The 57,671-nt window shown below is 60.1% G+C and carries 49 protein-coding genes and 1 other RNA gene (2 of these 50 cut by a window edge); 21 read left to right on the top strand and 29 right to left on the bottom strand.

What is annotated here, in order from left to right:
• Together WDN02_RS17650 and WDN02_RS17645 are read left to right on the top strand one after the other, a co-directional pair.
• On the top strand, positions 1 to 331 hold the end of the coding sequence (locus WDN02_RS17650; RefSeq protein WP_337294726.1) for a YcjX family protein. 1,169 nt of this gene lie to the left of the window's left edge; only the last 331 of its 1,500 coding nucleotides appear in the window; its start codon lies off the left edge, out of view; its stop codon occupies positions 329 to 331.
• A 39-nt stretch (positions 332 to 370) separates the two neighbouring features.
• The gene (locus WDN02_RS17645; protein ID WP_337294725.1) at positions 371 to 1,456 is read left to right on the top strand and encodes a TIGR01620 family protein; all 1,086 of its coding nucleotides are present in this window, start codon (positions 371 to 373) and stop codon (positions 1,454 to 1,456) included.
• Here WDN02_RS17645 and WDN02_RS17640 read toward each other — a convergent pair.
• Positions 1,453 to 2,205, bottom strand: a complete 753-nt coding sequence (locus WDN02_RS17640; protein WP_337294724.1) for a Crp/Fnr family transcriptional regulator — start codon at positions 2,203 to 2,205, stop codon at positions 1,453 to 1,455. The two genes, WDN02_RS17645 and WDN02_RS17640, sit on opposite strands and share 4 nt — an antisense overlap.
• A gap of 182 nt (positions 2,206 to 2,387) precedes the next feature.
• On the opposite strand from WDN02_RS17640, the gene WDN02_RS17635 reads away from it, so the two are divergent.
• Entirely contained in the window at positions 2,388 to 3,320 is a 933-nt protein-coding gene (locus tag WDN02_RS17635; RefSeq protein ID WP_337294723.1) for a transporter, read from the top strand.
• 73 nt (positions 3,321 to 3,393) lie between these two features.
• Here WDN02_RS17635 and WDN02_RS17630 read toward each other — a convergent pair whose 3' ends face one another.
• The 3 genes from WDN02_RS17630 to WDN02_RS17620 all read right to left on the bottom strand — a co-directional run bounded on the left by WDN02_RS17630 (position 3,394) and on the right by WDN02_RS17620 (position 5,423).
• Positions 3,394 to 4,431, bottom strand: coding sequence for an NAD(P)/FAD-dependent oxidoreductase (locus WDN02_RS17630; RefSeq protein ID WP_337294722.1), 1,038 nt, complete (start codon positions 4,429 to 4,431; stop codon positions 3,394 to 3,396).
• Positions 4,432 to 4,558: 127 nt separating this feature from the next.
• Entirely contained in the window at positions 4,559 to 4,879 is a 321-nt protein-coding gene (locus WDN02_RS17625; RefSeq protein ID WP_337294721.1) for a 2Fe-2S iron-sulfur cluster-binding protein, read from the bottom strand.
• 151 nt (positions 4,880 to 5,030) lie between these two features.
• Positions 5,031 to 5,423 carry an Hpt domain-containing protein gene (locus WDN02_RS17620; RefSeq protein WP_337294720.1) on the bottom strand — a complete coding sequence of 131 codons (393 nt, stop codon included), beginning with the start codon at positions 5,421 to 5,423 and terminating at the stop codon, positions 5,031 to 5,033.
• A 305-nt stretch (positions 5,424 to 5,728) separates the two neighbouring features.
• On the opposite strand from WDN02_RS17620, the gene WDN02_RS17615 reads away from it, so the two are divergent.
• A complete protein-coding gene (locus WDN02_RS17615; RefSeq protein WP_337294719.1) occupies positions 5,729 to 10,750 on the top strand; it encodes a hypothetical protein in 5,022 nt (1,673 codons plus the stop codon).
• 23 nt (positions 10,751 to 10,773) lie between these two features.
• On the opposite strand, the gene rnpB is transcribed toward WDN02_RS17615, so the two are convergent.
• An RNA gene (rnpB, locus tag WDN02_RS17610) (RNase P RNA component class A) lies at positions 10,774 to 11,154 on the bottom strand.
• Between the two features lie 140 nt (positions 11,155 to 11,294).
• On the opposite strand from rnpB, the gene WDN02_RS17605 reads away from it, so the two are divergent.
• A complete protein-coding gene (locus WDN02_RS17605) occupies positions 11,295 to 11,621 on the top strand; it encodes a hypothetical protein (RefSeq protein ID WP_337294718.1) in 327 nt (108 codons plus the stop codon).
• A 20-nt stretch (positions 11,622 to 11,641) separates the two neighbouring features.
• Positions 11,642 to 12,385 (top strand): N-acetylmuramoyl-L-alanine amidase, encoded by a 744-nt coding sequence (locus WDN02_RS17600; RefSeq protein ID WP_337294717.1) that lies wholly within the window; start codon positions 11,642 to 11,644, stop codon positions 12,383 to 12,385.
• A 40-nt stretch (positions 12,386 to 12,425) separates the two neighbouring features.
• On the opposite strand, the gene WDN02_RS17595 is transcribed toward WDN02_RS17600, so the two are convergent.
• The 4 genes from WDN02_RS17595 to WDN02_RS17580 all read right to left on the bottom strand — a co-directional run bounded on the left by WDN02_RS17595 (position 12,426) and on the right by WDN02_RS17580 (position 19,655).
• Positions 12,426 to 13,910, bottom strand: coding sequence for an aldehyde dehydrogenase family protein (locus WDN02_RS17595; protein WP_337294716.1), 1,485 nt, complete (start codon positions 13,908 to 13,910; stop codon positions 12,426 to 12,428).
• Positions 13,911 to 14,002: 92 nt separating this feature from the next.
• Complete coding sequence (metH, locus tag WDN02_RS17590; RefSeq protein WP_337294715.1) at positions 14,003 to 17,719, bottom strand: methionine synthase; 3,717 nt, start codon at positions 17,717 to 17,719, stop codon at positions 14,003 to 14,005.
• Positions 17,719 to 18,579, bottom strand: a complete 861-nt coding sequence (gene metF / locus WDN02_RS17585; RefSeq protein WP_337294982.1) for a methylenetetrahydrofolate reductase [NAD(P)H] — start codon at positions 18,577 to 18,579, stop codon at positions 17,719 to 17,721. The genes metH and metF overlap by 1 nt, the downstream gene beginning before the upstream one ends.
• 59 nt (positions 18,580 to 18,638) lie before the next feature.
• Positions 18,639 to 19,655 (bottom strand): metalloregulator ArsR/SmtB family transcription factor, encoded by a 1,017-nt coding sequence (locus WDN02_RS17580; RefSeq protein WP_337294714.1) that lies wholly within the window; start codon positions 19,653 to 19,655, stop codon positions 18,639 to 18,641.
• Positions 19,656 to 20,239: 584 nt separating this feature from the next.
• Here WDN02_RS17580 and WDN02_RS17575 point away from each other — a divergent pair.
• Positions 20,240 to 20,524, top strand: coding sequence for a hypothetical protein (locus tag WDN02_RS17575; protein WP_337294713.1), 285 nt, complete (start codon positions 20,240 to 20,242; stop codon positions 20,522 to 20,524).
• A gap of 62 nt (positions 20,525 to 20,586) precedes the next feature.
• On the opposite strand, the gene ettA is transcribed toward WDN02_RS17575, so the two are convergent.
• Positions 20,587 to 22,239: an energy-dependent translational throttle protein EttA gene (gene ettA, locus WDN02_RS17570; protein WP_337294712.1), complete on the bottom strand. Its 1,653-nt coding sequence runs from the start codon at positions 22,237 to 22,239 to the stop codon at positions 20,587 to 20,589.
• 149 nt (positions 22,240 to 22,388) lie between these two features.
• Between ettA and WDN02_RS17565 the strand changes: the two genes are divergently transcribed.
• The gene (locus WDN02_RS17565) at positions 22,389 to 24,491 is read left to right on the top strand and encodes a P-loop NTPase fold protein (protein WP_337294711.1); all 2,103 of its coding nucleotides are present in this window, start codon (positions 22,389 to 22,391) and stop codon (positions 24,489 to 24,491) included.
• On the opposite strand, the gene WDN02_RS17560 is transcribed toward WDN02_RS17565, so the two are convergent.
• Positions 24,488 to 26,128, bottom strand: coding sequence for an OFA family MFS transporter (locus WDN02_RS17560; RefSeq protein ID WP_337294710.1), 1,641 nt, complete (start codon positions 26,126 to 26,128; stop codon positions 24,488 to 24,490). The genes WDN02_RS17565 and WDN02_RS17560 overlap by 4 nt on opposite strands.
• A gap of 209 nt (positions 26,129 to 26,337) precedes the next feature.
• Positions 26,338 to 27,549 carry a cupin domain-containing protein gene (locus tag WDN02_RS17555; RefSeq protein WP_337294709.1) on the bottom strand — a complete coding sequence of 404 codons (1,212 nt, stop codon included), beginning with the start codon at positions 27,547 to 27,549 and terminating at the stop codon, positions 26,338 to 26,340.
• Between the two features lie 150 nt (positions 27,550 to 27,699).
• Between WDN02_RS17555 and WDN02_RS17550 the strand changes: the two genes are divergently transcribed.
• Positions 27,700 to 28,554, top strand: coding sequence for a LysR substrate-binding domain-containing protein (locus WDN02_RS17550; RefSeq protein ID WP_337294708.1), 855 nt, complete (start codon positions 27,700 to 27,702; stop codon positions 28,552 to 28,554).
• Here WDN02_RS17550 and mobB read toward each other — a convergent pair whose 3' ends face one another.
• The gene (mobB, locus tag WDN02_RS17545) at positions 28,555 to 29,061 is read right to left on the bottom strand and encodes a molybdopterin-guanine dinucleotide biosynthesis protein B (RefSeq protein WP_337294707.1); all 507 of its coding nucleotides are present in this window, start codon (positions 29,059 to 29,061) and stop codon (positions 28,555 to 28,557) included.
• Positions 29,061 to 29,834 carry a class I SAM-dependent methyltransferase gene (locus WDN02_RS17540; protein ID WP_337294706.1) on the bottom strand — a complete coding sequence of 258 codons (774 nt, stop codon included), beginning with the start codon at positions 29,832 to 29,834 and terminating at the stop codon, positions 29,061 to 29,063. Before WDN02_RS17540 ends, mobB begins: the two co-directional genes overlap by 1 nt.
• 44 nt (positions 29,835 to 29,878) lie before the next feature.
• Here WDN02_RS17540 and WDN02_RS17535 point away from each other — a divergent pair, with 44 nt between their 5' ends.
• Complete coding sequence (locus WDN02_RS17535) at positions 29,879 to 30,109, top strand: sulfurtransferase TusA family protein (RefSeq protein ID WP_337294981.1); 231 nt, start codon at positions 29,879 to 29,881, stop codon at positions 30,107 to 30,109.
• On the opposite strand, the gene mobA is transcribed toward WDN02_RS17535, so the two are convergent.
• Together mobA and WDN02_RS17525 are read right to left on the bottom strand one after the other, a co-directional pair.
• A complete protein-coding gene (gene mobA, locus WDN02_RS17530; RefSeq protein WP_337294705.1) occupies positions 30,106 to 30,732 on the bottom strand; it encodes a molybdenum cofactor guanylyltransferase MobA in 627 nt (208 codons plus the stop codon). The two genes, WDN02_RS17535 and mobA, sit on opposite strands and share 4 nt — an antisense overlap.
• 31 nt (positions 30,733 to 30,763) lie before the next feature.
• Positions 30,764 to 30,892 (bottom strand): hypothetical protein, encoded by a 129-nt coding sequence (locus tag WDN02_RS17525; RefSeq protein WP_337294704.1) that lies wholly within the window; start codon positions 30,890 to 30,892, stop codon positions 30,764 to 30,766.
• A 76-nt stretch (positions 30,893 to 30,968) separates the two neighbouring features.
• Between WDN02_RS17525 and WDN02_RS17520 the strand changes: the two genes are divergently transcribed.
• Positions 30,969 to 31,406, top strand: a complete 438-nt coding sequence (locus tag WDN02_RS17520; RefSeq protein ID WP_337294703.1) for a hypothetical protein — start codon at positions 30,969 to 30,971, stop codon at positions 31,404 to 31,406.
• Between the two features lie 163 nt (positions 31,407 to 31,569).
• On the opposite strand, the gene WDN02_RS17515 is transcribed toward WDN02_RS17520, so the two are convergent.
• Positions 31,570 to 31,821 (bottom strand): hypothetical protein, encoded by a 252-nt coding sequence (locus WDN02_RS17515; RefSeq protein WP_337294702.1) that lies wholly within the window; start codon positions 31,819 to 31,821, stop codon positions 31,570 to 31,572.
• Positions 31,822 to 32,081: 260 nt separating this feature from the next.
• Between WDN02_RS17515 and WDN02_RS17510 the strand changes: the two genes are divergently transcribed.
• The 3 genes from WDN02_RS17510 to WDN02_RS17500 all read left to right on the top strand — a co-directional run bounded on the left by WDN02_RS17510 (position 32,082) and on the right by WDN02_RS17500 (position 35,459).
• Positions 32,082 to 32,405: a hypothetical protein gene (locus WDN02_RS17510; protein ID WP_337294701.1), complete on the top strand. Its 324-nt coding sequence runs from the start codon at positions 32,082 to 32,084 to the stop codon at positions 32,403 to 32,405.
• Between the two features lie 788 nt (positions 32,406 to 33,193).
• Positions 33,194 to 34,294 (top strand): IS5 family transposase, encoded by a 1,101-nt coding sequence (locus WDN02_RS17505; protein WP_337291696.1) that lies wholly within the window; start codon positions 33,194 to 33,196, stop codon positions 34,292 to 34,294.
• Positions 34,295 to 34,451: 157 nt separating this feature from the next.
• Positions 34,452 to 35,459 (top strand): NAD(P)H-quinone oxidoreductase, encoded by a 1,008-nt coding sequence (locus WDN02_RS17500; protein WP_337294980.1) that lies wholly within the window; start codon positions 34,452 to 34,454, stop codon positions 35,457 to 35,459.
• 27 nt (positions 35,460 to 35,486) lie between these two features.
• Here the strand turns inward: WDN02_RS17500 and WDN02_RS17495 are convergent, their stop codons facing one another.
• The 3 genes from WDN02_RS17495 to WDN02_RS17485 all read right to left on the bottom strand — a co-directional run bounded on the left by WDN02_RS17495 (position 35,487) and on the right by WDN02_RS17485 (position 39,338).
• The gene (locus WDN02_RS17495; protein ID WP_337294700.1) at positions 35,487 to 36,971 is read right to left on the bottom strand and encodes a multicopper oxidase family protein; all 1,485 of its coding nucleotides are present in this window, start codon (positions 36,969 to 36,971) and stop codon (positions 35,487 to 35,489) included.
• A 45-nt stretch (positions 36,972 to 37,016) separates the two neighbouring features.
• The gene (locus tag WDN02_RS17490) at positions 37,017 to 38,018 is read right to left on the bottom strand and encodes an alpha/beta hydrolase (RefSeq protein WP_337294699.1); all 1,002 of its coding nucleotides are present in this window, start codon (positions 38,016 to 38,018) and stop codon (positions 37,017 to 37,019) included.
• A 159-nt stretch (positions 38,019 to 38,177) separates the two neighbouring features.
• A complete protein-coding gene (locus tag WDN02_RS17485) occupies positions 38,178 to 39,338 on the bottom strand; it encodes an NAD-dependent formate dehydrogenase (RefSeq protein WP_337294698.1) in 1,161 nt (386 codons plus the stop codon).
• 339 nt (positions 39,339 to 39,677) lie between these two features.
• On the opposite strand from WDN02_RS17485, the gene WDN02_RS17480 reads away from it, so the two are divergent.
• From WDN02_RS17480 to WDN02_RS17455, 6 genes are all read left to right on the top strand, one after another.
• Complete coding sequence (locus tag WDN02_RS17480) at positions 39,678 to 41,519, top strand: 2Fe-2S iron-sulfur cluster-binding protein (RefSeq protein WP_337294697.1); 1,842 nt, start codon at positions 39,678 to 39,680, stop codon at positions 41,517 to 41,519.
• 285 nt (positions 41,520 to 41,804) lie between these two features.
• Positions 41,805 to 42,422 (top strand): 30S ribosomal protein S4, encoded by a 618-nt coding sequence (rpsD, locus tag WDN02_RS17475; protein WP_337294696.1) that lies wholly within the window; start codon positions 41,805 to 41,807, stop codon positions 42,420 to 42,422.
• 290 nt (positions 42,423 to 42,712) lie between these two features.
• The gene (locus tag WDN02_RS17470; protein ID WP_337294695.1) at positions 42,713 to 43,858 is read left to right on the top strand and encodes a glycosyltransferase family 2 protein; all 1,146 of its coding nucleotides are present in this window, start codon (positions 42,713 to 42,715) and stop codon (positions 43,856 to 43,858) included.
• A complete protein-coding gene (locus tag WDN02_RS17465) occupies positions 43,855 to 44,538 on the top strand; it encodes a methyltransferase domain-containing protein (RefSeq protein ID WP_337294694.1) in 684 nt (227 codons plus the stop codon). The genes WDN02_RS17470 and WDN02_RS17465 overlap by 4 nt, the downstream gene beginning before the upstream one ends.
• 25 nt (positions 44,539 to 44,563) lie before the next feature.
• Complete coding sequence (locus tag WDN02_RS17460) at positions 44,564 to 44,920, top strand: GtrA family protein (protein WP_337294979.1); 357 nt, start codon at positions 44,564 to 44,566, stop codon at positions 44,918 to 44,920.
• On the top strand, positions 44,898 to 46,442 hold the full coding sequence (locus WDN02_RS17455; RefSeq protein ID WP_337294693.1) for a hypothetical protein: 1,545 nt from the start codon (positions 44,898 to 44,900) through the stop codon (positions 46,440 to 46,442). The genes WDN02_RS17460 and WDN02_RS17455 overlap by 23 nt, the downstream gene beginning before the upstream one ends.
• Before the next feature lie 199 nt (positions 46,443 to 46,641).
• On the opposite strand, the gene WDN02_RS17450 is transcribed toward WDN02_RS17455, so the two are convergent.
• The 6 genes from WDN02_RS17450 to WDN02_RS17425 form a co-directional block, all read right to left on the bottom strand.
• Positions 46,642 to 46,881, bottom strand: coding sequence for a hypothetical protein (locus tag WDN02_RS17450; protein ID WP_337294692.1), 240 nt, complete (start codon positions 46,879 to 46,881; stop codon positions 46,642 to 46,644).
• A gap of 136 nt (positions 46,882 to 47,017) precedes the next feature.
• The gene (locus WDN02_RS17445) at positions 47,018 to 47,566 is read right to left on the bottom strand and encodes an alpha/beta fold hydrolase (RefSeq protein ID WP_337294691.1); all 549 of its coding nucleotides are present in this window, start codon (positions 47,564 to 47,566) and stop codon (positions 47,018 to 47,020) included.
• Between the two features lie 2 nt (positions 47,567 to 47,568).
• The gene (locus tag WDN02_RS17440) at positions 47,569 to 48,195 is read right to left on the bottom strand and encodes a hypothetical protein (protein WP_337294690.1); all 627 of its coding nucleotides are present in this window, start codon (positions 48,193 to 48,195) and stop codon (positions 47,569 to 47,571) included.
• Between the two features lie 58 nt (positions 48,196 to 48,253).
• Positions 48,254 to 49,561, bottom strand: a complete 1,308-nt coding sequence (gene purB / locus WDN02_RS17435) for an adenylosuccinate lyase (RefSeq protein ID WP_337294689.1) — start codon at positions 49,559 to 49,561, stop codon at positions 48,254 to 48,256.
• A 14-nt stretch (positions 49,562 to 49,575) separates the two neighbouring features.
• A complete protein-coding gene (rpe, locus tag WDN02_RS17430; RefSeq protein WP_337294688.1) occupies positions 49,576 to 50,256 on the bottom strand; it encodes a ribulose-phosphate 3-epimerase in 681 nt (226 codons plus the stop codon).
• Between the two features lie 143 nt (positions 50,257 to 50,399).
• Positions 50,400 to 53,282, bottom strand: a complete 2,883-nt coding sequence (locus tag WDN02_RS17425; RefSeq protein ID WP_337294687.1) for an EAL domain-containing protein — start codon at positions 53,280 to 53,282, stop codon at positions 50,400 to 50,402.
• A gap of 168 nt (positions 53,283 to 53,450) precedes the next feature.
• Here WDN02_RS17425 and WDN02_RS17420 point away from each other — a divergent pair, with 168 nt between their 5' ends.
• On the top strand, positions 53,451 to 53,819 hold the full coding sequence (locus WDN02_RS17420; protein WP_337294686.1) for a methylamine utilization protein: 369 nt from the start codon (positions 53,451 to 53,453) through the stop codon (positions 53,817 to 53,819).
• 68 nt (positions 53,820 to 53,887) lie between these two features.
• Here WDN02_RS17420 and WDN02_RS17415 read toward each other — a convergent pair whose 3' ends face one another.
• The 3 genes from WDN02_RS17415 to WDN02_RS17405 form a co-directional block, all read right to left on the bottom strand.
• On the bottom strand, positions 53,888 to 54,985 hold the full coding sequence (locus tag WDN02_RS17415) for a hypothetical protein (protein WP_337294685.1): 1,098 nt from the start codon (positions 54,983 to 54,985) through the stop codon (positions 53,888 to 53,890).
• Between the two features lie 310 nt (positions 54,986 to 55,295).
• Positions 55,296 to 56,384 carry a cytochrome c peroxidase gene (locus tag WDN02_RS17410; protein ID WP_337294684.1) on the bottom strand — a complete coding sequence of 363 codons (1,089 nt, stop codon included), beginning with the start codon at positions 56,382 to 56,384 and terminating at the stop codon, positions 55,296 to 55,298.
• 89 nt (positions 56,385 to 56,473) lie between these two features.
• A protein-coding gene (locus WDN02_RS17405) for an O-succinylhomoserine sulfhydrylase (RefSeq protein ID WP_337294683.1) crosses the window boundary here: on the bottom strand, positions 56,474 to 57,671 show its 3' portion. Its footprint extends 38 nt past the window's final position; the window shows 1,198 of its 1,236 coding nt (coding positions 39–1,236); the start codon falls outside the window, past its right edge; the stop codon is at positions 56,474 to 56,476.

Raw genomic sequence — 57,671 nt, 5'->3', positions numbered from 1 at the left:
GGCGGTGCGCGCCACGCATGAAGTCAATGTCGGTCGCGGCGGTGCGGCTTTGCCGGCTGTCGTCGGTATTCCGATTGCCGGCGAGCGCATCGGCGGCGAGGTCTTCGATGGCCGCACGGAAGCGGCGATTTTCCCCGGCGAATTGCCGCGCGATCCGGATGCTGTTTTCTCCGGCGATATGGGAATCGTCGATCCGCATGCGGCGGATTACCGTTTCGTGCGCTTCCGGCCACCGATTGCGGCTCGGGACGCGGCCGGCGAGGCGTTGCCGCTGCCCCATATTAGGCTCGACCGCGCCTTGCAATTCCTGCTCGGCGACAGATTTGATTAAGGCATCGCATCCGGTTTCGGACAATCCGATGCGATCGAAATGATTGCGAGAACGGCTTTGGCGACCGAAGCGAAATTGAAACCTCAGGCTTTTCGGCTCGACAAAGGGCAGGGGATCGCCGAGCCCCCGCACGAGGCGTTTACGCTCGAACCGGTCGAGGATTTTGTCGGGGCCGAAGCCGCGACCGCGGCAGCGCTCGACCCGGCCGAGCGCGCTGTCGAATCGGCGCAACGTCGTGGCATCACCCGCAGCGCGCTCATTTCCTGGGGCGGCCTGTTCTTTTCGGCGGCGAGCGGTTTCGTCCTCGTCGCCTTGGGCAACTGGGTCTTTGAGCTTGTCGCGGATCTCTTTTCGCGATCGAAGGCCTTGGGCTATGCGGCCGTCGGTCTCGGCGGCTTGGCGCTTCTTGCGCTTGCCGTCATGGCCGGGCGCGAAATCTGGAGCATCGGCCGCCAAAGCAAGATCGCCCATATGCATATGAGTTTTGCCGCGGCCCGCGCTGCCGACGATCGCGATCCGGCGCGTCGCCTCGTGACCGAACTCGTCAGCCTGCAATCAAAGCGCGGATCGAGCGCCGCCGTGCGTGCCAATCTTCTCGATCTCACCAAGGAGATCGTTGATGGCCGAGACCTGATCGACATCGCCGAGCGCGATCTCATTCGGCCGCTCGATCGGGAGGTCTCGCGTGAGATTGCGACCGCCGCGAAGCGTGTTTCGATGGTGACTGCGATTTCGCCGCGCGCACTTGTCGATGTGATCTTTGTCGCCGCGCAGGCGTTGCGTCTTGTTCGTCGAATTTCGGAAATCTACGGCGGACGGCCCGGTTTCTTTGGGTTTCTCAAACTCATCCGCTCGGTCGGCGCGCATCTCGCTATCACAGGCGGCGTCGCCATCGGCGATTCGCTCATTCAGCAGGTGGTCGGCCACGGCATTGCCGCCAAATTGTCGGCGCGTCTGGGCGAGGGCGTTCTCAACGGCATGTTGACCGCGCGCATCGGCCTGTCGGCGATGGCCGTCTGCCGGCCGATGCCATTCGCGATCGAATCGCCGCCGGGCATCGGCGATGTCGCGCCGTTTCTCTTTCAGTCCGACAAGAAGGCCGCCGAAGATGCGCGAAAAGGCTAATAGCTTTCGGCGATCTGTTTGAGTCGCCGCAGGTCAAGGAAATCGATGCCGCGTTTGGCGACGCTGATGATCGCATCGCGGGCGAAGCGCGCCAGCGTGCGGTTCACTGTCTCCACGGTCATCCCGAGAAAATCGGCAATGTCGGCTTGCGGAACGCGCACAGGCACAAGCGTTGTCTCAACATTGCGCCACGCATAGCTTTCAAGCAGAGCGAGAAGGAATTGCGCCACTTTTGGCTCGGCGCGTTTTTGGCCGAGGAGCGCAATTTGCTGGCGCGCGCGCGTCAGCTCTTCATGGATCGCGATCGCCAAAGCGGCCGAAAAAGCGGGGTCGCGCTGGAAAAAGGCAATGAAATCCTGGCGGCGAAAATGGCAAAGACAAACGGGATCGAGGGCATCAGCGCTGTACTCGTTACGCTCGCTCAAGGGGGAGAGCAGCAGATCGCCGGGCTTGGCGAAGCCGATCACTTGCCGCCGTCCGTTGAGATGGCGCTGATAGAGTCGCAACAGGCCGTTGCGCACGATGTAGATGTTCTCCGTTTCGTCGCCTTGACGGAAAAGCGCCTTGTTTGGTTCCACGGTCACGAGCCGCGCGGTGTCCGCGAGGATGGCCTTTTGAGCATCGGTGAGGCGGCTGCAAAAGCCTCTGTTGCGGAGTTCGCAATAGTCACAGACGCGCACCTTTTCTGCGAACGATGCCTTTGCCGAATCCTTTTGTATCCGCACGCTTGTCTGACGACTCGATGTCATTTTGCTTCCTTCCCGTGGGAAGCATCGCGCCGGCGTCGGCGAGCAGAATTGATCTAGATCACACAACGCGGAGACAATTTGTCGCGATCCGATGTGAAGCTGACTTGATCTCCATCACCTATGACGCGCGCGACGAGTGCGATCTTCCCCGATAACGGCACATAAGCCGGAGGGGGATTTGCATGAAACGATCAACGATAAGGCTCGCGAGGGCGTCCGCGGCATCGGCTGCGGCACTATTTTATATTTGCGGCGTGCGGGCCTTCGCCGATCCGGTCAGTCCTGCTGGCTGGACGATGAACCTGCCGGTCGCGGTGCCTCTGCCGGGCGGTCTCTATTTCGCCGACACCGGCTATTACATGGAGCGCCAGACCGCGGGTGCTGGCAAGGTGCAGGGCGAGGTCAACCTGCCCGCTCTCATCTGGTCGACGCCGTTCGATTTCCTCGGCGGCCATGTCGAGGCGATCGCCACGGTGCCGGAGTTGAGTATCGGCGATCACACCGCCGGCATCAGCTCGACTTCCTTCTACAATTCGGCGCTGCTGATCGGCGACGTCTGGAACCTCGGCAGCGGCTGGAGCGTGTCGGAGTACGTCGGCACCTTCTTCCCGGTTAACACCTATAATGGCGAGACGCTCGGGATCGGCGGCAATTTCTGGACCTTCACCGACATTGCCGGCATCGCGTACAACGGCGCGGACGGCTGGAGCCTCGGCGCCAATCTCACGTTCGGCCTCAGCAGCAACGATCCGGCCTATGGATTCCAGACCCAGCCCGATACGCTCGATGTCGATTTCTCGGCGATCAAGCATATCGATAAATGGGAGTTGGGCTTCATCGGCAATGCCTCGGGCGATGTGAGCCATGCCTATCGTAACGGTTGGGGCGCGCATCCCTATAGCCAGGTCGCACTTGGCGGTCTCGTCGGTTACACCTTCGGGACAGTGACGACGGAAGTCATGGCGACGCGCAGTGTCGAGGCGCGCGATCAAGCGCCCTATCTTGGCAATGCTTCGCCCGGCCTCGGCCAATATGACACGCGGGTCTGGGGCCGCATCATCATTCCGCTTTGGAATCCACCGGCCGCGCCGGCGCCGGTCGTCGCTAAGTATTGAGGTCGGGAAAATCCCGTGTGACGTTGTGTATGGGCCGGCTTTACGTCGGCCCATTTTTTATTGAACGCCGATTTTATTGAACGCCGAGCTTCTTCTGCAGGCTCGTCGAAGACGTCGTGTATTGGAACGTCAGTTTCTTATCGGGATAGACGTAGCGATGCACCTTCTGCGCCGCTAGTGAGCCTTCGTGGAAGCCGCAGAGTATGAGTTTCAGCTTGCCGGGATAAAAGTTGATATCGCCGATGGCGAAGATACCCGGAACGCTGGTCTCGAATTTCTCGGTATCGACCGGAATCAGATTCTCTTCGAGGTTGAGTCCCCATTCGGCGATCGGGCCGAGCTTCATCGTCAAACCGAAGAAGGGAATGAGCCGATCGACGGCGATCTCGACCGGCTCTTCCTTGCCGGCTTTGAAATGCGCGCCGCTGAGTTCGCCGTCGGCACCGGCGAGGCCGATGATCTGGCCGATGCGAAGGTCCATCTTGCCTGCGGCAACGAGTTCGCGCATCGCATTGACTGAATGCGGCGCGGCGCGGAATTCGTCGCGGCGATGGACGAGCGTGATCTTCTTGGCGATCGGATGCAGGTTCAGCGTCCAGTCGAGCGCCGAATCGCCGCCGCCGACGATGAGCACGTTCTTGTCGCGAAATTCTTCCATCTTTCGCACGGCGTAGAAGACGGATTTGTCCTCATAGGCCTCGATGCCTTCGATCGGCGGCTTCTTCGGCTGGAATGAACCACCGCCGGCGGCGACGATCACCGCCTTTGCCGTGAAAGTCGTGCCGGCGTCGGTCTTGAGGCGGAACAGCGGTGCCTCCGGCGTGCCGAGGCTTTCAAGTTCAGTGACCAATTGATCGAAATGGAAGGTCGGCCGGAAAGGTTCGATCTGCGCCATCAAGTTGTCGATGAGACCAGTGCCGGTCACCATCGGGTGGGCGGGGATGTCGTAGATCGGCTTCTCGGGATAAAGCTCGGAGCACTGGCCGCCGGCGCGCGGCAGGATGTCGATCAACTGGCAGCGGATATCGAGCAGGCCGAGTTCGAACACCGTGAAGAGGGCAGAGGGACCGGCGCCCACGAAGACGACATCTGTATCAATATTATCAACCATCAAGGGCTCCTTGAAAATTCATATGCGCGCCTGGGCTGCAATGCCTGGCGGCTTGGCAGATTTTGCCGGCTTGCTAACGCGTCCTTGGCGATCCGCGGAAGAAGCGCCGGGAAATTCCTTCGGGGAATTAGCCCTGGCGTGCCGGCGTCCTGACGACCAGGCCGTCAATCTCGGGTGTGATTTTGATCTGACACGAGAGCCGCGAATTGGGCTGCACATCATAGGCAAAATCAAGCATATCCTCTTCCTGCGGGCTGGGCTCGCCCGTCAAGGAGACAAAAGCTTCATCGACATAGACATGGCAGGTGGCGCAGGCACAGGCCCCGCCGCATTCGGCGGTCAGCTCGGGGATCGAATTGCGGATCGCCGCCTCCATCACCGTCGAGCCTTCTTCGGCCTCAACCGGTCTTTTTTCGCCAGATGAATCGATGAAGGTAATATGGACCATTGATGCTTTCTCAGGGGGGTTCGGACAGGATTGCGCGCTTTCTTAATGAAGAGCTTGCGCGATGAACAGCCTTGTCTTCGCCGGGGCGGCGATTTGCCAGCAAAATCGCGATTTTGAGTTAGCTTCTATGTTGCGTCGCAGCAGAGCGCGCTCAGCCGTTATGAGAAAGGCTCGTTAAATAAAAGCTGATGGCAGCGTCGGCGGCGTCCGCATCGGCGGATAGGTCTTTAAGTGCGGCGGGCATCGCGTGGCCAGCCCGCAAGCCGGTTTCTACGGTTTCCGCCGCCTGGGCGAATTCGAAGGCGCCGATAGTCCGGGCCGAGCCTTTCAGTTTATGGGCGAGGTCGGCGCGGACTTGCGGCAAGGCGTCGTCGTCGCGAAGCAGGGTCAGAATTTCCTGCGATTGACGGACGAAAAGCGCCAAAATCTCGCGTTGAAGAGCGTGATCGCCGCCCGTTTGCGCCGCCAGGTGGCTCAGATCGAGTATTTGCGCCGATTTATGCAAGACAGTCCCTTGTGCAGCTTTGGGCGCTCTCGCGTCCATCCCCAGCTAATTATCCCGCCGACCCCAAGTGTGGCTTGCCAACGCACGGGTTTTGCTCGACAAATTTCGGATAGCGCACGCAATGATGACTGGAACGCTGACTTGGCGGTAAATCTTTCCGCCTATGGTGAATAACGCGTTAACGACGTTTCCAAACCCTTTGGCAGTGGCGGTTTCCATCGCCCAGGTCCGGATGTAAACTGCCCTTGGTTAATGGAATATTTGTGTTTTCGCCGTTGGCGGACGGGGAATCCCTGCCGTAGCGTTCTTGTTCGGTGCGTATTTCGTTTGCGTAAGAGGTCAAAATGGCGACGTCCAATAAGGCGCAAGATCCGGCGGCTGCAGCGCTGTCGGCAATTGAAGAGGCCCTAAACCTCTCCGACAGCGCGCCGGCTGTCGAAGAAGATAAAGCGCCGGAAATTTCGACGCCGATTTTTCCCAAGGCCTCGGACCCCGACAAGACACTCAAAATCAGGAAACGCTATCCTGAAGGGCCGGCTCTGGGCGCGCCCTTGTCGGCATCGCCTGTTGATCTGGATCGCGCGACGCCGCGACTGCCGGAAGTGGAAGACCACCCGCTCTTCGCGCCGCGCCGGCCGGATAACAATGTCGAGGCGGGACAGGGCGATTTCAACGCCAACCGTCCAAATCTTCAGCCCGCCGCCACGCCTGCCAATGACGATCGCCATTCCGTTGGCGCGATCCTGAAAGCGCTGAATCGGCGGCCGAGCGCAGCGCCGCTCATTGTCGCGGGCGTTCTTTCGGTCGTCTGGCTGGCTTTGGCCGGTTTCTTCTTCGTGGCGCATCGCGCCGATTATTTCGCGCACGTCTCGATATCGCGGCCGGAGACTTTGATCTTTGCGCTTCTGACCGTCGGCCCGGTCATATTCTTCATGGTCACGGGGCTTTTGGCGCGCCGTGCGCAGGAAATGCGCCTCACGGCCCGCTCGATGGCAGAGATCGCCGTGCGACTTTCGGCGCCGGAGACGATTGCCAGCGATCAGATGGTGACTCTTTCGCAGGCCATACGCCGCGAGATCGTCTCGATGGGCGACGGCATTGAGCGGGCGCTGGCGCGCGCTGGCGAGCTCGAGACGCTTGTCCGTTCCGAAGTGTCCAATCTCGAGCGCTCCTATTCGGAAAACGAGCGCCGCATTCGCTCGCTCGTCGATGAATTGCAGACCGAACGTGAATCGATGATGGCCAACAGCGAGCGGATGCGTTCCGCCGTGGGTGGCGCGCAGGATTCCTTCGCTCAGGAACTCGATACCGCCGCGGTTCGTCTCTCCGAAAACCTCAACAATGCCGGGAATCGTATCACGACCACCCTCGGTTCGACTGCGGAAGAGATTCGCTTTTCCATCGCGCGCGTCGGTGAAGACTTGCTCGGCACACTTGCCACGCACGGCGAACAGATCATCGGCCGGCTTGAGCAGACCCGTGCGTCGGTTGACGAGACCCTGACGCGTGCCAACGGCGCGCTTGCGGAGACCTTCAACCAGCGTCTGGGCGACGTCGATGCGCATCTGCATGAGACGAGTGAGGCATTCGCGAATCATATCGTTCAGCGTCTCGACGATGCGAGCGGCCGTGTCGCAACGCTGCTCGGCGGAACAACGTCTTCCTTTGAGGAGATCTCGCAGAACTTCGCGCAACGGCTTGAGGATGTCGATGCGCATCTGCGCACGACTGGCGAAGCCGTTGTCTCCAGCATCGTCCGCGAGCTCGATGAAGCGGCGGAGCGTGCGGCGACGGCGCTTGGCGGAACGACGTCGGCTTTCGACGATATCTCGCAGGGTTTGAGCGAGAAGCTCGCCGACGCGAACGCGCAACTGCGCGGCAGCAGCGAGAGCGTCGTTACCGAGATCACGCAAAAGCTTGAAGAAGCCAGCGCCCGGATCGCGACGGTCTTTGAAGATTCGTCATCGTCCTTTGCGGCGCACTCAGACAAGATGCATGAGCGCATTGCAACGACAGCGCAGGAATCGTTCGATAATTTCGCCTACCATGCGGGGACGCTCAACGATCGCTTCGCTGAGACCGCGGGCGATGCGATCAGCGCCATCGGCATGCATAGCGAACGTATCAATGAAACGCTCGCGGAGCGGCTTGCGCGCTTTGAAGATACGATTGCCGGGCACGGCAACGAAGTCGCCGACCGGCTCGGCGAGAACGCCGATGCACTTGCGGGCCGGCTCAGCACGCATTTTGAAACGCTGCAAGGCGTGCTCGATAGCCAGGGCGGCGACCTCGATCGCAAGCTCGCCGAGCATACTGACCGGACGGCAGAAGTCTTTACCCTGCATGCGCAGACGCTCGATGACCGGACCACGGCCAGAGTGCAGCAAGTTGCCGATTCGCTCGATGGCTTGTTCGGCCGTATCGACAACGCGCTCGATGGCCGCGCTAGATCGTTGCACGAAACACTGGCGGCGCGGACACTCGAAATCGCGCGCGTCCTGAGTGACGGCAATCGCGACATCACCCAGGCGCTCGACACACGGGCGGAAGCGATCAACGCCGCAATGGCGCACCATGTCACCGCTTTCAGTGAAAGCTTCGCGGAAAAGGCAGACGCGGCGAGCCAATTGCTGAGCGACGGCACCGCGGGCATCGGCGACATGCTCGCGGCGCAGGCCGAAGCAATCAACGCCGAAATGGCGCACCACGTCACGGCTTTCAACGAAAACTTCGCAGAAAAAGCCGCCGTGGCGAACCAGTTGCTGAGCGAGAGCACCGCGGGCATCGGCGACACGCTCGCGGCGCGGGCCGAAGCGATCAATGCCGAAATGGCGCACCACGTCACGGCTTTCAACGAAAACTTCGCAGAAAAAGCCGCCGTGGCGAACCAATTGCTGAGCGACAGCACTGCAGGCATCGGTGACACGCTCGCAGCGCGGGCCGAGGAAATCAGTTCTTTGCTCGGTGGCCAGGCCAGCGACATCAGTTCGGCTTTCGATGCGCGGGCTGGGGAGATCAATTCGATTCTCGGCAGCCGCGCGACAGAGATCGCATTGCTGCTCTCGGCCAAGGCCGACGAGGTCGATCAAGTGCTTGGCGCACGTACGACGGAAATCGCGCAGACGCTGGCGGTCAAGGCCGATGAGGTCAATCATTTGCTTAGCGGCCGTGCCAACGAAATCGCGCAGACCTTGTCCGATCAAGCCCAGGATGTGAACGAGGTTCTTGGCCTGCGCGCCAGCGAGATCGCCGATACGCTCGATGGCCGCATCGCCCGCTTCGAGGAGCAGATCGTCGGTCGTCTCGATAACGTCACGGCCGATCTCGATCAGCGCGGTCGGGAGTTGTCCGAAAATCTGGGGCAGCGGGCGCGTGAGATCGATCAGACGCTGGCGCATCATACCGGCAACATCAGCGCTGCGCTCGATCATGAATCGGGTCAGCTTGAGGGGCTGTTGAGCGGCCGCGCCGACGCGCTGCGGACTTTGCTCAACCAGGCGGGACAGGATCTGGATTCGACGCTTGCGGGACGCATCGGAGAGATCGGCGGCGTTCTCGCCGGTCGCGTCAACGAGATCGGCGCAACTCTCGCAGGCCGTCTCGTGGAGCTACAAGCCGCGCTCGACGAACGCAGCGGCAATCTGCACGCAACGCTGAGCGAGCGCTCGCAGGCCATTGATGCCGTGCTCGATACCAAGGGCACGGACCTCGTTAACAAGTTGGGCCGCAAACAGGCGGAACTCACTGCAGCGCTCGACCAGTCGACTCAAAGCCTCAACGATGCCTTGGCTGCCGGCGCCGCGGCTTCGGTCAATTCGCTGGTCGCGACCCATCATCAGGTTCGCGGCGGCCTGGGCGAGGCGCTCGGCGCGCTCGACGAGAAGAACTCGGCCGTGCAGCGCACTGTCGAAAGCGCGCAAGCGGCCTTCTCGGCGATTGAATCGGGTTTGAGCGCCCGTATCGCCGACTTTGAGCATGTCACCTACGACATCAATCGCCGGATAGATGCGCTTGGCGACAACGCGAACTCCACCGTCGCCAGCGCGCAGGCACTCTTCGAGACGATCGCGCATCAGCAGCAGGCGCTTACGATCGCCGCTGCCGATCTCACGCATTCGCAAGCCGAACTGGATCAAAGCCTCAAGGAACGCCGCGGCGCTCTCGAAAACCTCTTGGCCAACGTGCAGGCGCGGCGCGAGGAAATCGACGAAGTCACGACTTCGTTCACGAATCTCATTGAGGAAGCCTTCCGTCGCGCGGAAACCCGCGCGCATGAGATCGGCACGTTCCTCGCGAACACATCGCAGACGACGGCCAGCCAGGCCGAGCGTCAGTTCGGCGACATTCGCAACTCCATCAGCAATGAACGCGACCGCACGGTCGACCTCATGCGAACCGCCTATGAACAGGCCAGCGCCGAGATCGAGGATATTTTCGGCCAATCGACGGCGCGCTTCCAGGCGGCCGCCACCGACATGCGCGGCATGGCGCGCGAGATTCAGCGCGAGCTCGAATCGACCCGCGAGGAATTGCGTCGAAATACCGTCAGCCTGCCGCAGGAAACGGCAGAGCAGACAGCCGCCATGCGCCGTGTCGTCGCCGATCAGATCAAGGCGTTGAACGAGCTGACCGACATCGTCGCGCGCTCAGGTCACGGCTACGATTTGTCGGATCCGTTGGCATCCTCGCCGGCACGGGACGTCGCGCCATCGCGCCGTATCGAGCCCGCGCGTTCTGACGTGCCGCGTTTCTCGGAGCCACGTTCCGAAGCACCACGTTTCTCCGAGCCAGCGCGCTCCGAAACGCCGCGCTTCTCCGAATCTCAGCGCGAAAACCGTTCGGAGCCGCCGCGTCCGTCACGGTCGGCGCAGCCCGCCGCACGGCCGACCCCGCCTGTGGGTGATCGTGGTCCGGGCTGGCTCTCCGATCTGCTCGCCCGCGCCTCGCGCGACGAGCAACCGCGCCGGCCTGCAGCACCGGAGGACGCCCCGCGGATGCTGCCGCCGATCGGGCGTAGCCCGGCGGCCTCGGAACCGCTTGAAACGATCTCGCACGACATCGCCCGGATGGTCGATCATGCCGCGATTGCTGACGCTTGGGATCGTTATCGCGGCGGTGAAAGTGGTGCCTTCGCGCGCGGGCTTTACATCGGCCGCGGCGCTCAAACGTTCGAGGAAATCCGCCGCCGCTACCGCGCGGATGCCGATTTCCGGGTCACAGTTGATCGCTACATCCAGGAGTTCGAGCGTCTCCTGGCGGATGTTGGCCGTGACGACCGCGACGACACCCTGACGCGCACCTATCTCACATCGGAGACCGGCAAGGTCTATACGATGCTCGCGCATGCAGCAGGCCGGCTAAATTAGCCGGCTCTGCCTCTCCCGTTAAAGTCGCCAGTCGGCCTATAAGCCGGGTTTTGTATGGCGCGCCGAAGCGCACGTGACGGCCATTCCTCTAGGACGGCCGTTGCCGGCCGTCTCAAGCAACCTACCCGGGCGCGGGTCTGGAGACGGCCCTGCGGTCCTCTTTCGAGGCCGCCCGCGCCCCTATTCGGTTTTGCTCCCGGTGGGGCTTGCCATGCCGCGGCTGTTACCAGACGCGCGGTGCGCTCTTACCGCACCGTTTCACCCTTACCTGCCGGCGAACCGGCGGGCGGTCTCGTTTCTGTGGCGCTATCCCTGGGGTCACCCCCGCCGGACGTTATCCGGCACCGTGTCTCTATGGAGCCCGGACTTTCCTCCGCAAAAGCGGCGGCCATCCAGCCGACTGGCTGCGTCGGGATAGGCGCGTGGCGGCCTGCCGTCAACCGAAGCAGAACATGCGTGTGCCGTACGGCCATCGCGATCTGAACAAAATTTTAAAGGATTTCTGCATCATTGAAGACGGCACTCCATTCCCGGTGGGGACAAAATGAAACTGCGCGGCGGCCTTTCGATTGTAATGCTGTGTCTTCTCCTTGCCGGGTGCGGCTACACCCCGGAGCAGCGTGCAACATCGGGCGCGGCGATCGGCGGCGCGACCGGATTGGCACTCGGCGCGGCGGCCGGCGGCTCGCCCGGCGCGGCGCTCGCAGGCGGCGTCCTGGGTGCGGCGACCGGCGCCATTATTGGCGCCAACACGCGGCCGCCGCCACCTCCGCCGCCGGGCTATTATCCGCCGCCACCACCGCCGCGTTGCGCGCATTGGGACTATGATGTCTATGGCCGCCCGATCTGCGTGGCCTATTACGGATATTAAACGCCAGCGTGGCGTACATCATGAGCGATTTCATCTCAGACTCTTTGCTGGCCGAGCCGCTTCCTTCGCTCAATTACGGGTTAAGGCATGGGCGCGAGCCCAATACGATCGTTTTGCATTATACGGGGATGGCGACCGGCGTAGCGGCCCTTGAACGGCTAGGCGACCCGAATTCGGAAGTCTCGGCGCATTATGTCGTCGAGGAAGACGGGCGCATATTTCAGCTCGTGCATGAAGCCTACCGCGCCTGGCACGCCGGCAAAAGTTTCTGGGCGGATGAAACCGATATGAACGCGGTTTCGATCGGCATTGAGATCGTCAATGGCGGTCATGATTTCGGCCTGCCTGCCTATCCTGATGCGCAGATCGATGCCGTGATCGCGCTCTGCCGCGATGTTGCCGAACGACATGAAATCCTACCGCAGAACATTCTCGCGCATTCCGATATCGCGCCGGAGCGCAAGGCCGACCCAGGCGAGCTTTTCCCCTGGGCGAAACTCGCGGCGGCCGGTGTCGGCCTTTATGTGCCACCGCGTCCAATCGGCCCCGATGCGGGCCTGAGTCTTGGCGACGAGGGCGCCGAGGTCTGGGATCTTCAGCGTAAGCTGGTCGCCTACGGTTACGGGCTCGAGGTCACAGGTGTTTATGACGATAAAACCGAGAAAGTGGTGACGGCCTTCCAGCGCCATTTCCGGCCGCAGCGCGTCGATGGCGAGGCCGATCTCTCAACGCGAAATACGCTGCAGGATTTGCTGGCGCTTTAGCGCATCTTCGAAAGCCGCGCCTGGTAGGAACGGGTGCCGGCTAGAGCGTGATGTGGATGTTCTTGGTTTCGGTGAAGTGGAAGAGTTCGTCGATATATTCTTCTCTGCCGAGACCAGACATTTTATAGCCGCCGAAGGGCGCGCTGATATAGTGCGGTCCCGCACCATTGACCCAGATATAGCCTGACTCAATGCGTGCGGCTGCGCGATGCGCCGTCGCGAGATCTTTTGTCCAGATTGATCCCGTCAGTCCATATTCGACGCTGTTGATCGCTTCGAACAAAGTCGTTTCGTCGGACCAGCGCAGCACTGAAAGCACGGGACCGAACACTTCCTCCCGGGCAATGCGCATATCGGGCGTGACATCGACAAAGACCGTGGGCTCGACATAGAAGCCGCCGACGAGGTTCAGCGCCGAGGGCACCGTGCCGCCGCAGACCAGCCGCGCGCCTTCGGCTTTGGCAATCTCGATATAGCGCAGCACTTTTTCCTGCTGCTGGCGGGAGATAAGCGCGCCCATCGTGGTCGTGGGATCGGTCGGCAGGCCGGGCTTGTGACGGCTGATGCCGGCAAGAACATCGGCCAGAACTTGGTCATAGATCGTTTCGTGCAGAAACAGCCGCGAAGTCGAGCCGCAAGATTGGCCGCACCAGAGGAAGTTCATACCTTTGATCGCGCCGTCGGCTGCCTTGGCGAGATCGGCGTCGGGATAGACGACCAGTGCGTTCTTGCCGCCGAGTTCGAGACCGACATGCTTCAGCCGTTCTGCCGCGCCTTTTGCGACGGCGACGCCACTTGGCACGCTGCCGACCAGACTTACCGAGGGGACGCGCGGATGTTCGACGAGAGCGACTCCGCTCTCCAGACCGCCGGTGACAAGGTTGAGCACACCCGGCGGAAAAATATCGCCCGCGATCTCGAACAGGCGCAGCGCCGATAGCGGCGCCTGCGGCGGCGGCTTGACGATGACGCTGTTGCCGGCGGCGATCGGTGCGCCGATCTTGATGGCCAGAAACATCAGCGGATGATTATAGGCGAGGATGCGGGCGCAGACGCCGAGCGGCTCGTGCACCGTCATGTTGATGATGCCCGGCCCCATGGGCGTGATGACGCCTTTTACTTCCGTCGTCAGACCGGCGAAGAAATCGACATATTGGGCACCGTCGTAAACGTCTTTCAGCATCGGCGTGACAGGGTTGCCGCAATTGGCGGCATCGAGCATCGCGAGTTCTGCGGCGTGATCGCGCATAGCCTGTGCAAAGCGGCGCAGATAATCGGTGCGCTCGAAAGGCCGGGTGTCACGCCATTGTAGAAAGCCGCGATAAGCGGCTTCGACCGCCTGATCGACATCGGCCCGATTTGCCTCGGCGACGGGCCCCAGATTTTCACCAGTTCCGGGGTTGATCGTGTCGGCATAGCCGCCTTGCGGCTGATGCCACGCGCCACCGTAAAAGAGGTTCCGTCGCTTCGGCAGCGACGCCTCCAGAGTGGGGAAGCGTATTTGCGGCGAGTCGGACCGGGTCATGGCACATCCTCAGATTGTCTGACAATAATGTGCAATGCCTGCCCACCGCGGTCAACGGGCAGGTTGATGGGGGATGGCTAGGCCATTGGGTGCTATTCCGCCGCGACGGGCGTGCGGTCGTAGTTGAGAACCGGCGCCAGCCAGCGCTCCGCTTCGTCGACGGACATGCCCTTGCGTTTCGCATAATCCTCGACCTGATCGCGCTCGATCTTGCCGACGCCGAAATAATGCGCTTCGGGATGGGCGAGATAGAGCCCGCTGACCGACGAGCCCGGCCACATTGCGAAACTCTCGGTCAGCTTCACGCCGATGCGGCGTTCCGCCAGCAGAAGTTCGAACAGCGTTCCCTTTTCGGTATGGTCGGGCTGAGCGGGATAGCCGGGCGCCGGCCGGATGCCGCGGTATTTCTCCGTGATCCGGTCGTCGTTCGACAACGTTTCGTCCGGCGCATAGGCCCAGAACTCGCGCCGCACGCGCTCGTGCATCCGCTCGGCCAGAGCCTCGGCGATGCGGTCGCCCAACGCCTTGACGAGGATCGAACGATAATCGTCGTTCGCCTTGGCAAAACGCTCGGCAAGCTTTTCCTCACGCGCCCCGGCGGTGACGACGAAGCCGCCGATATAATCAGCTTTGCCGCTGCCTTCCGGCGCGATGAAATCCGCGAGCGCGACATTGTGGCGTCCCTCGCGCTTCGAGAGCTGCTGGCGCAATGTATGCAAATTCGCCAATGTCTCGCTGCGCGACTCGCCCGTATAGAGTCGGATGTCATCGCCGACCGCATTCGCGGGCCAGAAACCGATAATGGCTTTCGGATCGAACCAGCGTTCGGCGACAATCTGCTTTAGCATTTCTCGCGCATCGTCATAGAGCTGGCGCGCCGCTTCGCCTTGCTCCTTGTCGTCGAAAATTTCCGGGTAGCGACCGCGCAACTCCCAGGTACGGAAGAACGGCGTCCAGTCGATATAAGGGATCAACTCCTCAATATCGTAAGAGCGAAAAACGCGTGTGCCGGTGAACATCGGCTTTGGCGGCGTATAGGCCGCGAAATCGAGCTTCAATCCATTGGCGCGCGCCTGCACGAGCGAAATGCGCGCCTTGTCGCGTTCGCCGCGCGCATGTGCTTCGGCAACCTTCTGATATTCGCCGCGCACCTTGTCGATATAGGCGACGCGGTTATCGCGCGAGAGCAGTGATTGCACGGTGCCGACCGCGCGGCTCGCATCGGTGACATAAACGGCTTGGCCACGGTGATAATTGGGGTGAATCTTTACCGCGGTATGGACACGGCTCGTCGTCGCCCCGCCGATCAACAGCGGCAGGTCGAAGCCTTCGCGTTCCATTTCCGACGCGACGAAGCACATTTCGTCGAGCGAGGGCGTGATGAGGCCCGAGAGACCGATGGCATCGACATTCTCGGCTTTCGCCGTATCGAGAATCTTCTGCGCCGGCACCATGACGCCGAGATCGATGATCTCGTAATTGTTGCAGGCCAGAACGACGCCGACAATGTTCTTGCCGATGTCGTGGACGTCGCCCTTGACGGTCGCCATCAGAATCTTGCCGGCGGTCGAGCGCGCACCGGATTTCTCCGCCTCCATATAGGGCAGGAGATAGGCGACAGCTTTCTTCATCACACGGGCGGATTTGACGACCTGCGGGAGGAACATCTTACCTGAGCCAAAGAGGTCGCCGACGACATTCATGCCGGCCATCAGCGGCCCTTCGATGACATCGAGCGTCCGTGTCGACATTTGCCGCGCCTCTTCGACATCAATGTCGATATATTCGGTGATGCCCGCGACGAGCGCGTGTTCCAGCCGCTTTTCGACAGGCATCTCGCGCCAGGCGAGGTCTTTCTCCTTCGCCTCCATGCCCTTGCCCTTGTAGCTTTCGGCAAGGGCGAGCAGACGCTCAGTGGAATCCGGACGCCGATTCAGCACGACATCTTCGCAGGCTTCGCGCAGTTCAGGCTCGATATCCGCATAAACCGCGAGCTGGCCGGCATTGACGATGCCCATGTCCATGCCCGCGCTGATCGCGTGATAAAGGAAGACCGAGTGCATCGCCTCACGCACCCGTTCGTTGCCGCGGAATGAAAAGGACAGGTTCGAGACGCCGCCGGAAATATGGACGAGCGGGAAGCGCTCGCGGATTTTCCGCGTCGCCTCAATGAAATCGACGCCGTAATTGTTGTGCTCTTCGATGCCCGTCGCGACGGCGAAAATATTCGGATCGAAAATGATATCCTGCGGCGGAAAGCCGACCGTCTCCGTGAGGATTTTGTAGGCGCGCGCGGAAATTTCGACCTTGCGCTCAAGCGTATCCGCCTGGCCTTTCTCATCGAAGGCCATGACCACGACGGCGGCGCCGTAGCGGTGGACAAGCTTGGCGTGTTCGATGAAGGATTCTTCGCCTTCCTTCAGCGAGATCGAGTTCACGATCGACTTGCCCTGAACGCATTTGAGGCCGGCTTCGATCACCGAAAATTTCGAGGAATCGATCATCACCGGCACCCGAGCGATGTCCGGTTCCGCGGCGATGAGATTGAGGTAATCGACCATCGCCTGCTGCGAATCGAGCAGGCCCTCATCCATGTTGATGTCGATAATCTGCGCTCCATTACTCACCTGATCGCGCGCGACATCGAGGGCCGCAGCGTAATTGCCTTCCTTGATCAATTTGCGGAAGCGCGCAGAGCCGGTGACATTGGTGCGTTCGCCGACATTGACGAAGCGAATGTCGGGCGTGAGCGTGAAAGGTTCGAGGCCGGAAAGCCGCAGGCGGGGCTCGATCTCCGGAATCTCCCGTGGCTTCAAGCCCGCGACGCGCTTCGCCATCGCGTGAATATGCGACGGCGTCGTGCCGCAGCAGCCGCCGACGATATTAACGAGGCCCGAGTCGGCGAATTCGCCGATCAGCTCCGCCATATATTCGGGGCTCTCGTCATAGAGTCCGAATTCGTTCGGCAGGCCAGCATTGGGATAGGCGCAGATCAGCGTATCGGCAATGCGCGAAAGCTCGGCCAGATGGGCGCGCATCTCGCGGGCGCCGAGCGCGCAATTAAGCCCGATCGACAAGGGCGCCGTGTGCTGCAACGAATACCAGAACGCCGTCGGCGTCTGGCCGGAGAGCGTGCGGCCGGACAAATCGGTGATCGTGCCGGAAATCATCACCGGCAATTTGCAGCCGATTTTCTCGAACACATCGTCGATGCCGGCGTAGGCAGCCTTGGCGTTGAGCGTGTCGAAGATCGTTTCGATCAGCAGAACATCGGAGCCGCCTTCGATGAGGGCTTCGGCTGCCTCGGCATAGGCGGCGCGCAATTCGTCGAAACTGACGGCGCGAAAGCCAGGATTGTTGACGTCGGGCGAGATCGAGGCGGTCCGGTTCGTCGGGCCGATGGAGCCGGCGACGAAGCGGCGGCGGCCATCCTTCGCCTGGGCGCGGTCGGCGGCATTGCGGCAGAGACGGGCGGCCTCGCGGTTCAATTCCGGCACGAGGTCTTCCATGCCGTAATCGGCCTGCGCGATGCGGGTCGAAGAAAACGTATTGGTCGCAATGATGTCGGCGCCAGCTTGCGCATAGGCGAAATGGATCGCCTCGATCGCGTGTGGCTGTGTCAGCACCAGCAGATCGTTGTTGCCGCGCAGGTCGCGCGGCCAATCGGCGAAACGTTCGCCACGGAAGTCCGCCTCGCTGAATTTATGCGTCTGGATCATCGTGCCCATGGCGCCGTCGAGCACAAGAATGCGCTCTGCGGCGGCGGCACGAAGTTCATTATGGCAATCGGACGCGGGAACTTTGGACATCAAGCAGCTTTCGTCTCGGCCTGCGGCCGAAGGCCGAGCAGGTGGCAGATCGCATAGACGAGATCCGCGCGATTCATCGTGTAGAAATGGAAATGCTCGACGCCAGCGTCAACGAGGTCGAAGACCTGTTCGGCGGCGACGGTCGCGGCGATCAGGCGACGGGTCGTCGGATCGTCGTCGAGACCTTCAAACCGTTCGGCTAGCCAGGTTGGCACCGTGGCGCCAGCCCTTTGTGCGAAGCGCGCGGTCTGACGGAAATTCTGCACCGGTACGATGCCGGGGATAATCGGGATCGTGATGCCGCGATCGTAACACTTGTCGAGAAAACGGAAATAGACCTCGTTCTCGAAGAAGAATTGGGTGATGGCACGCGTTGCGCCGGCATCGATTTTGGCTTTCAGGACGTCGATGTCCTGTTCGAACGAGGCGCTTTCCGGATGGCCTTCGGGATAGGCCGAGACCGTGATCTCGAAATCAGCGAGGCTCTTGAGGCCAGCGACCAATGCTGTCGAATTGGCGTAGCCTTCGGGATGTGGCCTGAAGCTTTGACCGACACCGCCCTGCGGATCGCCGCGCAACGCCACGATGTGGCGCACGCCGATGTCCCAATACGAGCGGGCGACTTCGTCGATCTCCGAAGAGGTGGCGCCGACGCAGGTCAGATGCGCCGCAGGCTTGATCGTGGTCTCCTCGACGATGCGCGCAACCGTCGCGTGGGTGCGCTCGCGCGTGGCGCCGCCGGCACCATAGGTCACCGAGACGAATTCCGGCGCGAGAGGGGCCAGCCGCTCGATCGAGGTCCACAAAGTCCGCTCCATTTCCTCCGTCTGCGGCGGAAAGAACTCGAACGAGACGTTCATTCCCGAGCAGATGCGGTGGCTGGCGCGGGGCGCGGGTTCGGAAAAATCGGCCAAGGCCATCAGGCAAACTCACGGTTGGTTTGGGGGATTGGATCGGCGATGACGCGGCGGTCACGTCCGAACCAAAGGGAGACGGTCAGCTTGCCGCCGTCTCTCTTGCTTGGCACGAGGTCGCGCCGGCCGATCATGTCGAGGCCGGCCTCTTCCAGGAGACCGGCGATCTCCTCGCCGGAAAAGCCGAGACGGCGATGCGCATGTTCGCTGCGCAAACTCTCTTCTTCATGTGGCGCGAAATCGATGATCAGCAAGCGGCCGGAGGGCCGAAGGGCCCGGGCTGCCTCGCGCACCGCGCGGGCCGGATCGTCGAGATAATGCAGTACCTGATGGATGATGACGAGATCGTAGCGATCGTGCTCGACAGGAAGGGCATAAATGTCGCCCTGGCGAAGCTGGACGTTGCGCAGGCCGGCCTTTTCGAGCCGGTCCCGAGCAAGCGCCAGCATTTGCGGCGACTGATCGATGCCGACGGCGCGCGCGGCGCGCGGTGCGAGAAGCTCGAGCATCCGCCCCGTTCCGGTACCAAGATCAAGCAGGGCCTGAACCGGCCCCCGTCCGATCAGGTCGCCGATGGCGGCTTCGACCCGTTCCTCGCGGATATGCAGGGCCCGGATTTTGTCCCAATCGGCCGCATGGGCCGCGAAATAGCGGGCCGCTTGTTCGGTACGGGCCTGGCGCACTTCGGCCAGGCGGCCGCGATCGGCGGCACGGGTTGCGTCGTCCGGGGCAAGCGTCCCGAGAATCGTCGAAAGCAGTGACCCCACGGCTCCATTGCTGGCGGCGAGGAAAAAGACCCAGGCGCCCTCGCGATGCCGCTCAACCAGGCCGGCCTCCGCCAAGAGCTTGAGATGCCTGGAGATTCTTGGTTGCGACTGGCCTAGAATCGTCACCAGCTCGGTCACCGTCAGTTCGGCTTCGGCCAGCAAAGCCAAAAGACGCAGGCGCGTCGGCTCGGCCGCGGCGGCGAGCGCCGCAAGGACGGAATCGAAGGCAATCGTCTGATTGGGGAACAGGCTCATTGGAGAAATCATATAAAGATATCTTTATATTGTAAAGCGCCAACTCGTCATTCGGTCGGGCACTTGCGTGCATGGAGGCTGGTCTTTTTTCTGCCCGAATGTATTCGGCTGCCGTTCAGTTTCACGCGCCTATACGCATAGGTGTCATGCAGCGATGCGTGTTCCAAATTACAGACGCGATACACAAGTTGAACTACCCGTTGCTGAAGTTGGCTGCGGCACATGGCACGGACAACACAGTCAGAGGATAAACAGCGCGGCGCGGACCTTTCGATTAGCTTTCGTTAACTGCGCGAAGCAAATTGTCGGCAACCTCGTCAATGTCGCGTGTGTGATTCGAAACGATGTTTTAACGCGTTGTGAACGCATAGTTACTGCGAAGCAGCCAATGCACTGATGAAGCCACAATCTGATCAAGTTTGCGCCTTGGAGCGCAGGCACTTGTGAGGAAAGCGGCGAGCGGTAAGCGCCTCGGAAAAAACCGGACGCCGCGAGGGAAGAAGCCCGAAGGGACTGAGAAGAAAAGGCGATGAGGCCGAACAGGCGGATGTTCAGCGTCAAAGCAAATCAAGGACGAAGAGGTTATGCGAATCATTTATGATAACGACATCGAAGGGGTGAAGGTCGTGCCGATTGGCCGCATTCACGCTGCTTCGGGCTGGCACGGGCGCCGGTCGGCTGTGACTCAGGATTTCTACAAGGCCAAGGCGCTTGAGAATCTGGTTGATGTTGCGGAAGACTGCGACGCGGACGCGATTATCGAAGTCGATTACGGCGTCGATCATGCCGACGACGGAGACCTCCCCGGTGCGGCTACTTTGCAGCGGGTTAGCGTCAGCGGTCTTGCCGTTAAATTGATGCGGGCCTGAGTTCCGGCATACGGACTTCGCGCCCACGGACGAGGAACGCGAAAATCGCGTTCCGGTTCCGATTATCTTGAAAATTTCTTATATTTCATCCGGTGCGGGATCAGTTCCTCGACACCCAGCCGCCGCTTCTTGTCTTCCTCATAGTCGGCGAAATTGCCCTCGAACCATTCGACATGGGCATCGCCTTCGAAGGCGAGCATGTGGGTGGCGATGCGGTCCAAAAAGAAGCGATCGTGCGAGATGATGACGGCGCAGCCGGCGTAATCGGTCAGCGCGTCTTCCAACGCACGTAGCGTCTCGACGTCGAGGTCGTTGGTTGGTTCGTCGAGCAGCAGGAGATTGGCGCCGGTCTTCAGCATCTTTGCCAGATGTACGCGGTTGCGTTCACCGCCGGAGAGCTGGCCGACCTTCTTTTGCTGGTCAGGGCCCTTGAAGTTGAAGGCGCCGGTGTACGCGCGCGAATTGATCTCGCGCTTGCCGAGATAGATCACATCCTGCCCGTCGGAAATCTCCTCCCAGACATTCTTGCTGCCGTCGAGTTTGTCGCGTGACTGGTCGACGTAGCCGAGCTTGACGCTCTCACCGACGCTGATGGTGCCGCTGTCGGGCTTCTCCTGCCCGGTGATCATGCGGAACAGCGTGGTCTTGCCGGCGCCGTTCGGGCCGATGACGCCGACGATTCCGCCCGGCGGTAGCTTGAACGTCAGATCGTCGATGAGGAGCTTGTCGCCGAAGGCCTTGGAGAGCCCGGTGAACTCGACGACATTGTTGCCGAGCCGCTCGGCGACCGGGATGACGATCTGCGTCGCGCTCGGGATGCGGTCCGCCTGCTTCTCAACGAGGTCCTGATAGCGCTGAATACGCGCCTTCGACTTCGCCTGCCTTGCCTTCGGCGAAGAGCCCATCCACTCGGCCTCTTGCTCGATCTGCTTCTGGCGCGAGGCATCCTCGCTCTTCTCCAGCGACAGGCGCTTGGCCTTCTGCTTGAGGTAGGAGGTGTAATTGCCCTCGTGCGGAATGCCGCGGCCGCGATCGAGCTCAAGGATCCAGCCCGTCACATTGTCAAGGAAGTAGCGGTCATGGGTGACGATCAGGATCGCGCCGGGATAGTCGCGCAGATGCCCTTCGAGCCAGTTCACCGTCTCGGCATCGAGGTGGTTGGTCGGCTCGTCGAGCAGCAGCAGATCGGGCTTTTCGAGCAGCAGCTTGCACAGCGCGACGCGGCGTTTTTCGCCGCCTGAGAGCTTGTCGACCGACCAATCGTCTGGCGGACAGCCCAGCGCATCCATCGCCTGTTCGACCTGCGAGTCGAGATCCCAAAGGTTTTGCGCTTCGATCTCGTCCTGCAGCCGGGTCATCTCGTCCGCCGTCCCGTCCGAATAGTTCATGGCGAGTTCGTTGTAGCGGTCGAGGATCGCCTGTTTGGCGGCGACGCCGAGCATCACGTTTTCCCGAACATTCAGCTCGGGGACGAGCGGCGGCTCCTGTGGCAGGTAGCCGACCTTGGCCCCTTCGGCGACGAAGCCTTCGCCGGTGAATTCCTTGTCGATGCCGGCCATGATGCGGAGCAGCGTCGACTTACCGGAGCCGTTGATGCCGAGCACGCCGATCTTGGCGTCCGGGTAGAAGGAGAGGTGAACGTTGTCGAGCACCTTCTTGCCGGTCGGGTAGGTCTTGGTCAGGCCCTGCATATGATAGATGAACTGCCGCGCCATTTAGGGCTTTTCTCGCATTTTTAGCTGTTTCGGGATTGCGGGCTTTCTACCCGTGCCGGGGCGCCGGGTCCAGCGGCATCGGCATTGTGTAAACAATCTCGATTTTTGATGACAGAGCGGTCTTGTCGCCGTCACAATCAAATGGTGACTTGGCCGCCCTTGAGGCCCAATGGCCTGCCGACAAACCCTATATGGATGTGCTCGAAAGGAACGGCAACGTGACCGATGTCGATACGCGCGATCTCAATAAAAATGCCGCTCGCGCCGAACCGATCGCACCAAGCCTTCCGCCGATGCCGAGCCGTCCGGGAACAATTGTGACGCCCGGCGCACCTGCCGCCTCCAGTGCCGCGCAAAAGCCGCGTCCAAGCATCTTCGCGGCCGATATCCCGCTGGGAAGCGATGCTTTGGGGCAGACGGGCGCGCTGCGCCCCCTTGCGGAGCTCGCCGCACATCGCGATGCGGAGACGCCGCTCGCGATCGGCCTTCTTGGTGGTCCGGGGTCCGGCAAGAGCTTCGCGCTCGCGACACTGCTTGCCGACATCGAGGCTTTGAGTGCCGCGTCGAACGACACGATGGTCCGGCGGGTCAATATTGTGAAAATCGATGCCGCTACGCTCGATGGCGAGCCGAGCGTCGCGCTGGCGGCAGCGGTCTATGACAAGCTCGGCACCTCCTATCCGGAATTCGTGCGCGAGGCGGCACATGCTGCGCGCGATCCGCATGTGGTCGCTCGCGAGGCGGCCCAACGGCTTGACGATGCACGCCGGCGGCTCGATTCAGAGCGCCAATCGCTGCACGAGATCGAAAATCGTCGCGGGCGGCTGACCGAGACCGTGCTTTTCGAATCTGCCGGCTCGCAGGTCGATACCTATGCACGCACCAATCGCGGCAGGATCGAGAGCCGGCTGGCGAGTTTCGGCATTACTGGCGATCCAATCGCCAATTACAAATCCATGGTGCGCGATCTTGCCGATGCCGGCGGTCCGATGGGACGTGTGGGGGCGGCCTTGCGTGCCTTCTGGGCCTTCGCGGGGCAAGGCAAGCTGCTCGTCACGGCGATCGTTCTTTTGCTTATCGGCGTCGGCCTCGACGACGCTGTCGCGCAGCACGACGCCTGGCTCAATTCTTTGGCGACGGGCAGCAAGGGTTTCGTCCCGTTGGGGCATTGGCTCGGCGCGCATATGGGCTGGCTGAGCTTCGCTGCGAAACTCGCCTATATCGGCGCGGCAGTTGCTCTGGCCGTCAACATCGCCCGCGGCGTGATGTTTCTCAATCCTTTGTTCCGCGGTGTCAGCCTGCTCGGAAACGATGTTGCGACCCGGCGACAGGCGCTCGATCAGCTTTTTGCGCATCAGACGCGGCGCGTGGATGGGCTGGAAGCCGATGTCGATCTCGCTGCGCGCGCCGCGGCGGAAGCCGATCGGCGGGCTGGCAATGCCGCGCGGGGGGCGCTGCAGAGCGAGCCGTCGCCGTTTGCGGACCGGGGCGCGAAACCGCAGGCCGAAAGTTTTTTCGGCTCGCTTGCGGCCTATCTCGTGGGTGCGCAAAAGGCTGGCGCCGGCACACCGACGGGCGCGCTTTCGGTGCCGGACCGTATTCTCGTGGCGCTCGACAATGTTGATTCCGTGCCGCCGCCGCAGGCCCGCGCGTTGCTCGAGGCGGCGCATCGCGCTTTTGCACACAATGGATTCGTGACGATCATCGCTGCGGACCCGGCGCGCCTGACGGACGACGCCGCTCTGTTCGATAAATGGATTCAAATTCCCTTCTGTCTCGATGCTGTTACTGCCAAACGCGATTATTCGAGCTTCGTCGGGCATCTGATTGCGCGGAGCGGGTCGGCGGAGCCGGCCGCGAAGGCGCTGCTCTCACCCATGCATGATTGGTCGGTGTCGGCGGAAGAATCCACGCTCCTTGCAGGGCTCGCACCGCTTGCGGGTGACACGCCCCGCGCGGTCAAGCGGTTCGTCAACCTCTATCGCGTCGCGCGCGGACAGGCCGGAAATAACAAAGGCTCGCTTGCGCTATTTCTCGCGCTCTTCAGCGGCGGCACACCGGATGAAATCGGTGTCCTGCGGCGCGCCCTTGCCTGGCGGGATGACAATGCGCCGCTTGATCTGTCAGGCGGGAGTGTCCGCCTGACACAGGGGCTCGACACAGCGCAGTCGCTCGACAGTCTCGTGACCGTCGGCGCCGCGCGTCGCACAGCGGCGATCGCGCGGGCCTTTTCGTTGAAAGCGGACGCCTAGATCAGCGCGGCCGCTTTAGACAGCGCGATGTAAAGCCCGATCAGGAATGGGATGCCGACCGCAGCCCAGGCGATGATGCCAGCGACGCCGAACTGGCCGCGTGCTGCGGTCGCAGCATCGGCCGCGACTTTATCTTCGTGAAGATGCGCCTTCTCGCGCGCCGATTCCTCATCCGTCATCCAATGTTTTGAATCGACCGGGCGCACGAGGGCATTGCAGATGAAGCCCACGAACAGCAATCCTGCCATGACATAGAGCGTCATATCGTAGAGCTGCGCGTGGGGGACGCCGTGGTCGATCCCGAATTGCCGGAGGGAAGTGATGATGAACGGCCCAGTGACGCCCGCCACCGACCAAGCCGTGATGAGCCGGCCGTGGATAGCGCCCACCATCTGCGGGCCAAAAATATCGGCGAGATAGGCAGGAAGCGTCGCGAAGCCGCCCCCATACATGGTGAGGATGATGCAGACGGAGGCGACGAATGCCGCGGCGAGTCCGAGATGACCCCACGTCGGCAGCAGGCAGTAAAGCGCGATCCCCAAGATGAAGAGCACGAAATAAGTCGTCTTGCGGCTTATCTTGTCAGAAAGCGACGCCCAAAAGAGGCGGCCAAGCGAGTTGAACAGGCTGATGAGGCCGACGAGACCTGCGGCGGCGGCCGCGATCGACGCCTTTTGCGCGGCCGTCAACGTCACGGCAGACTCGACACCAACGAGTTTGGCGCCAAAAATGTCCTGGAACATCGGGCTCGCGACCGAGATCACCGCGATGCCGGCCGTCACGTTGCAGAAAAGCACACCCCAGATGAACCAGAATTGCGGTGTCTTCCAAGCTTGGCTGAGATGCACGCTGTTATGACTGATGAATCTTTTGGTCGTGCCCGCCGCAGGCGGTGTCCATCCCGCCGGGAGCCAACCGGACGGCGTGACGCGGAAGCTGAGAGCGCCGATGCTCATCGCGATGAAATAGATGATGCCCATCGCGATCAGCGCCTGTGAAACGCCGGGAATCCCATTGGCGCCGAACTTGCCCATGAGCCAGACCGCAAGCGGTGCGCCGATCATCGCACCGCCGCCATATCCCATGATGGCGAAGCCGGTTGCCATGCCACGCCGGTCCGGGAACCACTTGATCAGCGTCGAAACCGGCGTGATGTAACCGAGGCCCTGACCGATTCCGCAGAAAACTGCGACAAGATAAATGAGCCAAAGCTGATGTGTCGTTACCGCGAGGCCCAACAGCACAAGGCCGCCGCCCCAGCAGATGGCAGCGTAAAAGCCCGCCTTCCGCGGGCCGGCATGTTCAAGCCACCCACCCCAGATCGCGGCCGAAATGCCGAGCATCGCGATGAAGATTTCAAAGACATTCGTTACATTAGGAACAGTCCAATTGCAGCTTGTCGTCCCAAGCTGGGCAAAGAAGCCCTGGCCCTTGCAAGCGGCGGCGTTGGCGGCCGGCAGCAGCTTCGTCATCGGCAGCCAGAATACCGAGAAACCGTAAGCCATACCGATACAGAGATGAATCGCGAGTGCCGCCGGGGGTACGAGCCAGCGGTTGAACCGCGGCCCGGCAATGGTGCGCGAACGATCGAGAAGCCCGCCACCCGCGGAGGGTGCGGAAGAAACCAAAGTGCTCATGGGCGTTCCTCATTCCATAAGAAGCGGCCGGTGTACCGACCGCGTCCTCTTCGGCACCATTTTCGGTGCATTTTGACGGATAATTAAACTGCACAATTGCTTGTGCCGGGCAAGGAATAATTGTCCTCACATCTTCAGCCATCGGTCAGTTTGCAGCGCAAAAAAAAACGCTGCCGTTTCGGCTTTCGCTTCCACGGCAGCGTTGAGTTCTACGCGGGGACGACTGGCGTTTTTGTACGTGGCAAGCCGCGCACAATGTTCTCGTCAATGTTCAAATGTGAAGCGACGAGTTCGTTCGGCGAATTCGCGATCCACGAGGTCAGCGAAATATCGGCATATTGGCCGACGGCGAAAACCTCCAGAAAGCGCAACGTATCCTTGCCGGTATTCTCGATGTAATGGCCCATTGCGCGCGGCACATAACCGACGTCGCTTGCGGCGAAATCCACCGTGTTGGCGCGGCCTTCACCGGCGAAGACGGTCATGCGCGCCGTGCCTTGGATGTAATATTGCCATTCGTCCGATGTCGGATGCCAATGCAACTCGCGCAGACCGCCGGGCTCGATTTCGACGAGTGCTGCCGACATGACGTCCGAGGCTTTGAAATTGTTCTTGTCGGCAATGCGTACTGTGCCGCTTTTGGTTCTTATCGGCGGCTGATCCATGAGCGGGAACGAATAGGAATCGGGGACAAACGGCTGGCTGCTTTGGGCCAGATCGGCGCCGAGCGAGCCGGGCAGCGGCGCGTTGAAAATCCACAAATCCTTTTTCGGAAGATTGGCAAAGGCGCTCGCTGGCACATTGAGATTTTTGGTGAGAACTTCCGGCGGCGTATGACGCATCCAGTCGCTGAGCAGGAATGTGCTGTCTTCGGAGAAATTGCCATCGTTGAAGACGAGCACGAATTCGCAGCCGTCCGGGCCGAGCCCCTGAATCGAATGCGGAATGCCACCCGGGAAAAACCAGAGATCGCCTGCCTTCACATCGTTCACGAATTTGCGCGCCTGCGCATCGACGCCAGTGATTCGCGCGCTGCCATAAGTCATGAACGCCCATTCGGCTGGCTTATGCCAATGAAGTTCGCGCACGGCACCTTTCGGCAGGCGCATATCAACGCCTGCCATCGCCTTCGAAATCGGAAAATTCCGCACCGTGACTTCGCGCGCCCAGCCTGCATCGGTGTGGCGGTTATGCGCTTCCGAGAACGAATATTTGAGTGTGCCGAGATTGCCGTGATCGGTCGGCGGCGGATTCAATTCGTCGGGGTTTAGGGCTTCCTCGCGCGGATCGTGCGGCCCCGGCGTTTGTGATGCGTCGCCAACATTGTCGTATGTGCCCGCGTACGTCTGGCTCGTAGCGACCAGCATGCCCCCGGCAACGGCGCCAGTTGAAAGCAGTTTCCGGCGTGAAAGGAATGTCATCGTTTCCTCCTTGTTTCCGCGCAAACGTCATCGTTGCAAACGGCGAGGTTCGCGGCGGACTTTTATTTATCTCGACCACTATGACGATTGCCTTCACCGTGCGGAACGCCGTAGAAACCGCTCAGTGTTATCGCGACCTCCGATAGGCAGATGCTCGATCCGGTTTTGCTTCAAACATTCTTGATCATTGCGGAAGGCAACAGCTTTTCGGAAGCGAGCCGCCGCCTCAATCTACGCCAATCGACGGTGAGCGAGCACGTGCAAAAGCTCGAAAAATGCATCGGACATCGTTTGTTCGTGCGCGACACACATTCAGTCGCGATGACATCGGAAGGCGAAGCGCTTGTCGAATTTGCGCGCAACATCCTGGAGACGAATGCACGCGCGGCGGATTATTTCGCCGGCACGGAACAACGCGGCCGTTTGCGTTTCGGCGCGTCGGAAGATCTCGTGCCCGCATGGTTGCCGGAAGTGCTTGAGGGCTTCGTTGCACAACATCCTCTCGTCGAATTCGAGTTCACGGTTGCGTTGAGCGCCGTGCTGATGAATCGCCTCGACGGCGGCGAACTCGATATCGTCCTTTGCAAACGCTGGGCAGGTGACGAGCGCGGCGATCTCGTTTGGCGTGATCGGCTCGTTTGGGTCGCAGCGAAGAAGGATTGGCCGCGGCCGGAGGGGCCGGTGCCGCTCGTGCTCTATCGGCCGCCCGCGATCACGCGCTCGGCGGCGCTCGCCGCGCTCGAACATGCGGGCGTCCCATGGCGGATCGCCTGTACCAGCAGCAGCCTTAACGGCCTTACGACGGCGGCACGGGCAGGGCTCGGCCTCATGGCGCATTCGCGCCGGCTCATTCCGGAAGGGCTCGCAGAGCTTGAGCCGCGACAAGGTCTGCCGGATTTAGGGCCGGTCGAATTTGTTCTCATGAAAGCGCGCCGTTCGCCGGGGCGCGCCGTCGCCGCGCTCAGCGCAGCAATCCGCGCTCGCGCCAATCTCGAAACGGCGTAGTCACGGTCGAGGTGCAGCCAACTGCAAAACAAGTGACGCGACGCCCTCGATATCGTCGATGTGCGCGTGCGCCAGATGCGGCGGCACGTCGCTGGGCGGAAGATCGCTCACCAGCGCCCTGATGTTGGGATCTTCGGGGTGGAGCGCTGGCTTGCCATTGGCGGCGCGATACACTTCGAGTTTCATGTGTGTATCGCGTTTGAAGCCTTCAACGAGAACGAGATCGACCGGCGAAAGCTTGCTGAGCAGGTCTGTAAGAGATGGCTGCGGCGCGCCACGCAATTCGTGCATCAGCGCAAAGCGCTGATCAGAGGCGACGAGAACCTCCGTTGCGCCCGCCGCGCGATGTTCGTAGGAATCCTTGCCCGGCTTATCGACATCGAAATTGTGATGCGCGTGCTTGACCGTGGAGACGCTGAGACCGCGCGCGAGAAGCGCCGGGATGAGCTTGACGATCAAGGTCGTCTTGCCGGCACCGCTCCAGCCCGCAAAACCAACAATGCGCATCAGGCGTCCCGCGAGACTTCGAACGAAGCGGTATCGATAGTGAAACTGCCATCGGATTCGATCGCAAAATGTTGGGCGATATCTTCGGACATCTGTGTTTGTAACGCGCGGATCGCCGCTGCCTGCGCGTCCGGCGTCGCCATGCGCGCGATCCAGGTTTTAAAATCGAGACGCAGCCGACGCGTCGTGACGCTCTTCACCGCGAAGCCGGCACCGGCAAGGGCGTTCACCCATTCGGCCGCTGAATAATCGCGTACATGAGAGGGATCGCGAAGCAGTTCGACCGTCTGGAGATAGGTGTCGAGCAGTGCGATGCCGGGCGAGATCGCGTCCATGAAAAGCGCCCGCCCGCCCGGCCGCAACACGCGATGCGCTTCGACGAGCGCGCGGTGGAAACCGTGCCAATGATGCGCGCTGTAGCGGCTCAAAACGAAATCAAAGTCCGCCTCATCGAAGGGCAGGGCTTCCGCGCTGCCTTGGCGTGTCGCGATATTCGTAAGGCCGCGTTGCGCTGCCGTGCGCGCGACAGCTGCAAGCATGTCGGTCGAGAGATCGTACGCCACGACGTCGCGCACGAGCGGCGCGGCGCGAAACGCAACATGACCGCCACCGCAGCCGAGATCGAGCACCCGTGTGTCGCCGGCGCCTTCCAGAAGGACGGCTGCCTGATCGAGATCGGCGCCTTGCGCGTGGACGCTGCTTTCGACATAAGCGTCGGCGCGGCTGCCGAATTGATTGGTCACCAGCGTGGCATGGCCTTTGGCCATCGTCATTCTCCATCTCGTGTGGTTAGCGTCGATCTGTCTATATGCATCGCATGGCCGAGCGCGTCAAAGAACTGGATTTGCGAGGGCTGAAATGCCCGTTGCCGGTGTTGCGGACACGCAAGGCGCTGGCGCGGCTCAATTCCGGCGCGAGCCTCGTCGTTTCCGCGACCGATCCACTTTCCCGCATCGACATCCCGCATCTCATTCATGAAACGGGCGATGTTCTGGAACAAAGCCGCATGGACGGCGAAGTATTTATCTTTCACATCTTGCGGCGTTAGGTCTTGCGGCCTGCCAATATCCGTTCGGCAATACGCAAGTCGGCGGGCGTGTTGACGTTGAAGAAAGGGTCGAAAGGTTCGGCGCTCCAGTCCGCATAGGCGCAGCGGTAGCGGCTGAAGAACGTCGTGACCCGACGCAAATCTTCATCGATAAGCGCTTCGCGCAGATCGGCGCGCAGATCGATCGGCCAGAGCGCGAAGGTCGGATGGACGATATTATTGGAACGGGCCACCGCAATCTCGGCTTTCGCTGAAAGCCGGGCCGCGTCGAGCTTCTCAACAAGATCGACAGGCAGAAACGGCGTATCGGTTGCGGCACTCACCGCGTAAGTGAGGTCTGGATGGTGCGCCACCAGATAATCGAGCCCGGCGAGAATGCCAGCCAGAGGTCCCGCAAAGTCCGGAACATCGTCCGGTACAACGGGCACGCCTAATGCCGCAAAACGCGCCGCATCGCCATTGGCGTTGATGACCATCTCGGCGCACTGTGTTTTGAGCGCCGCAAGCACATGCGCAATGAGCGGCGTCGCGCCGAGCATCTGTGATGCCTTATCGACGCCGCCCATACGTGTGCCGCGGCCGCCGGCCAGAACAATAGCGCCGGTTGATGAGCGTTCAGCCATTTTGCGGATTTACGCGGCTATGGCGCGCCGGTCAAAAACGGTACCAAAGTGCGGCGGTCGGCCCGAGTTCGCGGCCGGCATTGCTACCGGTGATCGTCTCGAAAAACCCGCCCTCAACGGACCAGCGCGCCGAGATGTCGTAGACGGCGCTCTCCTGCAACTTGATCCAGGTATATCGCGGTATTAGGTAGCATCTGCCACAAGCCAAAACCAGCCGATCCGCTTAGATTCGGGGCATGGCTGAAATCCGCACCGTCACCACGCTCCAATTGAAACGCCAGCAGATCGTCGCGTCAATCTCGCATTACGAGACGCAACTGGAACAAGCCCGCGCCGATCTCGCCTCAATCAATGCCGTGATTCGAGTCTTTGAAGCCGGAGACGATCCCCGCCAGCTTCCGGTCTATGCCGACACCTTTCGGCTATTCGTGCGCGGCGAGAAATGGAAGCTCTGCCAAAAGGCGCTCGCAGAAACAGCCGAACTCACCACGCGGCAACTCGCGCTCTACATCATGGTCGCGAAGGGCTTCGACGCGAAGGATTCCGTCTTGGTCCTATCCATGACGCGGAATATCACCAGCACGCTGAGAACCCGTTGGCTAAGAGGCGAGCTTGCCGTAATCGGGAAGCGGAACGGGATGAGCGTGTGGAAATTGCCCAACCCTCAGCTATAATGGGGTTGATCGACGGGGCCACCACCCCGCTCAATCGCATGACGATGACCGCTCATCGTGAGCCTAAAGGCTACACGAGATGGGGATTATTGTCTTATGAAAAAGAAAGACGAGGTCGTTCGAGAGATGACCGATTTTATCAAATCGAGCGGCGATTTTTATCTTAATGCAAACGCGGAGGCGCTGGCATCGTTGCGCCGCCACTCCGCAAGCCCTTCAGCCAGTCGATTGAAGGCTGCATTATCAACGCAACGCCCGGATCGGCCGCTTCATGCTGCTTTTGCCGGTCTTCTAGGAGCATTGCGATCCTATCGGGATCGATTTTACCCGTCTCAAAAAGATGAAAAATCAGCGCGTTGCATAACTCAAAAAGAACCTTGCTCGGAAGCAGCGCGGTTTCCAGATCATCGCTCATAAAGCTCTCCTAGGTCCGTTTCAGGCCTTTCCTATTCTATCCATTTCAGGGATAATCGTCCCCGCTGCCAAGACCGAGTGATTGCGGTCTCGCGGCGCGCCTTTGCGCGAAACACAGGGCTACCCGCTATGTCGGGCGGCTCACGAAATACAATACTCCTCACGGGGGAATACGTGGGGCGTGCGAGCCCTGTGTTCACGCGCAATCACCCGTCCCGGCGCCAGCCGGAGACGTAGGCGCTCAACACAGGGAGAGCGCAGATGCGTCCAACCATCATAGTTGTTGCCGTTCTGACCTTTTGTCAGGCGGCTGTTTCCGCACGGGCGAATGATTCGCGCTGCGCTGTACCGCCATACGGCATGACGGTTTCGAGCTTCAAAGCCTTCGCGCAAGCGTTTGGCGGCGTCGTTGTGCCAGCCAAAGTTCTACCCGCTCTCTGCAATGCCAAATACGGCGGCACAGATCGAACCGGCCTCTACAACCTCGGCTTCACGGATCAGGACATCGATTCGAAGAGCATGGGTGATCTCGCCCCGCAATTCATGACGGCCCTGTTTAATCTCGCCGATAAGACGCACCAATGACTATCTATGCGCTGTTTCTCTGCGTTCAGACGCTCGGGACTTGTCAGATGCAAGGCCAGGCACGCGTGACCTTCGCAGGTATTATGCCGGCCATGACGTTTAATAGCTTGATGGAATGCCAACGCTTCGCGAAGCGCATGACAGGCGTCGTTCTTATGCCGACAGATGGGCGATTTTTTATAGACCCCAATAATATGAACGTGTGGTACGAGTGCAGAAGCCGACACGTTGATACTTGGGAGCCTACGCAGTAAAATAAAAATCGGCCCGGATGGCCGTCCGAGCCGATCTAAATTTCCAAATGCGCTGCGCCGCGCGTGTTTCTCTATACACGCGCTGGAGGCGCTTGTCATTATGAACGACGCTAAAGACGATCATCCTTTAGGGGATGCCGAATTTCGAGCGTTATACGCAAAGATTCTAGATGAGCTCGTACAGCGGACGCAGATAATTTTTCAGCGCCATTCTTGCTCGCGGCCTCAAGGTCTGAGTGAAGTTCCTCGGCGGCTAATAGTGTCGAGTCGAGATGTTCCAAAATCTCATCCCGACTGAATAATTGTCTTGATATAAGCAGGCTTAGTAATTGTTGATGAAGTAATAAGGACGCTAAAGCGGCTCCCTCGAAAAGGCTCGGACTCGGTTTCATTTATCGCTTCCTAGTTTTGCTTGGCAGCTTCTAGGATAGCGAAGCTGGGGCCAGCCGTCTCGGCTGGCCCCTAACAGGCTGCTGAAAAACCCTCTTCCTTTGCGGGGCTGATCGTGATTCCATTTCGTTGGGAGACAGCAGCATGCGCGGCAGTGACGAAGGTTCGGGACAGCTTTTCAGTTATGTTGATCTGGAGGCGCGGGTGCGCCGTGATCATCCGTTGCGAGTGATCCGCGCGATCGCCAACGAGGCGCTCGGAGCCCTGGCGGCGGATTTCGCGGCGCTCTATTCGAAGGTCGGCCGTCCGTCGATCCCGCCGGAACGGCTGCTGCGGGCGATGCTGTTGCAGGCTTTCTATTCAGTTCGCTCGGAACGCCAGTTGATGGAGCGGCTCGATACTGACTTGCTGTTTCGTTGGTTTGTCGGGCTCACCATCGACGATCCGGTGTGGGATGCGACGGTGTTTTCCAAGAACCGCGATCGTCTGCTCGATGGGGCGATCGCCGCGAAGTTCCTCGCCGCCGTGCTGGCCCAGCCGCGCGTCAAAAGGCTGATCTCGTCGGATCATTTCTCCGTCGATGGCACGCTGATCGAGGCTTGGGCCTCGATGAAAAGCTTCAAGCCGAAGGACGATTCAGGGGATCAGCCGCCGTCAGGTCCTGGCCGCAACGCCGAGGCGGATTTCAAGGGTGAGAAGCGCTCGAACGAGACACATGCCTCGACCACTGACCCCGAGGCCCGACTTTATCGCAAGGGGCCGGGCATGGAAGCAAAACTCGCTTTCCTCGGCCACGCCTTGATGGAGAACCGTTGCGGCCTCATCGTCGATGCCTGTCTCACGCCCGCCAACGGCCATGGCGAACGCATCGCGGCGCTGGCCATGATCGAGCCGCGCGCCGATCGGCCAAAAGCCATCACGCTCGGCGCCGACAAGGGTTATGACGCGGCCGATTTCGTCAATGAACTGCGAACCATGAATGTGCGTCCGCACATCGCGCAAAATATCAGCGGCCGGCGTTCAACCATCGACCGGCGAACAACGCGCCATCAGGCCTATTCGGCGAGCCAGCGCATTCGTAAACGGATCGAGGAGGCCTTTGGTTGGATGAAGACCATCGCCGGGCAGCGCAAGACGAAGTTTCGCGGCGTCGATCGCGTGGGCTGGGCCTTCGCCTTCGCCTTCGCCGCCGCAGCCTACAACCTCGTCAGACTACCGAAATTGATTGAGGAGATGACACCATGATGCCACCTAAGGCGTCGCTCATCACAGCCACATCCGCCGACCGTCATCATCGACAAAGCCATTCTCGGAAAGTCAGCAGCAACTCTCTCCGCGCCTGAAGCACCGCAATTTTTCAGCAGCCTGCTAGAGAAGCGCTTAGCTCGAATTACAGGAGTTCATCTTGGCCCTTCCAAAGCTCATGCGCGAAATCGCCTTCGACGGAGCCGGCGGCCCGGATGTCATCCGCGTGCGGGAGGTGTCCGTGCCCGCGCCGGGGCCGGGGAAAGTCTTGATCGAGGTTGTGGCAGCAGGGGTCAACAAGCCGGATTGCTTCCAGCGTCAGGGCCATTATCCACCACCGCCCGGCGAGAGTGATGTGCCGGGGCTGGAAGTCGCAGGTCGCATCGTGGCGGTCGGCGAGGGGGTCGCGAAATCGCGCCTCGGCGAGAATGTTTGCGCGCTCGTCGGCTCAGGCGGCTATGCCGAATATGCCGTCGCCGACGGACGGCTTTGCCTGCCGGTGCCGCGAGGCCTGAATCTAACCGAAGCAGCAGCAATTCCTGAGACTTATTTCACCGTCTTCGACAACGTTTTTACACGCGGACGGCTGAAGCCGGGCGAAACCATTCTCGTTCACGGTGGCTCCGGCGGCATCGGCACGACGGCCATTCAGCTTGCCAAACTCTTCGGCTCGCACGTCATTGCGACGGCAGGCACGGTTGAAAAATGTGCCTTCTGTCGGACGCTTGGCGCCGACCATGCAATCGATTACAAGACGCATGATTTCGTTGCGGAGGTAAAGGCGTTGACCACCAAGCGTGGCGTCGATGTCATTCTGGATACGGTTGGCGGCGCGTATATTCAGAAAAACCTGTCGCTCCTTGGCCTCGAAGGGCGGCTGGTGCAAATCGCCTTTCTTCAGGGAAGCCGGGTCGAAAGTTTCGACTTCATGCCGCTGATGCTGAAGCGGCTGACCATCACCGGCTCGACGATGCGCGCCCGCAGCATCGAGCAGAAGGCCGAGGTCGCCCGCGCACTCCATGATAAAATCTGGCCATCGCTCGACCGTGGCAAGGCTTTGCCGGTCGTCCAGGCGACCTTTCCGCTGGAAGATGCGCGCGCCGCGCATGAGCTGATGGAAAGTTCGCGCCATCTGGGCAAGATCGTCCTGGAGACGGGGGAATAATCACCCGCGAGTCGCGAGAACGGATCGTCAGGCGGCGATTCCCTCATATCTGAACTCCGTCATCATGCCGGTCATCATGTGATAGAGGTTGTGGCAGTGGAATGCCCATCGCCCCGGATTGTCGGCGTCGAATGCGATCCGGACGTGGCCCATCGCTGGCACTAGAACGGTATCACGCACGGCGCCTCGAATTGTCTGTCCATCGATAGCGACCACATGGAACGCATGGCCGTGCAAATGCATCGGATGCGCCATCATCGTGCGGTTAACGAGATCGATCTCGACGCGCTGTCCCTTGCGCAGCATGAGCGGTGTAATCTTCGGCCAATATTCGTCGTTCAAGGCCCATGTATAGGGCCTCATGTCGCCGCCGAGATTGATCGTCTGGACCATATCCGCGGCGCGCGGCGGGAGCGGGGTCGCCGCATTCAAACGAGCTTCCAGCGAATTATCGACGGGCGGCGTGTCGTGGCCGTTTTCCGCGATCCGCAGAACAGGTGCGCCGGCCGTCGCGAGGACGAGTCCGGTCTGCTGACGGGTGCCTTCCAGCCGGGCGAGAATTGGAAACACCCCAACGCTCGGCAGATCGATCAGAATATCAAGCCGCTGCGCCAGCGCGATTGGAAAGCGGCTGCCCGCGATTGGAAGCACAGAATGGCCGTCTGTCGCGACAACGTGGCCGGTGAGCCCGCCAAGATCGATCCAGAACTGACTTGAGGACGCGCCGTTGATGACTCGCAGCCGGATGCGGCCGCTGCGTTCGACGCGAATGACTTCCGGATCGGCAAGGGTTCGATCGTTGGCGAGAAAGGCGTCGTAGCGGACGTCATTGAGATCCATCTGCATGTTACCCGATCCGTGCATGGCCATGCCCGGCATATTGGCCATCCCGGGCATGTCAGCCATTCCCGACATATGGGCCATGCCAGACATCGGCGATTTCGGCGTTTGGCTATGGGTCTCGTCATCCGGCGCACTTGTGAGTTCGGCGAGCACCTCTTCCGGTGTCCGGAAGGTGAAATCGTGCAACATGAGAACGACGTCCTGCCTGTCCTCGCGCAGCGCCGCGGCGTCGTGAACGATCAGCGGCGCGGTCATCAAATTTTGTTCCTGCATCTCGTGGTGCGAATGCATCCAGTACGTGCCGGGAATAGGCGCATAATCGTAAGCTTGCGCAGCGCCGCTTCCGATGGATGGGGTCTGCGGCCAGGGAAAGCCGTCTTGCTTCCAGGGCGGAAGCTGCCCATGCCAGTGAACGATCGTCGGTGTCCCGGCATCATTCACGAGTTGCACCTGAAATCGTTCACCGGGGGCCAGGCGAAGGCCCGGGCGTCCGTCGGGACCGATAAGCCCGAAGACTTTGGCGGCCCGGCCGTTCACCTCGATCACACGCGTTCCAGCGACAAGGCGCTTCGAATTAGCCGGCGTCACCGCTGCGGCAGGCAGGACGGGCAATAGGCTTGTCGCGAGAGCGACGCCCACAAAGTCGCGTCGGGAGAGGATCGTGCTCATGGCTATCCTGCCTTCATCATTGCGAGGCCACCTGCAATTGGCAGCTTAATATCTCGCGCCGAGAAACTTTATCAAAGCCGCATTGAATTCGTCGGCCTGTTCGAGATGCGGCACATGGCCGGAGCCCTGGATTTCCACGAGCTGCGCGTTGGGGATGTCTTTTGCCGCTTTGCGTCCGAGTTCTGGCCAATGGCCGAGAGTCGCGATCTCCTGCGGCTTGGCATAGCGGCGGAAGAAGACCGAGCGATCACCTTGGCCGATGACAAGCAGGACCGGCATTTTCAGAAGCGGATATTCCTGTCTTATCGGCTCGTTAAAGATCATCTGCGACGTGAGCGCCGATGCCTTTGCCCAGCGCGGATATTCGCCGCTGTGCAGAACGCGGGCGAACACATCGACGCTGTGCTCCGCCTCCGGAGGCCAGCCGACGAAGAAGGCATGCATGAAGGTACGATAGGACGCGGCCGTTTGCGCCATTTCGGCGTTGAACAGCGAGTCGAGTGTCGGCGGCTCAATGGCGCTGCGATAATCTTCAAGGCCGATCGGGTTTTCGAGCACGAGCCGCGTGGTGGTCTGCGGATAATCGCGGGCGAAATAGACCGCGAGCATGCCGCCGAACGAATGACCGACGATCGTGGCGTGGGCGATGCCGAGATGATCGAGCAGGGCCTTCGTGTTCGCGGCCAGTAGATCGAAATGATAATCGATATCCGGCTTCGAGGATTTGCCGAACCCGATCTGGTCCGGGACGATGACGCGATAGCCGTGATCGGTGAGCACGCGGATCGCTTGCGCCCAATATTCGCCGTCGAAATTCTTGCCGTGCAAGAGCACGAGCGATTGGCCATTCGGGTGCGCGGCTGACACGTCCATATAGGCCATACGCAGGCGTTGGCCCTCAATCGTTAGATCGAGAAAATGGACGGGGTAGGGATAGTCGATGTCTTCAAGGCCGATGCCGAGCGGCGTGATATCGTCAGCGCTGGAACGTGCCGGCGCAAAAAGCGCGAGCGCCGCGGCAAACACCAAAATCAGGCTGCGTCGCATCGCCGGGCCCTCCAGCCGCAAGTCGGCTCGGGAATAGGCTGCGCCCGGAAAATATCACGTCACATTCACGCGAGGTAGGCCCGGCGCGTCGCGCCGGACCGAAAAGTGCAAGCAATTTCGGACGGACCAGCGCGCTCAGGAACGCGCCGGTCCGTCATATTACTTGGCGACGCTATACGAGTGCGCGCCCACACCGGCGAGATGGCCGCCTTGGACGATCAGATATTCGTCGCGGATCGGTTTGCCGGCGAAGAAGTTCTCGAGGATTTCGCGCGTGCCGGCGGCATAGCGGGCCTGCGCTGAAAGCGTCGTGCCGGAGGTATGGGGGGTCATGCCTTCATGCGGCATGGTCCGCCACGGATGATCCTTCGGCGCCGGCTGCGGATACCAGACGTCGCCGGCATAACCTGCGAGCTGGCCACTTTCGAGCGCGCGCACGATGGCATCACGATCGGCGAGTTTGCCGCGGGCGGTGTTCACGAGGTAGGTGCCGCGCTTCATCAGCGCCAGCGTGCGATCATTGATCATATGCTCGGTTTCAGGATGCAGCGGTGTGTTCAGCGTGATGACATCGCAGACCTTGAACAGATCTTCGCGGTTTTCGTGGAATGTCAGGCCAAGCTCTTTTTCGACCTCGGCCGGCAGACGATGCCGGTCGGTGTAGTGCAGTTTGACGTCAAAGGGCTTCAGCCGGCGCAACACGGCGGTGCCGATGCGACCGGCCGCAACTGTGCCGACATTCAAGCCTTCGAGATCGTAGGCACGCTCGACGCAATCGGCGATGTTCCAGCCGCCTTTACGTACCCAATCATGCGACGGGATGTAGTTGCGCACGAGACCAAGGATCATCATCACCACATGCTCAGCGACGCTGATGCTGTTACAATAGGTGACTTCGGCGACAGTGATCTTGTGCTTGTTGGCGGCTTCGAGGTCGGTATGGTCCGAACCGATGCCGGCCGTGATGATGATCTTGAGGTTCTTCGCCTTGGCGATGCGCTCGGCCGTCATATAGGCCGGCCAGAAAGGCTGCGAGATCACGACATCTGCGTCGTGAAGCTCTTTGTCGAGCGTTGAATTCTCGCCTTCCTTGTCAGAGGTCACGATCAATTCGTGGCCGTTGTCCTTGGCCCATTTTTTCAGGCCGAGAGCGCCGGACACGCTGCCGAGCAATTCACCCGGTTTGAAGTCGATCGCTGAAGGCGTCGGTGTCGTCTGGCCATCGGGATAGGATTTGATGACCGGGATCGTGTCACGGGCGTAGGTCTTTGGGTAACCGTCAACCGGATCGTCATAGAGAACGCAAATAATCTTCGCCATGTTTCTCTCCCTGATTGATTAAGGAGCTATATCGTTTCAGATATAGCTCGGGGAAACTGGCGCCATTTGCGGCGAATTGCCAATTGATTGTTGGGTACGTCTATAGCTAATTTCTATTGAACGGCGCCAGCAAACCGCGGAACGATTTGCGTCTAAACGCGCCGTCGCAAGGGCGCGTTCCCGTAATCATCTCGTCAAATGCAGCCCGAAGTTTCGGACTCAGGAATGACAGTCGCAAGACGATCCGGAAAACTCCTCTGGCCCCCCAAAGCAAATAAGAACTGGCCGTTCGCAGGGGCCAGGCATCGTGGTCGTTTAGCAGGGGGCCACCAATCATCGATGATGTCGAAACGCGAGCCGTTCCTCTCTCGAATACTGACGTTTCCGATCAAGTCGCTCGATCCCGTCGAGCTCCGGCAAGCGCGTATTTTGTCGAGTGGCGCGCTGGAACATGACCGGACCTGGGCGCTGTTCGAGGCGAACGGCAAATTCGTCAACGGCAAGCGACATGCGGCGGTCCAACGTCTGCGCTCCGACATCGATATGGAGACGCGAGCCGTCACGCTCGATCATGAGAACGAGCGCGGCCTGGGCAGCGAGCGGTTTTCTATCGGCGATGTCGATAAACTCGAAGACTGGCTGCATGCTTATTTCGGTTTCCCGGTCGTGTTCCGGAAGAATTGCGAAATCGGCTTCCCGGATGATACGGAGTCGCCCGGACCGACGATCATCAGCGTGGCGACATTGGCGGAAATCGGCCGCTGGTTCGGCTTGAAGATTGACGACGTGCGGCGGCGCTTCCGAACCAATATTGAAATCGATGGCGTGCCGCCGTTCTGGGAGGACCGACTCTTCGGCGCGCCGGGGACGACGGTCAAATTTTGCATTGGCGATGTGATTTTTGAGGGTATCAACCCTTGTCAGCGTTGCGTCGTGCCGCCCCGCGATCCCTTGACCGGCGAATCCGACGACACATTCGTGCGCCGCTTCACGGAATTGCGCGCCCGCACTTTGCCCGCGTGGTCAACGCGCGAAAGATTCAACCATTTCTACCGCGTCGCGATCAATACGCGAACCCATGGCGATCAGGGTGGCAAGATCTTGCACGTCGGCGATCGGGTCGAAATCCTCGACATGCCGGCCGATAGCGCAGGCGAGCGAATTCCCGCCATCTCGGATTTTTGGGCCGGCGACCTCATCGTCGACGCGGTGCGCAACGAAACCACGACGGTCAAAACCTTCCGGCTGCGGCATCCGAGCGAAGCAGCGATTCCGTTTCGCTTTCTACCAAGTCAGTTCCTGACGATCACGCTCGACCAGGGCGCGGATGTTTTGCAGCGCTGCTATACGATTGCGTCGTCTCCGTCTGACACTGGCTTCTGTGAGATCACTGTAAAACGGGAAGGCGCCGCGTCGAGCCAATTGCATGATCTTCTGGCCGCCGGTTCACGCCTTTCGGTTGCCGGTCCTTTGGGACGTTTCACCTTCGACCACGAAAAGGCTGACGAGGTCGTTTTGATCGCGGGCGGTGTCGGCATCACGCCGCTCATGTCGAAAATACGCTATCTCGTAAGCCAGAACTGGAAGGGTCGCATCGATCTCATCTATTCGGTGAAAACGCCTGACGACATCATCTTCCGCGACGAACTTGAAACGCTCCAGCGTACTTTTCCCGCGCTGGGAGTACATGTGACGGTGACGGTGCCCGACAAGAATTGGCGCGGCGCGCGGGGGCGGCTCTCAGAAAAGTTCATTCGCGATATCGTCCCGGATATCGCACGGCGCACGGTGCATATCTGCGGTCCGGCGGCGATGGCCACCTCGGTCCAGCAGATGTTGCATCATCTTGGCGTCGACACATCGCGGATAGAGGTCGAAGCGTTCGGCGGCAGACCAGCTTCGCCAGGCCAAGATGCCATCGACTGCGAAATCAGGTTTGCCCGGTCGGAGACGGCGATCGTGATATCGTCGCGCGCGACGCTGCTGGATGCGGCGCTTGCGGCCGGCGTTTCGCTCGATTATGGCTGCCGCGCCGGTGTTTGCGGGCGCTGCAAGGTTAAGGTCATCGATGGTGAGGTCACGACCGACTGCGATTTCGTGCTCACGCCAGTGCAGAAAATGGCCGGTTTGGTGCTAAGCTGTCAGAGCCATCCAGCCGGCACCGTCTCCCTGGACGCTTGACTTGGCGGCGGCTTCTTCTTACACGGTCCCCAGCAGGCGCTCTTCGGGGCGCCTTCTTTCATGGCGATTTTCGCCATGCGCACCCGTGGCGCTCTTTGAGCTTAGCTCTGAAAGAGGGCCTGTCGGCGAGGTTTCCTTGCAGAGCAAGGTTTCCCCGCAGAGGAGGGCGCGGACCTCCGCCAGCATGTCTTTGTAAAGGCAAGCTTATTTCATTGGCGGGGACGCGATGTGGCGAGACGCTCTGGCGTCGGCGCGCGCGTTCTCGCTTGCAATTTCGAGGACGCGATGACCAAACGCGCAGAAGCCAAGTATAAAATTGACCGCCGCATGGGGCAAAACATTTGGGGTCGCCCCAAGAGCCCCGTCAATCGCCGCGAATACGGCCCCGGCCAGCACGGCCAGCGCCGCAAGGGCAAGCTCTCCGACTTCGGCACGCAGCTTAAGGCCAAGCAAAAGCTGAAGGGCTATTACGGCAATATTTCCGAGCGGCAATTCCGCAAATATTATGCCGAAGCGATCCGCATGAAGGGCGATTCGGGTGACAATATGATCGGCCTGTTGGAGCGCCGTCTCGACGCGGTGATCTACCGCGCGAAGTTCGTGCCGACCGTGTTCGCCGCGCGCCAGTTCGTCAATCACGGCCACATCAAGGTGAACGGCAAGCGCGTTAACATCGCGTCGTATCAGGTGAAGATCGGCGATGTCATCGAGCTGAAGGAAACCTCGCGCCAGCTCACGCTGGTGCTCGAAGCGATCAGCCTCGCCGAACGCGACGTGCCGGATTATTTCGAGGTCGACCACGGCAAATTCAACGCCAAGATGACGCGCATTCCGCTGCCGCGCGAAGTGCCCTATCCGGTGGTGATGGAACCGAACCTCGTCATCGAATTCTATTCGCGCTAAGCAACTGCATATGCGCAAACGAAAGGCCGCCTCTGGGCGGCCTTTTTTTGTTCGGCTGGCGACCTATGCAGGCGAACGAAAATCGGCACAGCGCAGGGCGATACATCCGAGAGCTTTCGCGACGACTGCTATTTGCCAGCCTTGATTGGCAGCGCGACGGCTTGGCGCCGCTAAAACCACGCAGGGGCAGAAAGGGGAGCGGCTCGTTAACCAGACCGCCAGTGTAATTTTCCGTCTTATTAACTGATCGTCTGTAGGTTGCGCCTATGAGCTGGCAGCCCGAGACGACAATGGAAAATCTCCACGGCGGCAGCGTCGTCTATAGCATTGTAATCCCAATCTACAATGAAGAAGCAGTCATCCCATTGCTCTTGCACAGGTTGGATGCGCTTCTAGACCGGCTCGACGGCGCTTCGGAAGTCATCATTGTCGATGATGGCAGCAAAGACACTGGCCCGATTGTACTTGCCAACAAAAGCAAAAATGATCCTCGTTATCGCTTCGTCCGTTTATCACGCAATTTCGGACATCAGATCGCGATCACAGCTGGATTGGACGTGGCATGCGGTCAAGCAGTGATTGTCATGGACGGTGATCTCCAGGATCCCCCGGAAGTCATTGACACAATGATCGCACGCTGGCGAGAAGGTTACGAGATCGTTTATGCCAAACGCCGCCGCCGAGATGGTGAGACCGCGTTTAAACGCTGGACAGCGAAGCTCTTCTACAGCCTCATGGACCGGCTCTGTTCCGTCGATATTCCCCCTGAGGTGGGAGACTTCCGGCTTGTTGACCGAACCGTCCTCGATGCCTTTCGTGCAATGCGAGAGCAGGATCGTTTCGTCCGTGGCATGTTCGCATGGCTCGGTTTTCGGCAAGCCATTGTCGAATTTGAGCGACCGCCACGCGCGGCCGGCGCCACAAAATATCCGATCTGGAAAATGGTTCGTCTTGCCGTCGCCGGCGTCGTCGGATTTTCCGATGTGCCCTTGTTACTCGCGATTTGGGCTGGAGGCATCGTGTCCTTCGCCGGACTCGCTTATGGATTGTATGTTGTCGCGGTCACAATGGCCGGAGCGCAGCTCGCTCCAGGCTGGGCATCGACTATTGTCATCGTAACCCTGCTTTGCGGCATGAACATGCTGCTGACCGGAATCGTCGGCCTTTATATCGCGCGAATTTATTCGGAAGTTAAAGCTCGGCCGCTTTATGTCGTCGCGGAGACTTTTGGGTTCAATTCTTCAGATAAGCCTGTACAACACCTGGATGAATTCGGCTCTACGTCCATAGGACGCTCGCGATCCCCATCATCCGAGTTCCCCCCAAACCGGAAAAGTATGCACGGCACGGTTCCGCTTCCATCTGCCGCCCGCGCACGGAACGGCTCTATCGAAGAGGATAATGCGCCTTCCGTCGAATTGCGGAGGCCCGCGTGACCAGCACTTTCGACAACCATGCCGCCCGCTATTCCGACGAGGTACAGTCGTCGATCAGTTTTTCTGGACTACGACACGATTTCTTCCTTCAGGCTAAAGTTGATGTCCTTGCTCGCACGCTGCGCCGTAATTTTGGCGCAGCGCCACCCGGGACCGCGCTCGATATAGGTTGCGGAGTGGGCCTACTTCATCCTTACATCGAGCCGTTATTCGGAAAACTTACTGGCGCTGACATCTCTGCTGCCAGCATAGAACAGGCCCAGCGCTTAAGCCCGAGCGTTGCATACTCGATGATGGGCGAGTCATTGCCCTATGATGATGGCGCCTTCGACGTGACGTTGACCGTGTGCGTTCTCCATCATGTACCACCAGAACGTTGGGATTCGTTTACGCGTGAAATGCGTCGTGTCACGCGTCCCGGAGGCTTGGTTTGCGTGATTGAACATAATCCTTTCAATCCGCTGACTCAGCTTGCGATCAGCCGATGCAGCTTCGACGCCGACGCGGTCTTATTGCGCGCTTCGAAAACTCGCGAACTGCTGCGAAAGGCCGGTGCAAAAAAAATAACAACGGAATTTTTCCTCACTCTCCCAGCGCGCGGCGGCTTCTTCGGGCGGCTCGGAAGGCTTGCCGGACGACTGCCGATCGGTGCGCAATATCTAACCGCTGCGCGGGCGTGACGTGTCGATCTCGTCGCGCCGCGTGATGTCGTTCGGGATGATCGGCCTAATTAATACGATTGCTTATGCGGCGATATCGATCGCTTTTGTTCACTGTGGAATAAATGCAATAGTTGCGTCTCTCTTTGCGTATTTGTTATGCGCGCTTTGGTCCTATTGGACGAACGCGCGTTTCACCTTCGAGTCACGTGCCCCGCACGCCGTCGCGGCGCCGCGCTTTCTCGGTATGACCATTCTTTCCGGCGGCATCGCAACCACAATTCTGTTCGTGCTGCATAAAATCGGAGTTTCTATCGAAATGGCGCTCGTGCTGACAAGCGTGTCGGTGCCCATGGCGAATTACGCAGCGGCAGAATTCTTTGTCTTTCGATCGCCGGCTTGAGGATATCGTGGGCTACATCGATACGATCTCTCCAGTCGAAAAGAACATCCATGCGAAGGCCGCTGAATTGGCCGCGTGGTGTCTTCCTGCGGCTGTTATTGTCGCTGCGATCTGGATGCGTTTCGAGATTCTCGAGAATGCCGACGTATCATGGCTTCTGACTGTGGCCGAGAACTTGTTAAGCGGCCGGCATGATTTCGTCGAAGTCAATCCACCTGGTGCCATTCTTACTTATGCCCCGGCCGTCTGGCTGTCTGGAATTCTGGGAATACCCGCGGAAGCAGCGTGCAACGCGATCGTTTTTGCTCTTGCCGCGACCGCCCTGGGATTTGTCGCGGTTGTCCTGGGACAGAAGTTCGTTACACAGCACAGGATACCGCTTCTCGCGGCGAGCGTGGCCGCGATTCTTCTTATTTTGCCAACCTATACCTTCGCCGAGCGAGAGCATCTGTCTTTCATATTAATCTTGCCTTGGATTGCTGTCCTTGCGACGAGGGCAGAAGGTTCGGTACCGAACGTATGGTTGCGGCTTGCCGCTGGCCTTGGCTGCGGCCTATGCGTGGTCATCAAACCACATATCGTCATTGATATTGCTATCGCCGTCTCGTTCCAAGCTTGGCGCATGCGCTCGTGGCGAATCATCTTCGTCTTGGAAAACTGGGCGGTCGTGATGATCGTTCTGCTCTATGGCGCGATCTTATGGATAGAATTTCCGGATTTTTTCACCAAGACACTGCCTCTCGTCAATGCCGTCTACGTACCGGCGCGAGTTGATCTCGCCGCGCTCATTTTCTCGACGGGGAGTATTTTATGGGTTTTCGCTATTGTGCTGAATATCATGATCGAAAGGTCACAGCGCGGCGGGGCCTTTTGTGATCTTCTGCTTGCCTGCTCCGGTGCCAGTTACCTGGCGTTTCTCTTGCAGGGCAAAGGATGGCCCTATCACAGCTTTCCAGCGCTCGCCCTTGCTTTGCTGGCCCTTGCGATCCGATTAACGCGCACCGACGGCGCCATCACGATATCCGATGCGCGTCTTCGCCTCTTTGAGTTTTCAGCGGTCGTGCTCATCTTCTGTTTCGGCGCACGTTGGTTCGATCTTGAAACTGTACATTACGATACGCGCGCGGTCGCGCAGGAGATCGAAAGAATTGCGCCACGTCCCACGATTGCAATGATTAGCAATGATATATCGCTGGGTTTCCCACTCACCCGTCTGGTTCACGGCGTTTGGGCGCAGAGAGTTTGCAGTCTTTGGATAGTCGGAAATGTAGCGGCCCAGGAAATCGAAGATCCAGATCCGACAAAGATGGCCAAGCTCGCGCCATATGTAACGCTTGCGCGCGATATGCTCGTCGATGATATTCGTGGCAATCGGCCGACAATTCTCCTCGTTGAGGACGGCAGCGCAAAAAGTTTCAACTGGCTTACTTGGGCACGTGCCGATCCACGATTCACCCAAGTTCTACTCGATTATAAATTTGTCGAGCGGATGGGTGACGTCCAAATCTGGCACCGCCGCTGATAAAGTCCTCTTTAGCTATATCCAATTGAGTTACGGCGTTCGACCTTCTAAGAACTCTCGTTCCATCTCGCATTTCGGCGCGCCGCTTCAATTCCTTGGCGTTACCCAAAACTGTGCGTTGCCATTCGCATTGACATCGACATTTCCCGTTTCGACCCGGAATCCGCGATTTTGGACATTGGCAAAGACATTGAGCGATTCAAGCATGCATGTACTCGCCAGCGTCTCGAGGAGTAGTTTGCATTCCTGCCCGGCGCGCTGATAGATGATTTTGCGCCCAGTCTCTTCCGCAATTGTCGATGGCGGCGGTGTCGCCATCCTTGACCGTCTGCGTAATACTGAAATTCGAACTGATCCGGACGGTGTCCGGTGGGGCAATTTGTGCAAAAGCAGGAGACATCATCGACAGGCCGAAAAGGCCGAGGGCTGCGCGTTTCATGATGGTGTTCTCTCGTCGTGATTCCCAAAGGGCTGGACGAGAAAAATCTATTCCATTTTGTCGGCGCCGCGATGACGTTTTTCCGGATCAGTCTAAAGGATCTGCTTTCGGCAACGCGCCATTCGGCAGGATAGATTTATAGATTCTTCAGAAACCCCGCAAGCCGCATCAATCCCTCCGGCCAGGGGCCGTGGCCGCTCGCAGCATTGATGTGGCCCGCATTGCCAGCGTCGGCGATCTCGGCCTGCCAGCCACGGGCGAAATCTTCCGATTCCTCGAACGTTGCGTAAGGGTCGTCGCGGCTTGCTACAAGAACCGACGGGAAGGGCAGGGCTGCAAACGGCCCCTCCGCAAATCGCGGATCGACGCCTTCGATCTCGCGGATCGCGCGCACTGACGGCGGCGCGACGAGAAAGCCGCCTTTCACCCGGTCGCCAAGTTCGGCCGCGATATCGGCGACAGTGATTGCGCCGAGACTATGCGCGACGAGAATGACGGGCCTTTGAGCCTCTGCCACGGCGGTGGCAATGGCCGCGCGCCAGTCAGCGAGCAGGGGGCGGTCCCAATCCGTTTGCTCGACGCGCCGTGCGGTCGAAAGTTTCGCCTGCCAACGCGACTGCCAATGATCCGGCCCCGAGCCGCCGAGGCCGGGGATGATCAGAATATCGGCGTCGCTGGTCCGCATCGTCAGACGCGTGCCTGTGGCGCGACGTTCTCCGTCAGCGCTGCGACAAAAGTATCGAAGAGGTCCTGCTCGAACGCCTCAAGCGCGGGCGCCCGCGTCGCATGTTCGGGATCGCCCGCGGCCAGTCCGGCTTCGACCTGACGCAGATGTCCGATTTCCTCGGCGAGCAATTCATTGAGCTGGCCGCCCAGCGGCGACGTGCCGAGCGCGTCCTTATAACGGCCATAGACATCGAGCGCGCGCCGCTCGATCAGCCAAGTCACGTAGAGATAGACGATCTTCGATCGTTCGGCATCCGGGAAAGCGGCGAACTTCTCGTCGCAGCCGTGGTCGAGATTTTGAAAATAATGGCTCGCGGCCTCGGGGCAGAGCATGCTCTCCGGCGTATAGAGCTCGAAGGCTTTGCCGCCGACCTTCACCGCCAGATTCTTGAGTAAGAAGGCATGGCCGCCTTCTTCCAGCGCATGATTGAGAAAAGCACGGCTGAGCCCGTCAGCGCGCTGGCTTTTGATGATTTTGCGGAAACCGACATATTCGAGATAGGAGAATGTGTTGAGCCAGCGAGCATGAAGCTGATCATCGTCGATGACGATCGGCATCAAACTGGCGAGACGGTCGGAAGCGTTCATTTTTCTCACTTCAATTCAGCGCGTTATCTCACTGGGAACGACAGCTTTTTTCGGATCTCTAGCTCGCGCCAAAGACGCGGCCGAAGATGAAATCGACGTGCTTGAGATGATAGCCGAGATCGAAAAGATCTCCGAGTTCGGCATCGCTCAGCGCGGCTTTCACGTCGGCGTCCTGTTTCAGAAGCTCGAGGAAATTGCCCTCGCCACGCCAGACTGGCATGGCGTTGCGCTGGACGAGTGCATAGGCGTTTTCCCGCGACAGGCCCTTTTGCGTCAACGCGAGTAGCACGCGTTGCGAATGGACGAGACCGCCAAGCGCGTCGAGATTCTTCTGCATGTTCTGCGGATAGACGACAAGTTTGTCGATCACGTCGGCGAGCCGCGCTAGCGAGAAGTCGAGTGCGATCGTCGCGTCAGGGCCGATTACGCGCTCGACCGAGGAATGCGAAATATCCCGCTCGTGCCAGAGCGCGACGTCTTCCATCGCCGGCAGCGCCATGCCGCGAACGAGCCGCGCAAGGCCGGTCAGATTCTCGCTCAGCACGGGGTTGCGCTTGTGTGGCATTGCCGAGGAACCCTTTTGCCCCTCGGAAAAATATTCTTCAGCCTCAAGTACCTCAGTGCGTTGCAGATGGCGAATTTCCGTGGCCACCCGCTCGATCGACGAGGCGACGACGCCGAGCGTTGCAAAAAACATCGCATGCCGGTCGCGCGGAATGATTTGGGTCGAAACCGGCTCCGGCCGAAGGCCGAGCTTCTGCGCCACATAGACTTCGACGCGCGGATCGATATTGGCGAATGTTCCGACGGCGCCGGAAATGGCGCAGGTCGCGATCTCTTCACGCGCCGCGACAAGCCGCGCGCGGGCGCGGGCAAATTCCGCATAGGCCTCGGCCAGTTTCAGGCCGAAGGTGACCGGCTCGGCATGGATGCCGTGCGAGCGGCCGATGCTCGGCGTCAGCTTATATTCGAACGCGCGGCGCTTCAGCGCGGCGAGCAGCGCGTCAGTGTCCTTGATGAGCAGATTAGCCGCGCGGGTCAATTGCACCGCGAAGCAGGTATCGAGCAGGTCCGAAGACGTCATGCCGAGGTGGAGAAACCGCGCCTCGGGGCCGATTTCTTCTGCCAGATAAGTCAGGAAGGCGATGACGTCATGTTTCGTCACCTTTTCGATCGCATCGATCCGCGCGACATCGAAATGAAGGTCTTTGCCCTTCTGCCAGATCACCTCGGTCGCGGCCTTCGGCACAACGCCGATTTCGGCCAAGGCATCGCAGGCATAGGCCTCGATTTCGAACCAGATGCGAAAGCGCGTCTGCGGCTCCCAAAGCGAAGCCATCTCGGCGCGGGAATAACGAGGGATCATTGAACCTGTCTCAATTAAGCGGCTTCGCCGCGTGTGGTTTGTGCGGCTTTGCGGATGGCGGAGATATTACCGGCGTAAGCGTCAGGGCCGCCTTTGAAGACGGCCGAGCCTGCGACAAGCCAATTGGCGCCGGCTTCGGCGACGAGTCCGGCGGTCTCGGACGTGATGCCGCCATCGACTTCGATATCAATATCGCGTCCGGCGGTCATGGCACGCACGAGCTGAAGCTTTTCGAGCGACGACCGGATGAAGGCCTGGCCGCCGAAGCCCGGGTTGACGCTCATCACCAGAATGAGGTCGAGCTGATCGAGCACATGTTCGATCGTAGAAACGGGCGTCGCCGGGTTCAGTGCTACGCCGGCCTTCTTGCCGAGCTGGCGGATGGCGCCGAGCGAGCGATGCAGATGCGGGCCGGCCTCTGGGTGGATTGTGATGACATCGGCGCCCGCCTTGGCGAAGGCCTCGATATAAGGATCCACCGGGGCGATCATCAGATGCACATCGAGCCGCGCGTCCGTGACGCCGCGGATCGCTTTGACCATATCCGGTCCGAAACTGATATTGGGGACGAAATGCCCATCCATCACGTCGAGATGCACGATGTCCGCGCCGGCGGCCATCACCTTTTGGACCGAGTCGCCCATATGGAGCCAGTCGGCGGCGAGAACGGATGGCAAAATGGCAAGCGGACGCATTGAGCCTCTTCACCGGCGCGAACACTGCATTCAGCGAGATGCCATTGAAAAGGCTGGCTTTTCTGAATCTGGCGGCTCTGCGGGTGCCGGATGCCACGCCATAGCACGCGCGGCGCGCGCGCGTCGAGAGGCAGCGAAGCAGGCTAGACCGCTTCGCGTTTCAGGCCGTTCCATTCCATGAGCAAGCGCGGGATTTTGTTTGCCGGCACGGGGCGGCTGAACAGATAGCCCTGTGCCTCGTCGCAGCCCGTGGCCCGTAGCCAGGCGAGCTGTTCATGCGTCTCGACGCCTTCCGCCGTCGTGCGGATGCCGAGGCTGCCGCCCATCGCCGTAATGGCGCGGACGATGGCGCGCGAACCGTCCTTATCCGACATCGTGCGGATGAAAGATTGGTCGATTTTGATCTTGTCGAAGGGAAAGCTGCGCAGATAGCTCAGCGACGAATAGCCGGTGCCGAAGTCGTCCATCGCGATATGGATGCCGAAGTCGCGTAATTGATGCAGCTTGGCGAGCGTCGCGGCCGTGTTGTTGAGCAGCAGCGACTCGGTGATCTCGAGTTCGAGCCGGCGCGGCGAAAGGCTTGCGGCACGCACATTGTCCGTCACCATCGGCACGAAAAGCTCGTTCTTGAACTGAGCGACCGAGACGTTGACTGCGAGCTTGATATATTTTGGCCAGCTGGCGGCTTCGGCACAAGCGGTCGCCAGAACCCATTCGCCGAGCGGTACGATGAGCCCGATTTCCTCCGCGAGCGAGATGAACTCTGTCGGCGCGACGAGGCCGCGCGTCGGATGGTTCCAGCGGAGCAGCGCCTCGAAGCCACCGATCTTGTTTTCGTGCAAATCGTAGATCGGCTGGTAGAAGACCTGAAATTCGTTGTTTACCAGCGCATCCCGCAAATCGAGTTCCAGCGCGCGGCGCACCTGTAGCCGGACATCCATCTCGGGTTCGAAGAAGCGCCAGATCGCCCGGCCATCCGCCTTGGCGAGGTAGAGGGCGACATCGGCGCTTTTCAGCAACTTGTCATATGCCTTGCCGTCGCCGGGCGCGATTGCGATTCCGATACTCACGCTGATCGTGAGACGATTGCCTTCGATCTCATAAGGCGCGCTGAGAACTTCGACAATGCGGCGGGCGAGGATCGCCGCATCTTCGGGCTTGTCGAGACCGGGTTGCAGAATGGCAAATTCGTCGCCGCCAAGACGGGCGACCGTGTCGACTTCGCGAACGCTGGCCTGCAGCCGCTCCGCCACCGAACGCAGCAGTGCGTCGCCGACGGGATGGCCGAGCGTATCGTTGACCTGCTTGAAGTGATCGAGATCGAGGCTCAACACCGCGAAGCCGTTATGGACACGTCCGATCTGGCTGATCGCGGCTTCGATCCGTTCGGCGAAAAGCATACGGTTCGGCAGCCCGGTCAGCGCATCATGCCGCGCCATGAAGACAATCCGCTCTTCGGCGCGGCGGCGCTCGGTCGCGTCTTCATAGGTTGCCACCCAGCCGCCATCAGCCGTTGGCTGGCGCGCGATAAGGATGACGCGATTCTGGCTCAACTCAAGAAAGCGCGTTGCCGAGATACGGCTGCTGATCAGTGGGATTTCTTGCGCGTAAAGGTCATCCGCAGTCTCGTCGCCGTGGTTGCCGGCTGCGACGCTGAGGTCGAGGACATCGCGGAAAACGATGCCTGGACGCAATTGTGCCGGGGAGAGGCGGAAGATCTCGCAGAAGCGGCGATTGACGACTTTCAGCCGCTGCTCATTGTCATAGAGGCACAGACCCTGAGACATATTGTCGAGGGCGGCGTCGAGAAGCAGATTCGTCGCTTTGAGCTTAGCTTCTTGCTCCTTCAGAACAGTGATGTCGCTGTAGAGGGTGATGAAGCCTTCGTCGGCAGTCGCGCTGCGACTGACGCGCAGCCAGCGCCCATCCGGCAACCGGAGTTCTTCGGTGCCCGGAGAGAGACCTTCGAGTGAGAGCGTGGCTAAGGCGAGATCGTTGGATTGCGTGGCGGCGCCAGCAGATTTGCCCGGCTCCAGCAGTCCCATTGCGCTACCGAAAAATTCCTTGGCCTGGGAATTGGCCAGCGCGATGCGGTGATCGGCATCAACGACGACAATGCCTTCACGCGAGCTTTCAAGTGCGTCGGCGAGCCGGACCTGGGCGGTCCGACGCTGTGCGACCTCGCGCTCCATCATGGCGCGGATGTTGTCGCGCATGACGCGCATGGCCGCGAGCAACGCGCCCAGCTCATCGGCGCTACCGACGGGAATTTCACCTTCGAGTTCACCGCTGGCGATCCGCTTGGCGACGGCGGAAGCCGCAGCGACCGGCTTGGTGATGCGTCGCGAAAGAAGCAGGACGACCAAGCCCGACAAAACGAGCGCGGCGATTGTCCCGACCAGTGCAAGTTCCGTCGCGACGGCAACCTGCTGGCGCGCGCTTTGCCGATAGGTAAAGCCATCGCCGGCCGTATAATTGACGAGCAAGTCGATCTGCTGCGACACCGTCTCGGCATAAGGGTCGAGTTCACCCCAGGCGGCATTGAAAGAGATGTTTTCCGGCAGCCGGCGGCGCGCTTCACTCCAGGTATCAGCGGCGTTCTGCACTTCCGCAGCGGCGCGGGCCGCTCGTAGGGATTGCGAGCGTTCTGCGGCGATCTGCAGATCTTCAGTCAGGTTTTCTTCGAGGTCCGATATCGTCCGGTCAAGTTTGGTCCGGGTTTCGGGCTTCGTCGCGCTCAAGCGGCGCGCGAATGCGACCTGCATGTCGGCGAAATCGGCCGACGCCGCACGCGCATAGTTAATCGACATTAAGGATTCGTCGAAGGTTTTCGTGACCAACACGCCGGCGCGGCGAATCCCGAGCGCGGCATAACCGCCGAGCGCAGCCGTGATGATGCTCATCGCTAGAAAGGCTGTTAGAATGCGCCCGCGAATCGTTTGCGCCAATTGGGCGAGACGCGTTAGCGGCGAGCGCAGCGTTGTCAGCGTACCATATGCCGGCGGCGATGCAGGATCGACATTCATAAAAATAACTCGAATTGAATAGTTTATTTTGGGGCCTTCGGAGTTAAGACGAGGCTAAATTCCTTGTCGAACCACGCCTAAAAGTGGTGATTTTGCTTTTAGTTAACCGATGAGCGAATTGGTTCCCGGGAAAGTTGTGTCGCTGACGGGGCGACGAAAAGCGGGTACTTGACCCGTAGGGTTATGATGTCAGGCAAACAGGTTCGGCTTTCGATGGCAGTGCTGGCGGCGGCCTTGATCTTGACCGCTGGCGGTACTGCGCGCACGCAGCAAGGCCCGACCCCGTACGTGATCTCGCAAAGGGGACGTGCGTTCAATCCGAATTTTCTCAGCATAAAGCAGGGCGATACCGTGCGGATCGTGAACGACGACGGTGATCTGCTGCACCATGCGTATGTCGAGTCCGATACGTTCAACTTCGACTCGGGCGATCAATTGCCAGGCAGCAAGACAGACGTCGTCTTTTCCGTCCGCGGCAAATTCAACGTCCTCTGCGGCATTCATCCGAAAATGAAGCTCATCGTCGTCGTCAAGTGACGATGCCCAAAAAAGAAGCTCCGAGGATCTCTCGGAGCTTTTTGTAGAACGAGTTATGCGCGAAGCTTTCAGGCGATGTGCGTTCCGTAGAGCACCGAATGCAGCACGTAATAGAATGCCAGGAAGGCTGCGAGGGCGGCGCAATAGGCCGCCGGGATCAGAACGATATCCCAGCTCGACATCGCCAATTTGAACTTGGCGAGATTTTCCTTGATGCCAAGCCACACATGGATCGGCCGTCGGCTCACTGAATCATCGGCGATGATGCCGAACATGACTGCGATGATCGGCGCATGCCCGATCGCGTCGATCTTGCCGAAAGCCGGCACCGCCACAATGAACATCGCGCTGAGAATAATGGCCGCGACACGGCGCACGAGCGGCGTGAGGATCAGTGCGAAGGACAGGGTGAATTCGACCATGCCCGCCGATTGCATATAGAATTCGCGGTCGAAACCCATGCTCATGGCAGGGTGGCTGATGAACAGTGGGAATGTCCATTCAGGGTAGGCCCATTTCTCGATCGAAGCCCACATCAGCGTGATCGCGGCGCTGTAGCGAACGACATCGAGTGGGCGCATGCCGAAGAGATCACGCTTGAGGCCAGTCAGCCCCAGATAAGCGGCGATGCCGAGGAAGATCGGATAATCCAGCAGATGAAAGATGCCGTATTGATAGACGGCATAGACGAAAAGTCCGACGATGCCGAGCGCAGTGAAGATCAGCGTCTCGCGCCAGATCAGTCCCGCCGCGAGGGCGAGTTGAATCCAGGCGATCAATGCAACGTTGGTCTTAAGTTCGGGCGTCAGGATGACGCCGCCATTAGCCCAGGCTGCGACAAAGAAGAAACCGCAAGCGGCGCGAATGATGACGTCGGTATCTTCGCGAAGGCCGCGCGTCACGCGATTGAGCGCCGCGAGCAACGCTGTTCCAACGACGCTCGATTCGACGATGTAACCGAATAAAAGCAGCGTGAATGCTGTCAGCATCAACAGTTCAAAATTTGGGCAGAGAACATTCTCAAGGCCGCGGGGCTGCCCGGCGACATTGTAGAAGCAGAACCATTTCACATGAGCGCTGGCTTCCGCGATCCAGCAAAAACTTCCAGCCCCAGCGAGGCCCATAACAGCTGTTAAATGACGCCAGCCCGACGAACGCAATTCCATTTTAGTCCCCGTACAAATTCCAATAATAATAATTTAATCGAATTTTAACGCTAAGTCTTCGCTATTCCTAATAAGTGGTTAATCGCGGCGCACAAATTCGGCATCGTTAAGGTTGCTGGGAGAAACATGGTCCTGAAAAGGAATTGGTAAGGCCGTGACGCGATCATCGCGTCTCTGCGGCTTCCCAGTGAGTGACAGATGATTTTCGCACTAAGCCTTTTGAGCCTTCTTCTCGGCACCGGTTCGGCCTATGCCGCGCAACGCGTGCCAAGCTACAACGTACGCCTCGAACAATCGGGCGGCGCACTTTTCATTTTGGGGCTTGCTTTGGTTGGAACGGTGCTCCCACGCTTTTGCTAAAGCACGGTGCGTTCAGGGCGCAGGCGGCGGGCAGGCTGACGATTTCGGTATGGCCGCTGAGCGTTCTGAGAAAGGCGAGGAGATCGCTCTTTTCGTTTGCTGACAGTCCAAGCGGATGGATCAATTCCGAACGGCTTGGACGATCGACGCCGCCGCTATTGTAGAGATCGATCACTGCTTCCAGGGTCCCGACAGAACCGTCATGCATATAGGGGCCGCGCTCGGCGACATTGCGCAAGGTCGGCGTTTTGAACGCATAGCGTAGCTTGACGGAAGTCGGGAAGAACGCGCCGCGGCCAATGTCTTTTCCTTTGCCGACGCCGATATCGTGGAACGATCCGTCAGTGAACGACCAGCCGCTATGGCATTGTGCGCAATTGCCTTTGCCATTGAAGATCGCAAAGCCGCGTTTGGCCGCGGGGCTGACGGCGGCCTCATCTCCCATGATCCAGTGGTCGAATGGCGCCTGCGTCGAGTGGATCGAACGCACATAGGTCGCGAGCGCTGCCGAAATATTTTCGCGATCGATTTTCTTGTCCGGGAAAACTTGCGCAAATGCTTTGACGTAGACGGCCTGAGCCGAGAGCCGCGCGATCAGAGCTTGCTCGGTCAGATTGAGATTTCCCGCCGCCATGATCGGCGCGAACGAGACCTTCTCAAGTGTCGGGAATTTGCCGGTCCAGCCGTAGCGATCGATAAAGGCGACGTCGAGGAGTGTAGGCGAGCGGACAGCCATCGGACGTCCCGCATCGCCGACAGCGCGCGGAAGACGATCGCCGAACGATAATGACGGGCTGTGGCAGGTCGCGCAGCTATGCGTGCCGGAACCCGAGAGCAGACGATCGAAAAACAGCGTGCGGCCAAGCGCCTCCTTCGCCGGCGAATAGGGATCGTCGCCGGGGTAGGGCGTCGCGGTCGGACGCAGATATTGCTGGCGCAGCCCGGCATCGATCGGATCCGGTGCTTTCTCGGCGCCTGAAGCGCCCATCGAAAGCGACAGAAGGATCGACACCAGCAGACTGCGAGGGCTAAAAAACATCGCGGTCTCCGGCGCCTCTAGCTTGGCGCGGAGACCGTTGATAATTCGTTATTTTTGCGCCGCTTTCGCCGTAGCACGCATAAAGCAGCTCATTCCGCTGCCAAGCCCGGTTGGGCGAGGGCCGCAAGGGCGTGCGACAAATCCGCGATCAGATCGTCAGGATCTTCGAGGCCGACCGACAGCCGCAGGAGTCCGTCGCTGATCCCCATCTTCGCCCGCGCCTCCGGCGTCAGCCGTTGGTGCGTGGTTGTCGCGGGATGAGTGATGATACTTTTCGCGTCACCCAGGTTGTTGGAGATTTTGATGATCGAGAGTGCATTCGACACGGCAAAGGCGCCCGCCTTGCCGCCAGGGACTTCAAACGTCACGATTGTGCCGCCGCCCGTCATCTGCCGCCGGATGAGGGCGGCCTGAGGGTGATCCGGGCGCCCCGGATAGATCAAACGCGTCACGTTTGGATGTTCGGCAAGCGTATCAGCGATACGCGCAGCGCTCGCGGCCTGATGATTGACGCGCAGCGGCAAGGTTTCGAGTGACTTCAGCATCACCCAGGCATTGAAGGGCGAGAGCGCCGGGCCGGTCTGACGCAAGAAATTATGGATGTGTGTGTCGATGAATTCGCGGCTCGACAGGATGATGCCGCCGAGACAGCGTCCCTGACCATCGATATGTTTGGTTGTCGAATAGACCGTACAATCGGCGCCGAGTTGAAGCGGCTTCTGGAAGATTGGCGAGGCGAAGACGTTATCCACGACGAGGCGCGCCCCGTGCCGATGCGCGATGTCTGAAATTGCTTTGATATCATAGACTTCGAGGCCCGGATTTGTTGGGCTCTCGAGGAAGAAAACCTTCGTCTCCGGCCGCGCCGCCGCATCCCATTGCGCAAGGTCGGCTCCATCGACGAGCGTGGAGGCGACGCCAAACCGCGGCAGCAATTCTTCGACGACATAAAGGCAAGAGCCGAACAGCGCCCGTGCCGCGACGACGTGATCGCCAGCCTTCACCTGGCCGAGCAGGGCGGCACTCACGGCGGCCATGCCGCTCGCTGTTGCGCGCCCCGCCTCGGCACCTTCGAGCAGGCACATCCGCTCCTCGAACATGGCGACGGTCGGATTGGAATAACGCGAATAGACGAAGCCGGGGTCCTGGCCGTTGAAGCGCGCCTCGGCGGCTTCCGCCGTCTCGTAAACGAAGCCCTGCGTGAGAAACAGCGCCTCCGACGTCTCGCCGTATTGCGAACGCAGGGTGCCGCCGTGGATGAGGCGGGTCGCCTCGCGCCAGTTCTTC

Source organism: Methylovirgula sp., from assembly GCF_037200945.1.
Taxonomy (GTDB): Bacteria; Pseudomonadota; Alphaproteobacteria; order Rhizobiales; family Beijerinckiaceae; genus Methylovirgula.
Note: the sequence above shows the minus strand (reverse complement) of the source record. Positions and strands in the feature narration are given on the sequence as shown.

Coding starts and splice junctions, on each gene's coding strand:
- WDN02_RS17600 (WP_337294717.1), top strand. CDS start 11,642: ATGAGCGATTTCATCTCAGACTCTTTGCTGGCCGAGCCGCTTCCTTCG.
- WDN02_RS17510 (WP_337294701.1), top strand. CDS start 32,082: ATGCGTCCAACCATCATAGTTGTTGCCGTTCTGACCTTTTGTCAGGCG.
- WDN02_RS17605 (WP_337294718.1), top strand. CDS start 11,295: ATGAAACTGCGCGGCGGCCTTTCGATTGTAATGCTGTGTCTTCTCCTT.
- WDN02_RS17550 (WP_337294708.1), top strand. CDS start 27,700: ATGCTCGATCCGGTTTTGCTTCAAACATTCTTGATCATTGCGGAAGGC.
- WDN02_RS17490 (WP_337294699.1), bottom strand. CDS start 38,018: ATGCGACGCAGCCTGATTTTGGTGTTTGCCGCGGCGCTCGCGCTTTTT.
- WDN02_RS17540 (WP_337294706.1), bottom strand. CDS start 29,834: ATGACGATGGCCAAAGGCCATGCCACGCTGGTGACCAATCAATTCGGC.
- WDN02_RS17580 (WP_337294714.1), bottom strand. CDS start 19,655: ATGAGCCTGTTCCCCAATCAGACGATTGCCTTCGATTCCGTCCTTGCG.
- WDN02_RS17620 (WP_337294720.1), bottom strand. CDS start 5,423: ATGGACGCGAGAGCGCCCAAAGCTGCACAAGGGACTGTCTTGCATAAA.
- WDN02_RS17535 (WP_337294981.1), top strand. CDS start 29,879: ATGGCCGAGCGCGTCAAAGAACTGGATTTGCGAGGGCTGAAATGCCCG.
- WDN02_RS17640 (WP_337294724.1), bottom strand. CDS start 2,205: ATGACATCGAGTCGTCAGACAAGCGTGCGGATACAAAAGGATTCGGCA.
- WDN02_RS17450 (WP_337294692.1), bottom strand. CDS start 46,881: ATGAAACGCGCAGCCCTCGGCCTTTTCGGCCTGTCGATGATGTCTCCT.
- WDN02_RS17520 (WP_337294703.1), top strand. CDS start 30,969: ATGGCTGAAATCCGCACCGTCACCACGCTCCAATTGAAACGCCAGCAG.
- mobA (WP_337294705.1), bottom strand. CDS start 30,732: ATGGCTGAACGCTCATCAACCGGCGCTATTGTTCTGGCCGGCGGCCGC.
- purB (WP_337294689.1), bottom strand. CDS start 49,561: ATGATCCCTCGTTATTCCCGCGCCGAGATGGCTTCGCTTTGGGAGCCG.
- WDN02_RS17560 (WP_337294710.1), bottom strand. CDS start 26,128: ATGAGCACTTTGGTTTCTTCCGCACCCTCCGCGGGTGGCGGGCTTCTC.
- WDN02_RS17595 (WP_337294716.1), bottom strand. CDS start 13,910: ATGACCCGGTCCGACTCGCCGCAAATACGCTTCCCCACTCTGGAGGCG.
- WDN02_RS17630 (WP_337294722.1), bottom strand. CDS start 4,431: ATGGTTGATAATATTGATACAGATGTCGTCTTCGTGGGCGCCGGTCCC.
- WDN02_RS17485 (WP_337294698.1), bottom strand. CDS start 39,338: ATGGCGAAGATTATTTGCGTTCTCTATGACGATCCGGTTGACGGTTAC.
- WDN02_RS17425 (WP_337294687.1), bottom strand. CDS start 53,282: ATGAATGTCGATCCTGCATCGCCGCCGGCATATGGTACGCTGACAACG.
- WDN02_RS17625 (WP_337294721.1), bottom strand. CDS start 4,879: ATGGTCCATATTACCTTCATCGATTCATCTGGCGAAAAAAGACCGGTT.
- WDN02_RS17615 (WP_337294719.1), top strand. CDS start 5,729: ATGGCGACGTCCAATAAGGCGCAAGATCCGGCGGCTGCAGCGCTGTCG.
- WDN02_RS17575 (WP_337294713.1), top strand. CDS start 20,240: ATGCGAATCATTTATGATAACGACATCGAAGGGGTGAAGGTCGTGCCG.
- WDN02_RS17470 (WP_337294695.1), top strand. CDS start 42,713: ATGGAAAATCTCCACGGCGGCAGCGTCGTCTATAGCATTGTAATCCCA.
- WDN02_RS17495 (WP_337294700.1), bottom strand. CDS start 36,971: ATGAGCACGATCCTCTCCCGACGCGACTTTGTGGGCGTCGCTCTCGCG.
- WDN02_RS17515 (WP_337294702.1), bottom strand. CDS start 31,821: ATGAGCGATGATCTGGAAACCGCGCTGCTTCCGAGCAAGGTTCTTTTT.
- metF (WP_337294982.1), bottom strand. CDS start 18,579: ATGAACGTCTCGTTCGAGTTCTTTCCGCCGCAGACGGAGGAAATGGAG.
- WDN02_RS17555 (WP_337294709.1), bottom strand. CDS start 27,549: ATGACATTCCTTTCACGCCGGAAACTGCTTTCAACTGGCGCCGTTGCC.
- WDN02_RS17480 (WP_337294697.1), top strand. CDS start 39,678: ATGATGTCGAAACGCGAGCCGTTCCTCTCTCGAATACTGACGTTTCCG.
- WDN02_RS17505 (WP_337291696.1), top strand. CDS start 33,194: ATGCGCGGCAGTGACGAAGGTTCGGGACAGCTTTTCAGTTATGTTGAT.
- WDN02_RS17635 (WP_337294723.1), top strand. CDS start 2,388: ATGAAACGATCAACGATAAGGCTCGCGAGGGCGTCCGCGGCATCGGCT.
- mobB (WP_337294707.1), bottom strand. CDS start 29,061: ATGCGCATTGTTGGTTTTGCGGGCTGGAGCGGTGCCGGCAAGACGACC.
- rpe (WP_337294688.1), bottom strand. CDS start 50,256: ATGCGTCCGCTTGCCATTTTGCCATCCGTTCTCGCCGCCGACTGGCTC.
- WDN02_RS17460 (WP_337294979.1), top strand. CDS start 44,564: ATGTCGTTCGGGATGATCGGCCTAATTAATACGATTGCTTATGCGGCG.
- metH (WP_337294715.1), bottom strand. CDS start 17,719: ATGTCCAAAGTTCCCGCGTCCGATTGCCATAATGAACTTCGTGCCGCC.
- rpsD (WP_337294696.1), top strand. CDS start 41,805: ATGACCAAACGCGCAGAAGCCAAGTATAAAATTGACCGCCGCATGGGG.
- WDN02_RS17440 (WP_337294690.1), bottom strand. CDS start 48,195: ATGAACGCTTCCGACCGTCTCGCCAGTTTGATGCCGATCGTCATCGAC.
- WDN02_RS17415 (WP_337294685.1), bottom strand. CDS start 54,985: ATGGAATTGCGTTCGTCGGGCTGGCGTCATTTAACAGCTGTTATGGGC.
- WDN02_RS17645 (WP_337294725.1), top strand. CDS start 371: ATGATTGCGAGAACGGCTTTGGCGACCGAAGCGAAATTGAAACCTCAG.
- WDN02_RS17445 (WP_337294691.1), bottom strand. CDS start 47,566: ATGCGGACCAGCGACGCCGATATTCTGATCATCCCCGGCCTCGGCGGC.
- WDN02_RS17410 (WP_337294684.1), bottom strand. CDS start 56,384: ATGTTTTTTAGCCCTCGCAGTCTGCTGGTGTCGATCCTTCTGTCGCTT.
- ettA (WP_337294712.1), bottom strand. CDS start 22,239: ATGGCGCGGCAGTTCATCTATCATATGCAGGGCCTGACCAAGACCTAC.